Below are 57,671 nucleotides of genomic sequence, written 5' to 3'. Positions count from 1 at the left end.
GGGGATCAGGTTGTCGAGGTTGTCCACCAGGGTCTGGACCGGGACCTTGCGGAGACAGTCGGCGGACTGGTCCGCGCAGCCGACCTTGGTGGCGAAGTCCTTGCCGAAGGCCTCTGCCTTGGCGTGTGATTCCTGTTCGAGGGCGAAGGCTCCGCTCTCGACGATCGCCTTCTGGAACAGGCCTTTCGAGCTGCGCGAGGTCACGTGGGCGAGGACGGACAGACCGCCCGCGGACTCACCGGCGATCGTGACGTTGTGCGGGTCGCCGCCGAACTGGCCGATGTTCCGCTGCACCCAGCGGAGGGCCGCCTGCTGGTCCATCAGTCCGTAGTTGCCGGTGGCTCCGCTGGGGCGCGAGGCGAGCGCGGGGTGGGCGAGGAAGCCGAGGGCGCCGAGCCGGTAGTTGATCGTCACGACGACCGCACCGGCCTTCGCGAGCTTCGTACCGTCGTAGTTCGATCCGCTGTCCGCGGTGAGGCCGCCGCCGTGGATCCAGACGATGACCGGGCGTTTGGCCGGCGTGTGGAGGGCGGCTGTCGAGACGTTGAGGTACAGGCAGTCCTCGCTGAGCGTGCCCGGCGGGGCGATACCTGGTGCTTGCGGGCAGCCGGGCGCGTACGTCGTCGCGTCCCGGACACCACGCCAGCTCGCAGGAGCTTGCGGTGCCCGCCAGCGCAGGTTTCCGGTAGGCGCCGCCGCATAAGGAATCCCCCGGAACGCGGCGGTCCCGTCAACAGCAAGCCCCCGAAGCGCGCCGTTCCCAACAGCCACCACTGGTGAACCAGTAGCCGCGGTGGTGGTGGGGGTGACATCTGCGGCAGCCGTGAGGCTGACACCGCCTGCCACGGCGGCCAGGGCCGCGGTGGTTGCGGCGAACGCGACGCGTGTACGTCGTGAGAGGACGGTTCTCATGTGGTTCTACCTCGTGGTGGAGAGTGAATGTTGTTGCTCTCACTCTCCGGCCGGAGGGAGGACCGTCGCGCCAGGGTAAGTCCCTGGTGTCACCAGTGGGTCGGGCCGTCCGAGCCGGGCTCGTACTCCTCCAGCGGGGCCTCGCCGCTGCGCCAGGCGTCCAGCACCGGCTCGACGATCTCCCAGCAACGCTCCGCGACATCACCGCGGACCGACAGCAGCGGATCACCCCGCAGGATCCCGTTCAGGACTTCGCCGTACGGCAGCACCGGGGACGTCGGCAGTGTCGCGTCCAGGAACACCTGACCCATCGTGTACGGCCCGTCCACACCCAGCGCGGGCACCGACAGCGACAACTCCCCCGGGTTCAGCCCGATCCGCAGCGTCTCGCCGTCGCGCCCGCCGTGCAACCCGGACGGCAGGTGCCGCAGCGGCTTGAACTTGACGACGATCTCCTTTCGCGCCGCCCCGAGCGCCTTCCCGGAACGCAGCGTGATCGGCACCCCGGCCCACCGGTTCGTGTCCACCTCGACCGTCACCTCGGCGAGCGTCTCGGTCTCCCGTGCCGCATCAACCCCGGCCTCCTCGGCATACCCGGCGTACCGCGCCCGCCGGCTGGCGTCCAGCACCGGCCCGTCCAGATGCGTACTCCGCAGCGCCCGCGCCATCTCGCTCCGCACCTCGACGGCGTCCATCGTCGCCGGAGCATCCATCGCGAGCAGCGCGAGCACGAGCAGCAGATGACTCTGGATCATGTCCACGAGCGCACCGGCGTTGTCGTAGTACTGCGCCCGGCCTTCGAGCCCGAGCGTCTCGTCGTACACGATCTCGATGCTCTCGATGTGCTCCGCGTTCCACACCGGCTCGAACAACCGGTTCGCGAACCGCAGCCCGATCAGGTTCAGCACCGCGGTACGACCCAGGAAGTGGTCGACCCGGTGCACGTTCTCCTCCGGGACGAGCGTGCCGACCAGCTTGTTCAGCTCGGCCGCGGACGCGGCGTCGGTCCCGAACGGCTTCTCGAACGCGAGCTCCGTCCCCTCGGGCAGCTCGATCCCCTGCAACGTCTCCACGATCGCGGTCGTCACCGCGGGCGGCAGCGAGAAGTACAGCACCGGCGCCGGTCCGGCCAGCTCCAGCAGCGCCCGCAGGTGCGCCGGATCCGTCGGGTCGCCGGCGACGTACCGCGTGGTCGCCAGCGTCTCGGCGGCGGCCGGGCTCAGGTCCTGGCCGAACGCGGCCCGCACCCGCCCGGTCCACTCCTCCGGAGCGAGCGGCGACCGGCCGGTGCCGATGATCCGCACACTCGTGGCGCGCGGACCGGCGAGCAGACTGCCCAGACCGGGCAGCAGCAGCCGCGAGCTCAGGTCACCGCTGGCGCCGAAGATGACGACGGTTCGTTGATTCAACACGGTGGAATCCAACCATGGCCGGAGCAACCGCATTCCCGCTATCCGACCGGCGAGCTGTCCAGTGCCGGGTACGGCGTGTCCGCGAGCCCGAGGTTGCGCCAAACGAACCGCGGCACCCGGCCGAGGAACCCGCGCAGGTACGCCGAGCAGTGCGCGATCGCCGGCTGGCTGTGCTCCCCCGGCGAGAACCAGACCCAGTCCTGCACGATCTCGAACGGCCGGCCCTGCGCTGCCATCAGGTACTCCATCTGCCGCGGATGGATCACGTCGTAGGCGTACTTCCGGTCCTGCGCGAAGATCGCGAACTGCTTGTTGAACGCCTCGCTCTCGAACTCGATCCCCCGGCTCAGCCCCTTCCGCCCGACGGTCAGCGGCGGCATCCGGACCGGCAGCTGGAACCCGAGCACCGGCTCGGAGTGGTGCTCGGTGACGGTCCGGGTCTGCGTGTTGCCGTTGCTGTCGGTGTACGACTCCGTCCGGGTCGTCGTCCAGTGGTGCTCGAACGCGACGAACGGCGGCCCGTCGCCGTCCCGGCCCCGTACGGCGTTCTCGGTGCGATGGTTCGACCCGCCGCGCTGGACCGGCGCGACCTGCAGCAGGCTGTCGTCGACGCCGACCCAGTACCACTCCGGATGGTGGTAGAACCTCAGCCGCTGCTCGGGCTCCGGCTGGACCCAGTGGTCGAGCGGCGTACTGTCGATCGCCGTCGCGGCCGCGCCGAGCTGCTCCAGCCACGGCACGAGCCGGTCGAGATCCTTCCGCGGCGGATCCAGTACGACGAGCTGGTCGCCGTCGATGCTCAGGTTCACCCCGGGCTGTCCCGCGGCCAGCGCGGTCAGCTGCTGGCACAGCTGCGGCGTCACCGCCTCCTGCGCGAACGCCGGGTCCATCGTGCCGACCTGCCACCCCGGTCCGAGCTGCACCGGCGCGGGCGCCGCCTGCGCGAGCACGCCGTACCGCGGGGTGGTCTCGCCGCCGGTGATCCACAGCTCCGGCAGCCGCCGCGTCAGCGTCACCATGCCGACCCAGCCAGACCAGTACGACGACTTGTACTCGATCACCTGGAACGACCGGCCGCTCGGGGTCACGCCGGTGATCTGGTCGTCCGGCTTGCGGTCGAAGCCGAGGCCGAACGGCGGGTTGCCGAGCCGCGCCACCGAGTCCCAGGTCGGGGTGTTCACGAAGTTCCACCCGCGCGCCCGGATCGACTTGATGTACGCCTGCCGGCGGACCAGCGCGACGATCCCCCAGACCACGCCGGCCACGACGAGCACGACCGCGATGACCGCGAGTACGACCAAGAAGCTCATCTCCGGACCATAGCGTCGGGTGAGGCTCAGGCCAGCACTTCCGGGAGCGGGTCGGCGTGCACGATCTGGAGACGGCTGACCGCACGGGTGAGTACGACGTACAGCCGGTGCAGGCCGCGCGGCTCGGCCGCTACGATGTGCGCCGGCTCGGCCACCACGACCGCGTCGAACTCCAGACCCTTCGCCAGCGTCGCCGGTACGCAGACCAGCCGGACCGTGTCGATCTCGTCCTCGGTCTCGCCGAGCAGCGCGGCCTCCAGCCCGGCCGCGGTCAGCGCGTCCCGCAGTACGGCGATCTGGTCGTCCGCGGCGATCAGCGCCACCGAGCCCTCGCCGGCCAGCGCGGTCCGGCACTCGGCGACCACCTGGTCGGCGTACGACGACGCCGCGGCCGGCACGATGCTCAACGCGTCCGCGACCGTCCGGACGCCGGTCGGGGTGCTGAGCGTCGGCGCGATCGCGGGCAGCAGCTTCGCGGCGAAGTTGATGATCTGCTCCGGCACCCGGAACCCGCGGTCGAGCTCGGCGACGACGCCGTCGTTCTTGCCGAGATGCCCGAGCACCTGGTCCCACGGCCCGGCGGCCCACGCCGTCGTCGCCTGGGCGAGGTCGCCGAGCACGGTCGCGGATCCGCTCCGGCAGCGGCGACCAAGCGCCCGCAGCTGCATCGCCGACAGGTCCTGCGCCTCGTCCAGCACCAAGTGCCCGAGCGATCCGGTCCGGCGTTCGATCAGGTCCTCGAGCTCGTCCAGCAGCACGGTGTCCGCGAACGACCACTTCGCCGACTTCCACGAGCGGGCCGGCTTCGGCCAGAGCAGCGCCGTACGCTCCTCGTCGGTCAGGTCCGGCGCGGCCGCGGCCAGGAACTCCGGGTCCGCGAACAGCCGGTGCAGGATCTGCTCGGGGACGACCCGCGGCCAGACCGCGTCCAGCACGTCCTTCACCGGCTTCGAGCGGGCCACCGCGTTCTGCACCCGGTCGTCCGGGGACTCGGCGCGCTCCTCCATCCGGACCAGCACGACGTGCGCGATCCGCTGCGCGAGCGCGTTCCGCCCGGGCGCGTACCGGGTCGACTCACGCAGGTCCGACACGATGTCCACGACCTCGTAGTCGTGCACGCGATACCGCCGGGATCCCTTGCTGTACAGGACTCCCTCGGTCGGCGTACCGACGTACGACCAGAGCGCGCGCCGCAGTACGTCGGCCATCCGGGCATCGCCCTTCAGTGCCTCGGCGGCCGGCTCGTCGGTCGCGCCCGCGGGCCGCGTCAGCAGCTCGTCGATCGTGATCTGCCGTACGTCGACCTCGCCCAGCGCCGGCAGGACCTTGCGGATGTACGACAGGAACGACTTGTTCGGGCCGACGATCACGACACCACCCCGGCCGAGCCGTTCGCGCTCGGTGTAGAGCAGGTACGCGACGCGGTGCAGGCCGACCGCGGTCTTGCCGGTGCCGGGCGCGCCCTGGACGCAGACGCTCGGGTGCAGCGGCGCGCGGACCAGGTCGTCCTGCTCGGGCTGGATGGTGGCGACGATGTCGCGCATCGGGCCGGTGCGCGGACGCTCGATCTCGGCGCGCAGGAACGCGTCCGCCTGGTCGACCTCGACCTCCGCGGCGGTCAGCGACTCGTCCTCGAATCCGGTCAGGTCCGCATGGTCGGAAAAACCGTACCGGCGGCGCATCTGCACCTGCTGCCGGTCGGTCGGGGTGGCGCGGTAGAACGGCACCGACACCGGTGCCCGCCAGTCGATCACCAGCGGTACGCCGGTGCCGTCGTGGACGTGCCGGCGGCCGATGTAGATCTGGTCGTGCCCTTCGATCGTGCCGCGCTCGTAGTCGAGCCGGCCGAAGAACAGCGGAACGTCGGGCAGGTCCAGGAGCGCGTGGGTCCGCATCTCCTTGGCCCGCTGGTTGGCCTCGTTGGTGAAGCGCTCGTCGTTGTCCTCGCCGCCGATGATCTGGACCTCGCGGTCCACGACCTCGGCATACATCGAGCGCAGTGCGGTGCGTGCGGCGGACAGGTAGGCGCGTTCGGTCGCTAACTCAGGTTCGACCATCGGAGAAGAGCCTCGAATCGTGAGCTGGGTCCCGCCCCGGAGCAGATCCATCCGGTTCGATTCGATCCCGAAAAGACAGACCGGCGACGTTACCAGCACCCCACGACGGCTGCCACCCAATTAACCCCAACCACCGCCCCGCCGGAGCAGCGGATCAGCTACGCATCCAGCTCGGGATGTTCTCCCGGTCCCGGGGGAACACGGACAGGTCGTCCTGGTAGATGCGTTCGTCCACCTGGATCGACCAGTCCGGGCGTTCGTCGTACTGGAAGTCGGTTGCGAAATGGCCGTCCGACGTGATGGTCAGCTGAGCGGTCAGCCACGTGCCTTTGTCCGGGCGGTACATCTCCCGCCGCAGCTCCTCGAAGTGGTCCTCGAGTCCCTCCGGCAGCACCTCGACCTGCGACCCGTCCACGTCCGCGTCCAGTTCGGCGTACGACGACGTCGCCCGGTAGACGGCGCTCACCTGGCGCCATCCGGCCGGCAGCTGCGCGACCAGCGCGCGGGCGATCGTGTCGATGACGCCGATCTCACTCATCCGGCTCCCTTGGCCGCAGGTTTGGTCTCCCTGAAGATACTCCGGGGCGACCGTCTCCCCTCGTGCCGCGACACGACGGTGCGGCTGGACGGGCGGCGCGTCGTACCGTTCGGATGCTTCACGTCGATCGCGGCGTGCACCTGGACGCCGGCGGCGCGCATCGCCTGCCAGCTCTCCTCCATCCGGCGCCAGTTGTCGGTGACGCCCTTCACCGCCTGGTTCTGGTTCCGCGACTGGGCGGTGATGTTGATCGACTCGCCGGGCCCGTCGAACGCCGTACCGAACAGGTGCCCGCCGTCGTCGGTCTTCTGCCGGTCGGGCTTGCCGGCGTCGCGCTGCGCGTCCAGGTTGCGGCGGTCCTCGTTGTCCTTGGAGGGCAGGAATCCGAGCCAGCCCTCGGCGTGCGTCACCCGGCCCTGCTCGTCGGTGACGTACAGGTAGCGGTCGTCGACGACGTACACCGACGACGGCTCCGGGTCCATCAGGTGCGGGTTCCAGTCGTCGCCGTGGCCGGACTTCTCCTGGTGCACCGGCAGGCCGGCGTACCTGTCCGGCACCACCGGCGGCTCGTCCGGGCCGTAACCGACGACGCGGACGTCGACCGGATCGGCGGGTTGCTCGATCCGGGCCGACGCCCGCGTGCGCTGTGGCATGCAGAGTTTCTACAGGCCGGTTCTTAACTTGTGGTTACCGGAGAGTGTCAGCCGTCGTTCTCGTTGGCCGGGATCACCGCGCCGGGCACGTTCTGCGGCGCGAAGATCTGGCTCTCACCGGGGTACGGCGTCGACCAGTTGTGCGCCTCGTACCAGTTGTAGTGGTTCATCTGGGACGGGTTCGCGAAGTCGGCCCGGGCGTTCGGGCCGGTGGTCCGCTGCTGGTCCTTCCAGGCCGTCCACTGCGCCGCCGTGGCCTCCATACCGGCCGGGACGGTGGCGGCCGGAGCGGCCGCGACGTTCGGGTTCTGCGCCGCCGGGGTGTCGGCGCCGCAGCTCGGCAGCGGGTTCACGCCGCCGGTCAGCGAGGTCCGGTTGGCCAGCGCGGTGAACGGGGTGAAGTCCGGCTTGGGAGTGAACGCGCCGAACATCGGGGTGGCCGCGGTGTCCTTCTGGTTCATCGGCTTCATCCCGAGGATCTGCTCGATCGTCCGGATCATCGTGATCTGCGTGTAGTAGTGGCTGTCCGTGACGCCGTGCTGCGCGTACGGGCTGATGATCTGGATCGGCGCCCGGTGCCCGTCGACGTGGTCGAGCCCGGCCTGCGAGTCGTCCTCGACGATGAAGATCGCCGAGTCCTTCCAGTACTTGCTGTGCGTGATCGCGTCCACGGTCCGGCCGACGGCCAGGTCGTTGTCGGCCACCTGCGCCGGGCCGTTCGCGGTCCCGCCGGTGTGGTCGTTGGAGTACCAGAACATGTTCAGGTTCGCCGGACCGTTCTTCGTGAAGTCCTTCTCCCAGACCTGTTCCTTGTAGATGTCCGGCACTGTGGTGTCGAACTGCGGGAAGCCCTGGACGGCGACCTTGTTCAGCGACGGGATCGCCGAGCCGACCTGGATCGGGTACTTGGTGTCCGCGCCGGCCTGCATCTGCTTGGTGTCGCAGTACAGGTTCTGCCAGCTCGCACCGGCCGGCTTCTGCTCGATCGAGAGGAACTCGCCGTAGTCCTTGACGGACTTGCCGGCCGCCTGCGCGCCGGTCCAGAGGAAGCCGCTCTTCTGGTGGCCGAGGGCATCGTTCTCGGTGTCGTAGCTGCGCAGGTACTCACCGGCCGAGGACTCGGTGTACTCCGGGTTGTCGGCCTGCATCAGCCAGTTGTGGCCCTCGGCGGAGTTCGTGCCGACGTCGTAGGTGTTGTCGTACAGCCCGAACTGGCGGGCCAGTGCGTGCTGGTTCGGCGTCACGTTCTCGCCGTACTGCGTCAGCGCCGGGTTGCCGTTGCCCTCGGGCATGTCGCCGTACACCTGGTCGTAGGTGCGGTTCTCCTTGACGAGCAGGAAGACGTGCTTGATCGTCGAGGGGTCACCGAGCTTCGCCGGAACCGGCACCGGGTTGCGGTGGCCCTGGTCGGTGGCGACCTGCGCCGAGCCGTTCGTCCAGCCGTTCTGGTCGAAGACGGTCTTGGTGTACTTCTTGATCGCCTGGTCGTCCGGCAGCTGGAACTTGGTCAGGCTCGACGTGGTGTCGTGCGTGCCGTGGCCGGCGGCCGTGGTGTCCCGGCGGGCGTCGATACCGCGGGTGTTCGACACCACGATGTCCTTGCCGACCTGCGCGAGCTCGGCCGGGAAGTAGTCGGTCGGCAGCAGGCCCACGTAGCTGACCGGCTCCAGCGGGTTGTTGTACTTGTAGACCGCGACCGCGTTCGCGCGGCCGAGCGAGACCAGCAGGTGGCCGTCGTCGGTGAGCGTGACGCCGTCCGGCTCGTACCCGACCGAGGCTTCGGCCCACGGCTGGGTGGCGATCGTCTGGGTGACCTTGCCCCACTTGGTGTTGATCACCGAGACCGTGTTGCTGGCGGTGTTCGTGACGAACACGGCGCCGTTCTTGGCGTAGATCGCGGTCGGGTGCAGACCCACCGGGATGCTCGCCACCGCGGCGGACGGGTTCGCGGTGTCGATCACGCTGACCGTACCGGTCGTGGTGATCGAGTCGTTGCTGGCGACAACGTTCGTGCCGTACGAGTTGAGGGTCGTGTCGCCGTCCTTGGCGGTCCGGCCACCCTCGTTGCTCACGTACAGCTTGCCGTCGACCATGACCAGGTCGCGCGGCGCGTTGCCGGTCGCCCAGCTCTGCTTGATCGTTCCGGTCGCGGTGTCGATCGCGACCACCCGGTTCTGCCCGTTGACCGCGGAGTACACGGTCGAGCTGTCCGCGGAGAACACTGCCTCGGCCGCGAGCGAGTGCTTCGCGCCGTCGGCCGGGATCGACACGAACGTCGGGTTCGCCAGCGTTCCGTCCGCGTTGACGGTGAACTTCCGGTAGCCGTCGGTCTGCCCCAGCCAGACCTGCTTGCCGTCCGGCGAGTACGACGGGCCTTCCTGGCCGATGTCGTTGCCCGGGATCTTGAGGTCCGCGGCGGCGTTGTTGCCGACGTACTGCTGGACCTTCCAGTTCTTCAGGTCGACGATCGCCAGCGCCATCCCGCCGTCGGTCACCGAGGCGGCCAGGTGGCTGCCGTCGGGGCTGACCGAGGACGACATGATCTTGCCCTTCTGGAGGACGAGACGGTCGCCGAGCGGCTTGAGGTACTGGTCGGACGAGATGACCTGGCCCTTGTCGGTGACCTGGCCGACCTGGTCGTGACCGAAGCCGGTCGTCGAGGCTGCCGCGGTACCACCGAGCGTCACCGCGACGGCCGTGGCACCCGCCGTGACCAGTGGTAATCTGCGGCGCAGGGGACCTGACGAGCCCGCTTCGTCACGCCTGCGGCGGCGTGTTACCTGCATGGGAGTAATCCCTTCGGGTTGGCACTACTTGACGGGTAGCAGTTCGACATTGCCGTCGAACTGCCACAGTGGGTTCGGTTCGTCCCCGGACGGGGTGCGGACCAGGAAGAAGCCGTTCACTTCTTTGGGTCCGTCCCCGTCGGACACGTACCGACCGAGTGGGTTGATGTCGAGCTGGTAGATCGCCGAGCCGGCCACGTCGACCCCCGGGATGTGCCAGCTCACGACGCACCGCCAGTCGTTGCCGGGCCCGCGGGCGGCGACCTGGTCGCCGCCCTTCGTGCACTCGGCAGCGGTCCGCAGCTGAGCCTCGGTGACATCGGCCCGGTTCAGCTGCTTGGTCTGCAGGCGGTACAGGTGGGCGAACTCGACCGCGACCGCGCGCTGCACCTTGTCCTGGTCGATGCCCGAACCGAAGCCGGCCAGCGGAGCGACGGCCGCGGTGCTGACCGCGAGCAGTACGACGAGCGGCACCAGTCCGGCCGTCAACGCCCGGCGGCCGGAGCCGTCGTGCGTCGGGTTCGTGAAGTCGCGGCGTACGAAGAGGAAATAGGCGAGGCCAGTAGCGACGACCGCCCAGGCCAGGCTGACGACGACGCCGATCAGCAGGGGCCCGCTCTGCGCGGGCTCGGTGAAGAGACCGTTCCAGCTGATGAACGCGTACCCGGGCAGCGCCAGCCGGAGCGCGACCGGGATCGGCAACTGCTGCACGATCTGCATCGCGAGCGCGACGACCGCGGGCAGCAGCAGCCCCATCGGCGAGCGGCCCATCGCGACCGAACCGAGCAGGCCGATCGCGGCCAGCGCCAGCGTCGGCGCGAGCGCGCACAGCCAGGCGAGCAGGACCGTGCCGGCCGCGTCGCCCGGCGAGAGCAGGTGGCCGTCGAGGCCGATCAGCTCACGGTTGCCGATGACTAGCAATCCGCTGACCGTGCTCGATACGACCAGGCCGATCACCAGTACGACGATCACGGTCAGGCTGGACAGCGCCTTCGAGACGAAGATCCGGCGCGGCGACCGGACCGCGACCAGCAGGTGCCGCCAGGTGCCGAGCCGGTCCTCGGACGCGAACACGTCCCCGGCGACCAGCGAGGTCAGTAGCGGCAGCGCCCACGATCCCGAGAAGCCCAGCACGACAAGGGGTCCGGCCCAGCCGGTGGCGTGCATCATCCGGCCGAACAGCGTGTCGACCGGCAGCGACGCCTGCTGGCTGACCACGGTCACGAACACCGCGGGAGCGAGCCAGCACGCGACGATCAGGACCCGGACCCGCCACTGCGACAGCAGCTTGACGAGCTCGAACCGGTACCCGCGGGTGATCGGGACCCGGCGTACCACTGGAGTGTCGGGGGCAGCCACGGTGGCTGTCATCAGTTGGTCTCCTGCTGCTCGGTGAGGGCGAGGAAGGCTGCTTCGAGCGGCGACACGACCGGCGCGAGTTCGCGGACGGCGACGTCCTGCCGCACGAGCCGCTTCACGAAGTCGTCCAGCGCGGGCACCGAGGCCGAGACGATCAGCAGCTCCGCGTCGTCGGTCTCGTGCGGGCGGATGCCCGGCGTCTCCCGGGCCAGGCTCCGCGCGGTCACCGGGTTCGAGGTGAGCACCCGGTAGTCGAGCTCGCTGTCCTCGGACGCCAGCTTGCTGATCGGTCCGGTGAACGCGACCCGGCCGGTCGCCAGGATCGTCACCTCCGAACAGAGCGCCTCGACGTCGTCCATCCGATGGCTCGACAGGATCACCGACGTACCGTCGGCGGCCAGCTTCTTCAGTACGCCGTACACGTGCTTCTTACCGGCCGGGTCGAGGCCGTTCGACGGCTCGTCGAGGATCAGCAGACGGGGCTTGGTGAGCAGTGCGGCCGCGAGGCCGAGGCGCTGGCGCATGCCGAGCGAGAAGCCGCGGACCCGGTCGTCGGCCAAGTCGGTCAGGCCGACCTGGTCGAGCACCTCGTCGATCTGGAGCGTCCCGTCGCCGCGCAGCGCGGCCAGTGCGGACAGGTTCTGCCGGGCGGTCATCGACGGGTACAGCCCGGGTCCGTCGACGAAGCCGGCGACCCCGTCGGGTACGGCGAGGGCGCGGCCGACCGGCGTACCGAGAATGTCCAGCGTGCCCTTGTCGGCAACTGCGAGGCCGAGCAGCAGACCGAGCAGCGTGGTCTTGCCGGCACCGTTGGGTCCCACCAGGCCGTGCAACTGGCCGGGTGCGACGTCGAGGTCGACGCCATCGAGCGCCACGACCTCACCGAAGTACTTCGTGATGCCGCGGGCACGGACAGCGGGCGGTGTGTCCATGGTGAATACATTAGAAAGGGATGTACGGCCGCGTGAAGACCGAAGGTTAACTATTGGCGAACGAGCAGCAACTGATTGCAGCCAACCTCTCAGTCACTTCTCAGTTCCGTCTCAATATCTACTCGCTGTCGCTTCGTGTCGTTGACACCGAGACCTTCTTCAACTATGTCCTCGCCAAGGCCGGCGTGCTGCTCGACGCGATCGCGAGCGCCCGGCCGGACGAGAGCCCGGGCCAGGTCCTGCACCGAGCGGTCCGGGAGTACGCCGCACATCGCCGGCCGCAGACGCCGTTCCGCGACGCCGCGCAGGTGTCCGCGGTCTCGCGGCTCGTGCTCACCACACCAGACCTGCAGGCGAACGGCGCTAACGGTAGGCGCGGGCCTGGAGTTCGAAGAGTTCGGCGTAGCGGCCGCCGGCGGCGAGCAGGTCCTCGTGGGTGCCGAACTCCTCGACGTGGCCGCGGTGCATCACCACGATCAGGTCGGCCATCCGGACGGTCGAGAACCGGTGGGACACCAGCACGGTGATCCCGCCGGTCTCGGCCGCGGCGATCTTCGCGGCCTCGGCGTACTGCTCGTAGAGCCGGTGCTCCGCCTCCGGGTCGAGCGCCGCGGTCGGCTCGTCCAGCAGCAGGAGCAGCGGGCGCTCACGCATGAACGCCCGGGCCAGCGCGAGCCGCTGCCACTGCCCGCCGGACAGCTCCACGCCGTCGGTGAACTTCTTGCCCAGCTGGGAGTCCAGCCCCCGCGGCAGCCCGGCGACGACCGCCTCGGCGTCACCGCGGACGACGGCCGCCCGGACCGCGTCCTCGTCGCCGGCCCGCTCCAGGTCGCCGATCCCGACCACCTCGCGGACGGTGAACTCGAACTTCACGAAGTCCTGGAACCCGGCCGACAGCTGCGACCGCCACGCGTCCGGCTGAATCGTCGCCAGGTCCTCGCCGTCGACCAGGATCCGCCCGGACGTCGGGTCGTACATCCGCGCCAGCAACTTCACCAACGTCGTCTTGCCCGCGCCGTTCTCCCCCACCAGCGCGACCGCCGCCCCGGCCGGCACCTTCAGATCGATCCCGCTCAGCACCGCGGTCTCCGAACCGGGATAGGCGAATCCGACGTCCCGCAGCTCGATCCCGTCGGTGATCCGGGCCGGCGCCGGCGTCCGGCTCGACCGCCACGCGTTCTGCTTCGCGTACTCCCGCAGCCAGTCGTACCGGCTGAAGCTCCTGACCACCTCGCCGACCCAGTACACGTTCTGCGCGATACCGCCGGTCATCTGGTCCACCTGCGGCGCGAGCAGCAGCACCAGTACGACGTCACCGGCCGAGGCGTGCCCGTTCCGCGCCCGCGCGACCACCCACACGATCGCGGCGGCGTACGCCAGACCGAACACCAGCCGGACCGCGCCGTCGACCTTCCCGCCCCAGCGCGCGGCCGCGACCCGGCGCTCGAACCGCTCGGTCTGCAACGCGAAGATCCTGTCCAGCAAGACCTTCCCGAGCCCGAACACGCGCACCTCGAGGCCCGTCCGCGGGTCCTTCGCGACCTCGATCAGCCGCTCGACGAGCCGCTCCTGCGGCATCGAGTCCTCCCACGCCTTCTGCTGCCGGGTGCTGCTCAGGTACGCCGACCAGATCCGCACGCCGCCGAGCAACGGCAGCGCGAGCAGCACCGGATGCACCGACCCGAGCAGCGTCAGCACGGTGACCGTGTTGGTCACGGTGGCGAACGCCCACAGCAGTACCTCGGCGCCGACGCCCATCCGCCATGCCCGTTCCCGGACCAGCTCCAGCCGGTCCGCGACGTCCGGCCGCTCGTGGTGCGTGAGCCCCGGGATGCCGGTCGTCACGTCCAGCAGGTCGGCGTGCACGCGGCCCGCCATCCGCTCCTGGGCGGTGTCCTGCAGCGGCGTACCGAGTCCGTCGGCGAGGAACGACACCGCCAGACCGCCGACGATGACCGCGACCCCGAACGTGATCGTGCTCGACTGCTCGGACGCGATCCCCTGCACCAAGCGGCTGACGCCGTACGTCTGCGCCGGAGCTGTGATCGCCCGGGCAGCGACGAGCACCGTCGAGATCGTCATCAGCCACGGCGCCGCCCGGAACGACGTGGTGATCCACAACCACAGGATCCGCAAGGACTTAGGCATCCACGGCCTCCGGCCCGGTCACGTACCGCTCGGCCTGCAGGTGGAACATCCCGGCGTACTCGCCGTCCAGCGCGAGCAGCTCCTCGTGCGTGCCGTCCTCGACGATCCGGCCGTCGGACAGCACGCAGATCCGGTCGGCGTTCCGCACCACCGAGAACCGGTGCGAGATGATCAGCGACGCCACGCCCGAGGTCAGCTCGAGGTACCGCTCGACGAGCTCCGACTCCGCCCGGACGTCGAGCGCCGCCGCCGGCTCGTCCAGCACCAGCACGCCGGCGCCCGCGTGCACCGCGAACAACGCCCGCGCCAACGCGACCCGCTGCCATTCGCCGCCGGACAGGTCGACGCCGCCGTCGAACGTCTTGTCCAGGATCGTGTCCCAGCCCTTCGGCAGCCGCCGTACGACGTCGTCGATCCCGGACTCGCGCGCGACCCGGGCCAGCGTCAGCTCGTCCCCCGCACGCTCGACCGCGCCGAACACGACGTTGTCCGTCACGGTCAGCGGGAACCGCACGAAGTCCTGCACGATCGCCGCGACCCGCCGCTGCCACGCCGCCAGGTCGAGCTCGGCGAGATCGACGCCGTCGACCAGGATCCGCCCGCTGGTCGGCTGGTACGCGCCGCCGAGCAGCTTCACCAGTGTCGACTTCCCCGCGCCGTTGATCCCCACCAGCGCCAAGGCCTCGCGGGCGTTGATCGTGAGGTCGAGGTCCCGCAGCACGGCCTTGTCGGAGCCCGGGTAGTGGAAGCTGACCTTCTCGAACCGGATCTCCCGGGCCGGCATCGTCTCGACCCGGTGCTTCGTCGTGACGACCGGCTCCGGGTGCCGGGTCGCGATCGTGCCCGGCAGGTCGCGCATCGCCCGGTACGCCGAGAGTCCGCGGCGGACCTGCACCACGCCGAAGCCGTTGCTGGACTGGCCGATCGCGAGGATCGCGGGCAACGTGGTGGCGACTTGCGTGAGCGGCAGCGAGCCGTTGTACGCCGCCCGGCCGACGGCGAGGATCGCGATCCCGTTCGCGATCAGGTGCACGCCGCCGATCAGCAGCGACCACTTCGCGTTGGTCCGCCGGCGCGCCCAGACCGGGCGGTACCCGTCCGTCCACTCGCGCACGTACCGGTCGACCAGCCAGTGGTGCAGGCCGAAGACCCGCAGCTCCTTCGGCGCGTCCCGCATGCCGAGGTTGAAGACGTAGTGCGCGCGCCGCTGCTCCTCGGTGTTCCCCCACCAGACGTCGATCTCGCGCTCGATCAGGCGGCCGCCGTACCACTCCAGCAGGAACGTCACCGCGACCAGCATCGCCGCCACCCACCACTCGAACATCGAGCCGACGATCAGCGCCGAGCCGACCAGCGTCACCCGGCTCGCGAGCAGCCAGGGCAGGTTGCCGAGCCCCTGCGCGAGGTGGAACCCGCCCTTGCCCTTCGCCCGCTCCTGCACGTCGAGCACCTCGGCGTCCTCGAGGTGTGCGATCCGGTGCGGCGCGAGCAGCGGCCCGGTGATGCCGGTGCCGATCGCGCGGACCAGGCCGGCGTCCATCACCATCGACGCGACCTGCTGCACCGCGGGTTTCAGGCTGTCCACGACGAACACGACGAGCAACCCACCGAGCAACCAGCTGAACTCACCGATCGGCATCGCCCCCGGGCCGTGCTCGACCACCCCGGGAACCGCCCCGACGACCCGGCCGGTCAGCAACGTGACCGCCATCCCCAGCAGCGAGCCGAAGACAGCCAGACCCATCGTCAGAAGGGTGCTTCCAGGTGCAACCCGAACGCCGTACCGCAACAGAGTCAGCACCTGACCGACCGTAGACTCCCGCACCGACAAAACGCACCCGAGTTTCCGGACCGGACCGCAAAACCGCCGGATTCAGCCGATGATTGGTGCCGCGTGGGCCTCCTCGTAGCCGGCGGCGGCGAGGCGGTCCAGGGTGCGTTCGAGGACCGAGGTGTCCTCCAGCGTGCGGACCTCGGTGATCTTGCCCCACCGGATCCGCACGAACTGGTGTACGACGTTCTCGTACGTCGACCCGTCCACCACGTTCACGTGCACGGTGACCGCCGTCGCCGCCAGCGTGTTCCACGGCCAACCGCTGACGATCACGTCCCGTACGTCGAACTTTGTCCCGGGCAGCAGCCGGAAGCAGCGCTCCCACCAGCGTCGCAGCGCGTCGTGCGTACGCCGTTCACCGCCCAGCGCGTGCTCTCCGTAGAACCGGTAGGTGAACGACGGCGCCATCCCGGCCACCATCGCCTCCCAGTTCCCCGCGCTGATCTGTGCGAACGCGTTCCGCACCTGCCGCGCCACCACCCAGTGGTAAATGCCCATGACCCCACCGTAGAACCAGTGAGTTCAATGACGCAACTGACTACACTGACCGTCATGCGGAACACCAGCTTCGCCTCGATGCACTGCTCGCTCGCCCAGTCCCTGGAGCTGATCGGCGACTGGTGGACGCCGTTGGTACTGCGTGACCTCTACCTGGGCCTGAACCGTTTCGACCAGTTCGTGACGGACCTCGGCATCTCCCGCAACCTTCTCACCGACCGGCTCGCCACCCTCGTCGAGGGCGGCCTGGTGCAGCGGACGCCGTACCAGCAGAACCCGGTCCGCTACCGCTACGAGCTGACCGAGGCCGGGCAGGAACTCGTACCGATCCTGATGGCGCTCACGGCCTGGGGCGACCGCTGGGCGACTCCCCCGGCGGGCCAGCCGATCCGCTTCACGCACACGACGTGCGGCAAGGTCACCACACCCACGGTCTGCTGCTCCGAGTGCGGCGAGGCGCTCGCGACCGAGAACGTCGTACCGTCACCGGGACCCGGCGGCCGGACCGCTCCCGGTACGGCGTTGATCGCGACGGTCCTAGGACTCGAGCCGAAGGCGGAGTAGCTCGGCGAGCGGCATCGACTCGCCGTCGCGGGCGCCCTGCCCGACCACGAGCGGCGGATCGGACGGCTGCACCTGGACACCGGCGATGCGCGCCTTGAGGCTCGCCGGTACGCCGAGGATGTAGAAGTTCCCGTCGACGTCGACGGCGAGCGACCGGTTGCGGCGCAGGTACCACCCGGTCAGCGTGGTCCGGTAGCTGGCGTTCGACCCGACGACCTGCGCCCGCAGCGGCTCGGGCTCGACGCCGCGCCCGCGCAGCTGCGCGATGAACTCCTGCAGCAGCTTCCGCGCCTGCGCGGTCTCCGAAGCCTTCTTCCGCTCCAGCGCCGCCGCATGCTCAGCCGCCGCCTGCCGTCGTTCCTCGCGCCAGCTCGTCACGCCCTCACTCTATTTGTCAGTCGACACACAGGCAGAACGGGTGCCCGGCCGGATCGAGGAAGACCCGGAACGACGTACCCGGCTGGTGCTCCGGCTTCGTGGCACCGATCGCCAGTACTTCGGGCTCGGCCTCGTCGAGGTCGCGCACCATCACGTCGAGGTGCAGCTGCTGCGGCACGTCCTGGGTCGGCCAGGTCGGCGCCTTGTAGTTCTCGACCTGCTGGAAGCAGATGCAGTTGCTGCCGTCCTCGGGGCGGATCTCGGCCCACCCGTCGTCGGTCTTCACCGTCCAGCCCAGCAGCTCGCCGTAGAAGGCGCCGAGGGCCGCGGCGTCCGGGCAGTCGATGACGAAACTCGGGTACATCGCGATAGTCATGGCCCGGACTCTAGTGCGAGAACCGGACGGTCTACGTCCGGTTCTCCGCGGAATTTCCGGCCAGTGTCCGCCAAGCCCGATCAAGCCCGGCCGCGACACACCCGGCGACCACAGTCTCCGAGCCGAGCACGCTCGCCTTCACCTCGGGCATCACCGGCGCGAGCGCCCGCAACTGCTTGCTGACCGCCTCGAGGAACCCCGGCGCCTGCCCAATACCACCACCGAGCACGACCAGGTCGGGATCGACGACAGTAATAACAGTGCACACCGCCTTCGCCACCAGGAGCGCTTCCTCGGCAACGACCGCCGCCGCGAGCGCATCACCACGAGCAGCGGCCGCGAACACCTTCTCCGCCGTCGACGCGCCGCGGACCCCGGCCCGGCGAGCCGCCCGTACGACGGCAGCCGCCGACGCCGACGCGTCGAACCCGCCGCGCTTGCGGGCGTCCCGTGGATCGCTACCGGACCCCTCGGTGAACGGCAGGTACCCGATCTCGCCCGCGACCCCGTGCGATCCGTGCCGCAGCTTCCCGTCCAGCACCAGTCCCATGCCGATACCCGTGCCGACGCTGACGAACGCGAAGCTGTCGACGTCCCGCCCGTGACCGTGCACCCGTTCCGCGATCGCGGCGGCGTCCACGTCGTTCTCGATCATCAACGTCGGACCGAACCGGTCCCGCAACGCGGTCAGCGTCGCCGGCGAGTCCCACCCGGACAACCGCCCGGTCAACGTCAGCGCATCCAGCCGCGGGTCGTACACACCCGGACTGCCGAGCACCGTCTGAGTCAGTTGCCCGACCGCGATGCCGGCCTCGTCCGCCAGCGCCGCCGCCAGGTCCACCAGTTCCTGGATCCGCGCCATCGCGTCACCGGCCTTGGTCCGCACACTCGACCGGGCCCGGAACGTCCCGGACAGGTCTGCGACCGCACCGCGCAGGTACTCCCGCCCGACATCCAGCCCCAGCACGAAGCCGGCCTCCGGACGGACTTCGTACAGGCTGGCGGCCGGACCCGGTACGCCGGTGCGCTGCCCGGTCACGTGGACGAGTCCGGCACGCTCCAGGGAGCCCAGCGCCGCGGAGACGGTCGGCTTCGAGAGACTTGCCAGCCCGGCCAGTTCCGTCCGCGAGATCGGGCCCGATCGCCGGATGTGGTCGAGCAGTACCTGTTCGTTGATCTCCCGGATCAGCTGCGGGCGTGCTCCGCCGGCGGTAACTGTCACGATCGGCCCCCCTCGCTAACAACTCGGCCACCAAGTTCCGGTGATCCCTTGTGGTTCCGGTGATTGTTAAGTTAGTTTCCAATCGATTCTATTGGTCGGCGCGAGGAGGTGCCACCCCGTGGTTTCGACACCGGTCGTCCTGGGGCTGGACTTCGGCGGTACGAAGATCGCCGTGGCCGTCGGCGACCTGTCCGGTCGCCGGCTGGGCGCGACGACCGTCGACAGCCAGGTCGAGTCCGGTGGTGCCGCGGAGGCGATGGCGCGCGGCCTGACCGCGGCCCGCGACCTGCTCGCCGAGGTCGCGCCGGACCAGGAGCTCGCCGGCGTCGGCGCGGCCACGCTGGGCATCCCGTACGACGACCACGTCGAACTCGCGCCGACCTTCCCGGGCTGGGGCGAGCTGCCCTTCGGGCGGCTGATCCGCGACGGGTTCCCCGGCGTACCGGTGCGGCTGGCGACCGACGTCAAGGCCGCGGCCGAGGCCGAGCTGCGCTGGGGCGCGCTGGCCGGCTCCGACCCCGGGCTCTACCTCAACCTCGGCACCGGTCTCGCGATCGCGATCGTTGCCGGCGGCACCGTTCTGACCGGGGCGCACGGCGCGTCCGGCGAGATCGGCTACGACCTGCGCTCCCCCGCCGACGTGTACGTCGACGGCGCCGAGCGCACGATCCTGGAACACGTCGTCAGCGGTCAGGCGCTCGAGACCACCGGGTCCGCCCGGCTCGGCCGCCCGGTCACGGCCGCCGACGTCTTCACGATGGCGCGGACCCAACCGGACGCCGCCGTCCTCACCGACGAGTTCGTCCGGGAGCTGGCGATGCATCTGGCCAACCTGGCCATCGCGATCGATCCGGACCGGATCGTCGTCGGCGGCGGCCTGGTCCGCTCCTGGGACCAGCTCGAACCCGGCCTGCGGCGCGCCCTCGACGCGGCCGTACCGTTTCCGCCGGAGCTGTCGGTGGCCCGGTTCCCAACGGACGCACCGCTGATCGGAGCGCTCGCCCTCGGCGTCGAGGCGGCAGGGGTCGTCCTCGGTGCGGAAGCATTCGCATGAGACGGATTTCCAGTAGCGAAAGGCAGAAGTCGATGAGGGGCATCACACGCATCGCGGTCGCCACGATCGCGGTCGGCGCACTGACCGCGGGCTGCGGCGGTGGCGACAAGCCGATCGGGAGCGCAAGCTCGTCCAACCCGTCGACGTCGACCAGCAGTGGCGGCGGGGGCGGCGGCGAGCACAAACAGGGCGGTACCGTCACGATCGCCAACGTCGGCGGACAGACCTGGCCGTGCCAGTTCAACCCGTTCAACCCGGCGGTCAACCAGGAGTCCAGCGGGTTCGTCTACGAGCCGCTGACCTTCGTGAACGTGCTGAAGGCCGGCGCCACCACGCCGATGCTGGCGACCGACTTCACCTGGTCGCCGAAGAAGGACTCGATCGTCTTCACCATCCGCGACGGCGTGAAGTGGAGCGACGGGCAGCCGTTCACCGCGGACGACGTCGTCTACACCTTCACCCGGATGAAGGAGCAGCCGGCCCTCGACCTGTACTCGCTGTGGACCGGCGCCGGGCTGACCAGCGTCACCGCGGCCGGCAACAAGGTCACGCTGAAGTTCAAGGCCGCCGCCGAGCCGTACTTCTTCAACTTCGCCGGCCAGGTCGGCATCGTGCCGAAGCACATCTGGTCGACCGGCGAGGCAGCGTCCAAGCCCGCCACCTGGGCGGACCCGAAGCCGGTCGGCACCGGACCGTTCACGGTCGAGTCCTGCAGCTCGAACAACATCTCGTACGTCGCGAACCCGTCGTACTGGCAGCCGGGCAAGCCGTACATCCAGAAGGTGCAGTACCCGGCGTACCTGGACAACAACCCGGCCAACCTCGACCTGGCCAGCGGCAAGGCGCAGTGGGGTGGCCAGTACATCCCGAACATCGACAACTTCTACAAGTCGAAGTCGCCGAGCAACAACTACTGGTTCCCGCCGACCGCGAACGTCGCGATCGTCCCGAACAACGACCCGTCCCGCCCGGCGACCAGCAAGCTGCCGGTCCGGCAGGCGATCGCGTACGCGCTCGACCGGGAGCAGATCTCGAAGATCGGTGAGAGCGGGTACCAGCCGGCCGCGAACCAGACCGGCGTCGTCACGCCGACCTTCGACAAGTACTTCGACAGCGCCGCACTGAGCGCGGCCGGGTACGACAAGCAGAACCTGGACAAGGCGAAGCAGCTGCTGCAGAGCGCCGGGTACTCCGACTCGAACAAGCTGAAGCTGAACATCATCACGGTCACCGGCTACACCGACTGGGACGCGTCGCTGGCGGTCGTCAAGCAGCAGCTCGCCAAGGCCGGCATCGAGCTGACGATCCAGGACCTGCAGCAGCAGTCGTACAACCAGAAGCTGTTCACCGGTGACTACGACCTGGCGTACGCGAGCCAGTCCGGCGGCCCGACCCCGTACTACGAGCTGCGGCAGCTGCTGTACTCGAAGAACACCGCGCCGATCGGCAAGCAGGCGAACAGCAACTACTCGCGCTACTCCAAGCCCGAGGTGGACAAGCTGTTCGACTCCTACGCCGCCGCCGACCCGGACACGCAGGTCAAGCTGATCAAGCAGATCTCGTCGTACATGATCAAGGACGTGCCGGTGATCCCGACCACCGAGTCGGTCGACTGGTACCAGTACAACACCAAGGACCTGCAAGGCTGGCCGACCCAGGACGATCCGTACGCGCAGCCGGCGCCGTACAACATCCCGGACGTCGGTCAGGTGCTGGCCAACCTGTATTCGCAGTCCGCCCAGAAGTAAGGATCAGTAGAGCGTGAGCACGAGGAGCTGGTGGGAGTGCGATACCTGATACGTCGTCTCGGGTTCTTCGTGCTCACGCTGTGGGCGGCGATGACGCTGAACTTCTTCATCCCGCGGCTGATGCCGGGCAGTCCCGAGGAAGCACTGCGGGAACGCCTGAGCAAGGGCGGTGCGGTGGTCACACCCGAGCAGTTGCGCACGGTGCTGGCCGAGTTCGGCTTCGACCCGAACAAGAACGTCCTGCTGCAGTACGGCGAGTACCTGAAGTCGATGGTCACCGGGCACTGGGGTGTCTCGATCGGCAGCAGTCTCGGCGTACCGGTGACGACGTTGATCGGCAGCGCGCTGCCGTGGACGCTCGGCCTGGTCGGCATCGCGACCGTACTGGCGTTCGTCCTCGGCACGCTGATCGGCACGGTGGCCGGCTGGCGGCGCGGCGGGCTGATCGACGGCATCGTGCCACCGGTGTTCATCGTCACGTCGGCGTTGCCGTACTTCTGGGTGGCGCTGCTGCTGATCTCGCTGTTCGCGATCGGCGACAACCCGGTGCTGCCGAACGACTTCAACTACGACCAGGGACTGACACCGGCGTTTACTGGTGAGTTCATCTGGAGCGTGATCAAGCACGGCATCCTGCCGGCCTCGACGATCCTCGTCACCGCGGTCGGCGGCTGGATCCTGACCATGCGGAACAACATGGTCACCACGCTCGCCGAGGACTACGTCCGGATGGCGCGGGCGAAGGGCATCCCCGGTCGCAAGATCATGTTCGGGTACGCCGGCCGGAACGCGTTCCTGCCGAACCTGTCCGGGTTCGCGATGTCGCTCGGCTTCGTGATCTCCGGGACGATCCTGGTCGAGTACGTGTTCAACTACCCCGGCCTGGGTTACATGTTCTACAACGCCACGGTGAGCACCGACTATCCGTTGCTGCAGGCACTCTTCCTGCTGGTGACGCTCGCGGTGCTGATCTGTGTCCTGCTCTGCGACTTCGCGGTGTTCCTGCTCGACCCGCGCGCCCGGACGAAGGGATGAACCGATGAGTGCAGTTGTTGCCGGTGCGTCGGCACCCGTCGCGGGAGCCACTCGCCGTCCGCGGGGTGGGCTGTTCCGGGCCATCCTCCGGAACCGGAAGGCTGTCGTCGGGGCCGGCCTGTTGATCCTCTTCGTCCTGCTCGCCGCGTTCCCCGGGCTGTTCGTCCCGGGGGCGCACCACGACCCGCAGGCGATCGGCGACCTGCCGCTGCAGCACCCGTCGGGCAGCCACTGGCTCGGTACGACGGGACTCGGGCAGGACGTGTACGCGCAGCTCATCTACAGCACCCGTGAGTCCCTGGTGATCGCCGTCGTCGCCGGGCTGGGTGCCACGATCTTGTCGGTCATCATCGGCGTGTCAGCGGCGTATCTGGGCGGGTTCGCCGACGACGGTCTGTCGATGCTGACCGACATCTTCCTGGTACTCCCGACGTTCCCGCTGATCATCGTGCTGGCGACGTACGCCGGCAAGGGCAACCTGACCGTGATCATCATCGTGCTGATCCTCACCGGCTGGTCGTACGGCGCCCGGCAGATGCGGGCGCAGGCACTGTCGCTGCGGAACCGGGACTTCCTGGAATCGGCGCGGGTCCGCGGCGAGCGGCGCTCGTACATCATCGTGGTCGAGGTACTGCCGACGATGATCTCGCTGATCGTCGCGAACTTCCTCGGCGCGGCCCTGTACTCCGTGCTGACCGCCGCCGGCCTGCAGTTCCTCGGGCTCGGCGACCCCAACTCGCTGAGCTGGGGCACGATGCTCTACTGGGCGCAGAACCAGGGCGCCCTGGTGAACGGACTGCCCGCGTGGGCGCTCTCGCCGGGTCTGGCGGTCGCGCTGCTCGGCGTCTCGTTCGCCCTGCTCAACTACGCGTTCGACGAGATCAGCAACCCCGCGCTGCGGCCGGTTCGGAGGCGACGTGCCAGAACAGCTTCTTGAGGTCCGCGACCTCACCGTCGAGTACGACACCGGCGCGCGGCCGGTCGTCGCGGTCGACCACGTGGACCTCGACGTACACGCCGGCGAGTTCGTCGGGGTGGTCGGCGAGTCCGGCTGCGGCAAGTCGACGCTGCTGTTCGCGATCGCGCACCTGCTGTCCTCGCCGGCCGCGATCACCGGCGGCAGCGTGCGGTTCAACGGGCAGAACCTGGTCACGATGAGCGAGAAGAAGCTGGCCGCGATGCGCTGGCGGGACTTCTCGGTGGTGATGCAGAGCGCGATGAACGCGCTGAACCCCGTGCTCAGCATCGGCGCGCAGTTCCGGGACACGATCATGGCGCACGACGAGGTGGTCGACGACGGCCGGTCCGCCGAGGTGCTGCGGCTGGTCGGCATCGATCCCATTCATCTGAAGAGCTACCCGCACCAGTTGAGCGGCGGGATGCGGCAGCGGGCGATGATCGCGATGGCGCTGCTGTTCACGCCGGACCTGATCATCATGGACGAGCCGACGTCCGCGCTGGACGTGGTCGCGCAGCGGTCGCTGATGGTGCAGATCAAGGAGCTGCAGAAGAAGCTCGGGTTCGCGGTCATCTTCGTCACCCACGACATGTCGCTCGTCAGTCACTTCTCGGACAAGCTCGTGGTGATGTACGCCGGGCAGGTGGTCGAGTTCGGCGACACCCGCGCGGTGTTCGACCACCCGGAACATCCTTACAGTGCTGGGCTGCTGGACGCGTTCCCGTCGATCCGCGGGCCGAAGGTCCCGTTGACCGGGATCCCGGGCGCGCCGCCGAACCTCGCATCACCGCCGCCGGGGTGCCGGTTCCAGCCGCGCTGCCCGAAGGCGTTCGAGGACTGCCCCAAGATCGAGCCCGAGCTGTACCAGGTCGGCGCCGTACAGGCTCGCTGCCTGCTGCACGCGCCGGCGATCCAGTCCGAGCGGGAGGTGTCATGACGTCCGCCGAGGCCGCTGTGGCCGACGAGGCCGGGACCGCCGGTGCGCCGGTGCTCGAGGCAAAGGACCTGACCCGGCACTTCCGGGTCGGGCGCGGGTTCTCGCCGCAGCTGCTGCACGCGGTCGACGAAGTGAACTTCACGATCGGACGCCAGGAGATCGTCGCGCTCGCCGGGGAGAGCGGCAGCGGGAAGAGCACGATCGCGCGACTGCTCGCGGGTGTGTACAAGCCGACCGCCGGTGAGATCTTCTACCAGGGCCGGGCGCTGTCGACGCTCCGCTCCCGGAAGGACCAGTTGTCGTACCGGGGCGACGTACCGATGGTGTTCCAGGACCCGTTCAGTTCGCTGAACCCGGCGTTCCGGGTGTCGCACGGCGTACTGCGGTCGCTGAAACTGCACCGGCCGGAGCTCGACCGGCAGCAGCGGTACGTCGAAGCGGAGCGGGTGATCGAGGCGGTCGGGCTGACGCCGGCGGCGGACATCATGAACCGCTTCCCGTACGAGCTGAGCGGTGGCCAGCGGCAACGGATCGGGTTCGCGCAGGCGCTCGCGCACAAGCCGAAACTGATCCTCGCCGACGAGCCGGTGTCGATGCTCGACGTCTCGATCCGGATCGGCCTGCTGAACCTGATGGCCGAACTGCGCGAGTCGCAGGGCGTCTCGTTCCTGTACATCACCCACGACATCGCCAGCGCCCGGTACGTCGCCGACCGGCTGATGATCATGTACGCCGGCCACGTGGTCGAGACCGGCCCGACCGAATCGGTCCTGCAGAACCCGAAGCACCCGTACACCGACCTCCTGCTCGGCGCCGTCCCCGACCCCCGGGCCCCCCTCAGCACCGGCATCGAGGGCGACACCGGCGAACCTCCCAAGGTCATCGACCCCACCCCCGGCTGCCGCTTCCGCTGGCGCTGCCCCCTCGCCATCGACAAGTGCCACTCGGTCACCCCCGAACTCCGCACCCTCGGCAAGAACCACCAGGCCGCCTGCCACGTAGCCGAACCCGACATCGGCACCTGACCGGCCGCTGTCCCGCCGCCGGACCTCCCCTGCACCGGCGGCGGGGCGGAGGTCAGCTGAGGACCACGTTGAGGTGGGATCCCGGCGTGATTGTGGTGGGTTTGGTGAGGGTGACGACGGATCGGTTGCCGGTGGCAACTACTGTTGCCGGGAGCCGGGTGGAGCCCGCGCGGACCTCGACGCGGTGGGCCGGGGTTGCGGTCTCGAAGGACAGTGTGGTGACGTTCAAGCTGCCATAGCGGATGTCGATCGTGGCGCTCAGGGACTTCGGTGTACGGCGTTGGGTGTAGAGACCCCACCCTTCCGCACCAGTGAACGCACCGCGGAAGTTCTCCGGGTGGATCCGCGGCGCGAACCCGAGATGCCCCCGCGGCCCGTGGTACTCGTACCCACACGCCGCCAGGTAGACGCCGTACCCCATCATCGCCCGCGCGTAGTGATCGCTCGCCTCGATCTCGTTGTACGGGTTGCGTTTCGTGGCGTCGTACCGCTCGTACATGGCCCGCGTGACCGCCAGCCCCTCGTCGGCCATCCCCTCCGCGAAGAGATGCGCGGCGAACTGATACTCCTGCCCGGTCCACACCTCGTTGAAGTACATCAACCCACGCGTCTCGTCCGACCCGCCGTGCGGCCAGGTAGCCATCAGTACGCCGCTCTCGTCCCCGGTCGTGTAGACCCGACCGACCCCGATCCCCGGCGGCCGGTACGTCCCAGGCGCGGCCCGGAAGTTCGACTCGTACAACTTCGACAGCGCACTCCGGGCCTGATCCTCCGGAAACACCCGCGGAAGCCCGAGCTGCGACGCATACGTCTGCCCGTACATCTGATCGATGAACAACCCGCGGTTACTGTTCTCCGCCGTCGGATGCGCCGGATCAACCTTCTGCACGTAGTACCCGTACTCGGCATTCCACAGCTTCCCAGCAAGGTACGCCGACCCACGATCAGCGATCGTCGTGTACCGCGTGGCGCTCGAGCTGTCGCCGACGTCCGTCGCCATCGCCGCAGCAGCTCGGAGCGCGGCGACGTACAGCCCGCTGATCCACGGCACCTCGCCGAACCATTCCGTGTCGAGCGTGTTCCACTGGCTGCCGCGGAAGATCCCGTCCTCGTCCGCCCCGTCCCGATGCGTGACGAGAAACTCGACAGCGGTCCTGACCCGCGGCCAAACCCGCTGCAGGAACGACAGATCCTTGCTCATCTGGTGCTCGCGGTAGATCCGCAGGATCGTCCCCGTCTGCCCGTCCGCGAACGAACTGGACGCGTCACCGGACTCGCCGCGGTTCCCGATCTCGCCGGTTGGCCGGAACGCGATGCCCAGATCGACACGCTCGCGGGTGTCCCGTTCGAGGTCGGGGAACAGCCGGCCGATCGCCTGCGCGTAGTTCCAGACGTGTTCGCAGGTACCAGCGCAGCAGTACGTGCCCTCCCACGCGTAGAAGCGGCCGTCGTCCCACCGGTAGCACGTGCTGGTCGCGATCGTGGATGCAGTCGCCAGCGTCCGCTCGAGGAACCAGTGCGGCAGCGACGAGTCGTCGTACCAGGTCTGCACCCACAGCTTCGTGTCGCGCTCCAGTCGCGCGGACTCGCGGCCGACGTACTCGACGACCTCGCGAGCCGAACCGAACCGCGTCGCGTAATGCCGGCGGAAGGTGGACGCGCCCACGAGCTCGGCGAACAGCTCGCGTTGCGGATTCGGGAAGAACCAGCCGTACGCGAACTGGATCGTCCGCGTGGCGCCCGGCGGCAGTGTCACCGTGACCGCGACGGTCCCGGCCTGCGGATCGGCTGAGTCCGCCGGACCGGCGTCCGAGTCGAACAGCGCGTCCACGGTCGACCGATCGGCGATCGAAGGCCGCACGACGACCTGCACACCCGCCTCGCCGGCGGCGTGGTTCGGGCCTGGCGTGAGGGCGGCCAGCGCGAAGGTCCCGCCGTCCGGTCGCTCCGCCACCGGCTGCCGGCGGATCGGGCGGTCGCTGAACAGGATCCGGTCCACGTTCACGTGGCCCCAGCCGCCGGTGTTGTTGTCGACAATCTGAATGTAGGCATTCCTACCGGCATATTTCCCGACGTCCATCGACACCGCGGTCAGCGGCTCGATGTCGGTGCCGGCCGTGGACGCCACCACGTTGCCGTCGACAACGACGTTCAGGCAGGTCTCCCCCTGGTGGCTGCCGCCGCCGACCCACGCGGTCACGAACCGGCGCTCGATCACGAACTCGCGGCTGGTCAGCGAACCGGTGTAGTGGTCCGGATCGCCGGTCCCACGGAAGTTGTACGAGGTCACGAACCGCCCGCTGACGTTCAGCTCCGTGCGGACGCCGAACGCCCGGCGGAAGCCGTCCGGCGTCTCGGCCGCCGTCACCGGGCCGGCACCGAACGCGTCGCCGGTGACCGTCCACCCGTCGTACGTCGTCCGGTCCCAGGTCTCGAAGACGATGTCCGGGCGGTCCGTGAAGACGATCGCGTCGCAACTGAGGTGTCCCCAGGCGCCCGTATGATTGTCAACAATCTCAATGTGTGCAATCTGGCCGGAGTACGCGCCGACGTCCAGCATCTGCGCGACCAGCGGCTCGCTCTCGTCACCGGTCGCGGTCGCGACCACCTGACCGTCGACGACCACGTTCACGCACGTCTCGCCCGGGTGCCGCCCGCCGCTCAGGCTGACCGCGACGTACCGGCGTTCGATCGTGAACTCGCGGCTGGTCAGCTTGCCGACGGCACCGTCGTACGTGCCGCCGCGATAGTCGTACGACGTGACGAAGCGGGTGCCGGACACGTTCAGGTCGCCGAACCGCTTCATCAGGTTCGGTACGTCGAGCGGCCGTACCGGGCCCGCACCGAAGGCGTCGCCGGTCACGGTCCAGCCCTCGAACGTGTCGTTCTCCCAGTCCTCGAACAGGATGTCGCCCTGTTCCGCTCCGAGGTCGTCGATCGCGCCGAACTGCACGCCGCCCTTGAACGCCCGCGCCTGCAGCGTCGTCGGCTGGCGCTTGCGGCTGTCGATACAGACCGGGTTCTCGGCGTACCCGAGCAGCGTCGCGCGGACCGCCGCCGAGGACGTGTTCCGCAGCGTGAACGACATGATCGTCGTCGGCAGCGTGGAGTCAGGCGTGGACAACGGGACGAACGGCGAGAACGCCTCCAGCTGCACCGACACAGGGCTCGCGGCGTCGGCGTACGCGACCCGGCCGATCGGATACGAGCCGGTGAAGCGCACGTCCTTGAACCCGGCCGCGTCGACCGTGCGGGTCGTCGTCCGGCCGCGAGTCGTCGTCCGCAACGCGAACCCCTGCGCGAACTGCGACGCACCCGGATCGTCGGCGGACAACGGGAACGCGTAGTGATGCCCGGAGAAGTCCGCGCCCCCGAGCGGGAACGAGGTCGGGTTGAACACGTCCCACGCCCACAGCCGCCCGTCGCCGGACAGGTACACCTGGCCGGTCGTACCGCCGCCGACCGGCATCCCGATCCGCTGCAGGGCGGGACCCGTGTACGACGTCGGCGTACCGCGGTCGAAGAGCACCTTCGGATCGGGCTTCGGCGGCGCGGCCAGAGCCTGGGCCGGTACGGCGAGCGCGCCGACCGCGGTGGCGCCTAGGGCGATGAACGTCCGGCGGCTCAGCTGGGCGCGAGGACAGTCGCCGGCACAGGATCTGTTCGCACAGCCGGCCGGGGCGTCAGAGACGGTCATTCGGGTTCTCCTTGACGGGCGGATGCGGGAGAAATCGATTTCCGAGATGCGATTCGAACACCGTAGCCAGCGCATCGGCGCAGGTCAACGGGTCCACCCGCTGGGATATTGTTCGACGTACATCAAACAACGTCGTAGGCTCGGTGCCATGCCCGAACCTCGCCGGCCGGTGGTCGCGCTCGCGTTGATCGCCTCGTTCATGGTGTTCGTCGACAGCACGATCGTGAACGTCACGCTGGCCGAACTCGCCACCCATCTGCACGCGTCACGCGCCGAGCTCGAGTGGTCGCTGAACGCGTACACCTTGTCGTTCGCGGCGCTGATGCTCGGTGCCGGAGCGATCGCCGACACCCTCGGCGCGAAGCGCGCGTTCCTCACCGGGCTGCTGGTGTTCACGCTGTCGTCGGCCGTCTGCGCGGCGGCCGGCTCGATGCTGATGCTGAACCTCGCGCGGCTGGTGCAGGGCGCCGGATCGGCGTTGCTGCTGCCGAGCGCACTCGTCCTCGCGACGGCGTCCGCGACCGACGAACACGCCCGGCACCGCCTGGTCAGCTGGTGGGCCGCGGCCGGCGGCGCGGGGATGGCCGCCGGCCCACTCCTCGGCGGCGGCCTGGTCGCCCTCGCGAACTGGCGCGCGGTCTTCGCGGTGAACGTCGTGATCGGCATCCCCGCAGCGATCTGGGCGTGGCGGGCGATGCCTGCCGTAGTGAGGCGGTCGCGGCGGCTGGATCTGGGGGGAATGGGGACGGCGACGGCGTTCATCGGCGGGTTGGTGTTCACGTTGATCGAGGCGCCGGCGCGTGGATGGCTCGATCCCGCGATCCTGGTCGCGGGCGGGGTGGCGGTCGCTGGGCTGGTGGGGTTCGTGGTCGTCGAGCGATCGGTACGGGCGCCGTTGCTGCCGCCGAGGTTGTACGCCGATCGCGGGTTCGCGGCCGCCGCGCTTCAGGGGTTGTTGCTGAACTTCGCCTTCTACGGCGTGCTTTTCTCGATGAGCCTGCTGCTCCAGCAAGGGCGGCACCTGAGCGCGCTGGTGACCGGGTTGCTGTTCCTGCCGCTGACCGGGCTGATCTCGATCGCGAACATTGGCTCGGCACCGCTGGCCCGCCGGCTCGGGCGGCCCGTCGTACTCGCGATCGGGCAGGCGGTGATCACCGTCGCGATGCTGGCGCTCGCGTGGGCGAGTACGGCGTCGATGGTGTGGCCGATGGTGCTGGCGCTGGTGCCGATCGGGTTCAGCTCCGGGCTGCTGGTGCCGACGATGACGGCGCAGTCGATCGCCGCGGTCGAGCCGGCGTTGCACGGAGCGGCGTCGGCCGCGTTCAACACCGCGCGGCAGATCGGCGGGGCGATCGGGGTCGCGACCTTCGGCCCGCTGCTCGGCACGGCGCACGACCTCGGGCGCGGGTTCGTCCTGTGCGCGATCATCGCGGCCGGAGCGAGCCTGGCCGGGTTGGGCGTGACCGCACTGGGTCGCCGTACGCCGGTACCCGTACGCTCCTGCCCCGAGCGCGGGTGAGAATGGGGTGAAAGGGGGTTCTGAGTGGCGCAGGGGACGAGGCGGGTGGGGAGGACCGTCGCGCTGACGCTTGCCTGCGTGCTGGTGTGCGGGGTCGCGTTCGCCGGCGCCGTATTCGTGCTGATGCCGGGCGCCCGAGACCGCAGTACGACGATCTCCGCCACCGGCTCACCCACGCCGAGCGCCCCGTCCAAGTCACCGCAGCCGACGCCGAGTACCCCTGAGTCCACCGACGAACCCCTCCCCGGCGTAGACACCCCGGCCACTCCCCCGCCGTCAACCCCGGTCGCGAACACCGGCACGTACGAATGCCCGGGCTACAGCGGCATCCAGGTCCCGCTCCCGATGCTGATGAGCGACACCTTCCAATGGGGCGACGACCCGGCGTACAAGGTCGGCAAGGGCAACGGTGACATCAACTGGCGCGCCGACCCGTACAAGAAGCCCAGCTGGTACATGTGGCTGCACTCGTTGCGCTGGCTCGGCAAAGGCATCGAGGCCGGTGCGAACGGCGACCGCACAGCGCTCACCCACACGCTGGCGATCATCCACGACTGGGTCCAGGACAACCCGTACAGCTGGAAGGGCGACGTCGGCGCGTGGGAGGCGACGATGCACCGCACCAACGTGCTGCTGTGCGCCCGCCAGGCCGTCCTCCGCGGGATGCACGTCAGCAAACTGCCCACGCAGTACGCCTGGCTCGACAAGTCGCTCATCGACCACGCGCAGTTCATGATCGTGAACTGGAGCGGCCAGTCGAACCACGGCACCGACGAGAGCATCGCGCTGTTCGGCGTCGGCTGCACGCTCAAGCGGCCCGAGCTGAAGACGCTCGCGGTCGAGCGCCTGACCCAGGCGATCACGACCGCGATCGACCCGCAGGGCTCGACGAACGAGCAGTCCGTCGGGTACGCGATGTTCAACTACCTGCTCTGGGGCCGCGCCATGACCGCCCTGCAACGCTGCGGCTCCGACCCCGGCCAGGTGATCGACCAGCGCCGCGCCGCGCTGTCCGAGTGGCTGGCGCTCGCGACCAAGTCCACCGGTGAACTCCAGCAGGTCGGCGACGCCGTCAAGCAGAAGCCGACCGGCGCGGCGGGTACGGCGCTGGACTACGTCGCCTCGCTCGGCAAACGCGGGACGCGACCGTCGAAACGCGTCGCGGTGTACGACGCCGGGTACGTGTTCGGGCGGACCGGCTGGGGCGGGACGCGCCCGTTCGCGCAGGAGTCGACGTACAGCATCCGGTACGGCGCGGCGCGCACGCTGCACGGGCACGACGACCACATGTCGGTCACGTACTCGTCCCACGGCCGCGACGTACTGATCGATCCGGGCCACTCCGGGTACCAGCTCGACAAGTGGCAGGCGTGGTCGAAGAGCCAGGCCGCGCACAACGTGATGACGATCCCGTCCGCCGAGACCGCATCCGTCGCCACCCAACTTGTCCGCGCGTCGATCACGCCGACCTGGGAGTCGTACTCGCTCGCCGACTCCCCCGCGCCGGGCGTGACCCGCAAGCGCGACGTACTGGTACTGAAGGAGCCCGATCTGATCATCACGCTCGACCGCGGCCAGGCGACCGAGGACCAGCGGTACGAAACGCTCTGGCATCTCGCACCCGGTCTGAAGGTGACCGTCCAGTCCCCCACCACCGCGGTCGCCACCGCACCCGGCTCGAAGACGTCCCTCCTGCAGATCCCGTACCAGCAGCAACCGGCGAAGGACGCGATCACCGTGGTCGAGGGCCAGCAGGACCCGGTGCAGGGCTGGTACTACCCCGACATCTTCCACCGCGCATCGGCCCCGGTCGTCAAGTTCAACCGCACCGGCACCGAGGCGACGATCCTCTCCGCGATCGTCCCGACTGCCCCGACCGAGGCAGTCACCTACAAGACCCGCACCACAGCCGGCCTCTTCTTCGTCGACCTCACCGTCGGCGCCCGCAAGACGACCATCCGGGTCTCCCCGGACGGCCGACTCACCCGGATCAGCTGATCTGCTCGACCCGGACCGTCTTCCGGGCCTCGTTCTGGAACGCGTCGCGCGGGCTTTGGACCGAGGCCAGGGACACAATGTCGCGGCCGTAGAAGAACGACACCAGCCAGATCGCCAGCACCCGCATCTTGCGGTCCCAGGTCGGCACCGCGAGGACGTGGTACCCGCGGTGCATCAGCCACGCGAGCAAGCCCTTGATGACGATGCCCTTGTACTGGAAGATCCCGGACCCGAGCCCGAGCGTCGCGATAATGCCGAGGCTGTGGTGCACGTAGTCCTTCGGTTCCTTCCCGCGCAGCGACCGCAGCAGGTTCTTCGCCAGCACCTTCCCCTGCCGTACGGCGTTCTGCGCGTTCGGCACGGTGTACCCGGTGCCCGTCGCGAGGTCCGGCACGGCCGCGTCGTCGCCGGCTGCCCACGCGTCCGGGATCACCTCGTCCGCCGTACCGATCCGCAGGTCCGCGCGCACCTGCACCAGCCCGCGCTCGTTGTGCGGCAGATCCGTGTGGTTGCGCAGCAGCCGGGTCGCGGCGTTGCCGGCCGTCCAGACGATCAGCTCCGAGTCGAACTCCGAACCGTCGGACAGTACGACGTGACCGTCGTCGGCGGACGTCATCGTGGTGTTCAGGTGCACCACCGCGCCGCGCTTCTCGAAGTTCTCCACGACCCACTGGCCCGGCTTGTCGCTCACCTCGGGCAGGATCCGCCCGGACGCCTCGACCAGGTGGAACGCCAGGTCGCTCTCGGACAGCTCCGGGTACTTCTTCAGCAGCGCCCGCGCCAGCGAGAGCAGCTCCGCCATCCCCTCGACCCCGGAGAACCCGCCGCCCACGAACGTGACCGTGAGCAGCTTCCGCCGCCGCGGCCCCGGCTCCAGCCCGGCCGCCTCGTCGAACGCGGTGAACAGCCGGTCCCGGATCGCGACCGCTTCCTCGACGTGCTTCATCCCGATCGCCCGCTCCGCGACCCCCGGGACGTCGAAGGTCCGCGTCACCGCGCCCGCGGTCACCGCGATCACGTCGTACGCCATCGTGTAGGTCTCGCCCTGCGCGGGCCGGATCGTCACGGTCCGGTCGGCGTGCGAGATGCCGACGACCATCCCGGCCACGATCTTCGTCCGTCGGAGGTTCCGCCGCAGCGAGACCGCCGCGTGCCGTGCCTCGACCGATCCGGCCACCACCTCGGGCAGGAACGGCTGGTACGTCATGTACGGCCGCGGGTCCACCACGACCACCTCGGCCTCACCGCGCCGCAGCTTCTTCTCCAGCCGCCAGGCCGTGTAGAACCCGGCGTACCCGCCGCCGACCACCAGGATCTTGCGCACCCTGAACTCTCCCTCCGCCGTCTCACCCACACGCTAGCGGAGTAGTCCGAGGACGAGCGACAGCGGCGGCCACGCCGTCCGGTCGCGGCGGACGACGGCCTGGGCGCGCATCCGGGGCTCCGGGTCACGGAGGCGGCGCAGCGAGATGCCGGTCGTCTTCGGGTGGGCGGCCGGCATCAACGCGACACCGAGGCCCGCGCCGATCATCTCCTGGACGAGCTGCAGGCTGTCGGCGCGCTGGGTCACCCGGGGCTCGAAGTCCGCCTGCGCGGCGATCGTACGGACGACCTGCTCGTCGGCGGTGTGCCGCGAGTTCACGATCCAGTCGCTGCCGGCGAACGCGGCGAGCACCTCGGCGGCGCTACCCGGCGTACGACGGGATCGGGACGGGACCGCCAAGCTCCATGAGGACTCCCAGAGAACCGTGGCGTCGAGCGCGGGACCGAGGCTCGCGGGGGCGAGGTTGTAGTCGTACGTCAAGGCCAGGTCGACCTGGTCGCGTTCGAGCATGGAGAGGGCGTCGGGGGGTTCCTGTTCCTGGATCTCCAGCCGGACGGCCGGGGGCAGGCGCGGTACGAGGGGTAGCAGGGTGTCGCGGATCGCGGTGTGGAAGGCGGCGATGCGGACCGTGCCGGCGGGTTCCGCGGCCGGGTCGAGGTCGGCGCGGGCGGCCTCGTGGGCGGCCAGGATCGTGACGGCGTGACCGGCGAGACGTCGGCCCGCGGGAGTGAGCCGGACGCGGCGGCCGTCGGGCTCGAGCAGCGGCGTGCCGACCTCCTTGGCGAGGGCAGCGAGCTGCTGGGAGACGGTGGACGTCGTCACGCCGAGGACGTCCGACACTGCGTGCATCGAGCCCAGCCGGGAGAGCGCGAGCAGGAGTTCAAGGCGGCGTACGTCCATTCATTAATCATGAATGATCTGTGCAGGATTCTCACGTGGACGCGAACGGCGTCGCCAGGCTTCACTGGACGGTATGCGCGCACGGAAGACCGGTATCGCGTTCGCGGTGCTGTCGATGACGATGGTCCAGCTCGGGCTGGCCGTCTCGGTCGGGCTGTTCGACCGGGTCGGCCCGGAGGGCGCCGCCTGGCTTCGTTTGGCCTGTGCGGGCGTGATCGTGCTGGTGCTGTTCCGTCCGCGACCGAGCGCGTTCGACCGGAACGCGTTCCTGGCCGCGGTCGGTCTCGGCGTCGCGACGGGTGGCGTGACCTTGCTGTTCATGGCCGCCGTGGCGCGGCTGCCGCTCGGGACTGCGAGCGCGTTGGAGTTCCTGGGTCCGCTGACGGTCGCCGTACTGCGGAGTCGCGGACGGCTGGTGTGGCCGGCGGTCGCGTTCGCCGGCGTACTGATCCTGACGCAGCCTTGGCACGGTGCGGTCGACGGGGTCGGCGTACTGCTCGCGCTCGGCGCGGCAGCCTGCTGGGCGGCATACATCGTGCTCACCCAGCACGTCGGCAGCAACGTCACCGGGCTTCAGGGCATGGGGGTGTCGCTGCCGGTCGCGGCCGTCGTGGCGACCGTCGTTGCCGGTCCGGCGACGATCCCGGTGCTGACCTGGCAGTTGGTGGTGATCGGGTTCGGCCTGGCGTTGCTGTTGCCGGTGATCCCGTTCAGCCTCGAGTACCTCGCACTCCGCCGCCTGGACGCGGGCGTGTTCGGCACGCTGATGAGCCTCGAGCCCGCACTGGCCCTGCTGATCGGCTGGCTACTCCTCGGCCAGTCCCCCACCCTGTTCCAAACCCTCGGCATCGCCTGCGTCATCACCGCAGGCATCGGCGCCGAGCGCGCCCAGGTGAATCAGCTCGCTGGCGTAGTCGCCGGTCAGGTCCAGGACGAGGCCCGCGGACATGAGTGCAGCGCCTGACAGCTCGCCGTACGTCCGCTCCGGATCGAGCCCACGGAGCCGGACCGGGTACGGCGCGGCGTCGTACTGCTGCGCCTCCCGATAGCAGAGGACCACCGTCTCGCGCCGGTCCGCGCCGACGTACTGGACGGCCGACACGCCCCGGCCCGGTTCGCCGACCTCCCGATCCACCTGCCGGCGACCACCAACATCATCGGCATCGCCAACGATCAGTCGGCCGCGCCCGACCTGGACCGCATCTCGATCAGCTGATCCGTGCCGAAGAACGGGTAGTGGTCACCCTCTGGAGCCGCTCGGACAACAGCTTTTGGGGCACCACCACCCGTTCTTCGGTGCGCGCGCTACGCCCGTGTCTGGCTCAGCATGCTTCGGAGGGCCTCGGTGTCGACGTTGGCGCCGAAGGGCTCGGTGCCTGGTTCCAGGCGTTTGCCTTCGGGGAGCGGGCCGATCAGGACCGGGTCGAAGCCGAGGGCGTCGACCAGGTCGGCCACCTCGGCGGCGTCCTCGGAGGTGCCGGCCACGGCGATGGCCCTGCGGTCGGGGGATCCGGTGGGGCGTGGGCCTTCGTCGAGGTCGTGGTAGCCCATGTGGTTGAAGGCCTTCACGACGCGGGAGTCGGGCAGGAACTCCTGCACGATCTCCGACGACGACGTCCGCGGGTCGGTGAGGTCGTCGCGGATGCCATCGACCTCCCACCAGTAGTTCATCGCGTCGACGACGAGCTTGCCGCGCAGTTCGTTCACCGGGATCGTCCGGTACTTCCCCAGCGGCAGCGCCAGGATCACCACGTCCGCCCCGGCCGCCGCCTCGGCGGCGGTCACCGCGACCGCGCCGGGCGTCACGACCTCGACGATCAACGCGATCTTCGAGACGTCGCCCGACCCGGCGATCAGCACCTTGTACCCGGCCGCGACCGCCAGCCGCGCCAGCACAGTGCCGACCTTGCCGGCGCCAAGGATCCCGACCGTCACCGGGCGGTCGGCACCAGTGTCGGCGCTGGTGGTCACTTCGACTCCGCCAGGATCTCGCGGACCAGCGGGACCACCTTCGTCCCGTACAGCTCGACCGCCTTCAGCCGGGCGCTCGTCGGCAGCGGGCCGCCCGAGTAGATCAGGTCGAACCGCTTGGCGTCGATCGCCCGCACCGCCCCGGCGATCCGGCGCGCCACGGTCTCCGGCGAGCCGACGTACATCGACCCGTGCAGCACCTCGGACTCGAACTCCTCGCGCTTCAACGGCGGCCAGCCGCGCAGCGCCCCGATCCGGTCCCGCATCACCTTGTACGGCGCGAAGTAGATCTCCTTCGCCTCCTCGTCGGTGTCCGCGACGAATCCCGGCGAGTGCATCCCGACCGGATGCGCCACGGTCCCGAACTGCTCCGCGGCCCGCTGGTACAGGTCGACGTACGGCGCGAACCGCTCCGGCGAGCCGCCGATGATCGCGAGCATCAACGGCAGCCCGTAGAACGCCGTCCGCACCACGGACTGCGGTGATCCGCCGACGCCGACCCAGGTGGTCAGCCGGCCGGACTCGGTCTTCGGGTAGACGTCCTGGTTGTCCAGCGCCGCCCGGACCGTGCCTTCCCAGGTCACCGGCTTCTCGTCGAGCAGCCGCACGAACAGCTGGAGCTTCTCCTCGAACAGCTTGTCGTAGTCGGCCAGGTCGTATCCGAACAACGGGAACGACTCGGTGAACGACCCGCGCCCGAGGATCACCTCGGCGCGTCCGTTCGACAACGCGTCCACGGTCGAGAACCGCTGGAACACCCGGACCGGGTCGTCCGAGCTGAGCACGGTCACGCCCGAGCCGAGCTTGATGTTCGACGTCCTGGTGGCGATCCCGGCGAGCACCGTTTCCGGTGACGAGATCGAGAACTCCGGCCGGTGGTGCTCGCCGAGCGCGATCGCGTCCACACCGATCTCGTCGGCCAGCACCGCCTCGTCCACCACCTGCCGGATCGCGGCGGCGGCGCTCACCGGCGCACCGTCGTCGTCCACCGGGATGTCCCCGAAGGTGTCGAGCCCGAAGGCGACCTCGGTCATGTCTGCACGCTCCTGTTCAGTCCCAGCAAGTCTAGGTTGACATGTCAACACCAGAGCAGGCGGGGTTCATTCCCAGTGCCGCAGCTTGTCCGGGTTCCGCACGATCCAGACCGCCGCGACCTTCGCGCCGGTGACCTGCAGGCTGACCACGGCGACGACCCGGCCGGCGGCCCGCAGTACGACGCCCGGCTGCCCGTTCACCGCCTCGACGGTCAGGTCGACACCCGGCACGACCAGCTCGGTCACCCGCCGGGCGACCTCGTTCGGGCCGTGGCTCCGGCCGGGCGTGACGACCCGTCCGCCGCCGTCGCTGACCGCGACGACCTCCTCGGTCAGCAGGCTCCGCACCGCACCGGCGCTGCCAGCGGCCAGGCCTCACCCTCCGGTGGCGTGCCGGCGGCCTGGAGCTCCAGGTCCGCCTCGACCTCGACGCCCAGCTCGTGCAGGAACTCGGGCTCGCTCATCGGGCCGCGTACCACTCGTCGTAGTGCAGCTCGCCCAGCGTCGCCTCGCCCACCGGGACCAGGCTGCGCTCGGTCAGCTCGGAGCCGAAGTACCTCGCGTGGACGTCGGCCACCACCTCGCGGGGGTCGCCGCGCTCAGCGAGCGCCTTCCGGAAGAACTCGTCCATCCGGTACTCGTCCGGCCCGGCGATGTCGATCCGCGCGTTCAGCGGCGCGCCGACCGCGACCTTGCCGAGGTTCTTCCCGACGTCCACGGCCGCGATCGGCGCCCAGGCGACCGGCGCGATGTGCACCTTGCCGTCGTCCCAGGTGCCTTCGTCCGCGATCGCGCCGACGAACTCCATGAACTGCGTCGCGTGCACCAGCGAGAACGGGATCCCGGAGCCCTTGATCAGCTCCTCCTGGGCGATCTTGGCGGCGAAGTAGTGGTTGTCGGCCAGCCGCTCGGTGCCGACGATCGAGATCCCGAGGTGGTGCCGGACCCCGGCCGCTTCCTCGGCCCGGAGCAGGTTCGACGTCGAGGTGCGGAAGAACTCCAGCACCGGACCGGCCTCGAACGACGGCGAGTTCGCCACGTCGACCACGACGTCGGCGCCCTTCAGCACCTCGGCCAGTCCTTCACCGGTGATCGTGTTGACGCCGGTGTTCGGCGCGGCCGGCTCCGCCTCGTGGCCGTGCTCGGTGAGCTGCGCCACCAGTTTCGTACCGATCGGACCGGTGCCACCGATCACGACGATCTTCATCGCGAGGTCCCTTCGCTTGTTGTGTCCTGTCAAGAGATAAGACAGGGCAGCCGCTCCGGTTGTGACAGCCAAATCCGGAACGCTAGGACGTGAGCGCGGCGAGGTTCTTCAACGTTGTCTGGAGGACCTCGGCGATCGGTACGTCGGCGGGCGCGCTGATCCAGCGCTCGAACGAGACCCGGAACACGGCGACCCCCGTCTCGGCGGCCAGCGCGGCGACGTCCGGGGCGACGCCGCGGTCGAGCAGGCCCTGGGTGAGCGCGGTGGTGAGCGTCGCCATCTTGATCAGCTCGCGCTCCCGCAGCTCCGGCGTCGACATGATCACCGCGGCCCGACGGCGCGAGTACTCCCGGCGGATGGCGTCGAAGAAGTCGGCCGACGCGAGCACCGCGGTCGTCGTCGCCGCCATCGGCGTCGCGTCCGCCGGTGCGGCCGCGAGCGCGGCGACCATGTGTTCCTGCAGCAGCTCGGAGCCGGCGAACAGTACTTCGCGCTTGTCCGCGAAGTGCCGGAAGAACGTCCGCGCGGTGACCCCGGCCCGATCGGCGATCTCGGCGACGGTCGTGCCGTCGTACCCGCGCTCGGCGTACAGCGCCATCGCGGCCTCTCGCAGCCGCCCGGCCGCGTCCGGCTCCCACCGTCCCATGCGGTCGATCCTAGCCGATGTCATCGAGTGACATCAGGGTGTAGCATCGGTGATGTCAGTCAATGACATCACTTCCGGAAGGACAGTCATGCGCGTATTCATCACCGGAGCGTCCGGGCACGTCGGCTCGGCGCTGGTCCCGGAGCTCTTGCACAACGGTCACCAGGTGCTCGGCCTGGCCCGGTCGGACGAGTCGGCGAAACGGCTCACCGACTGGGGCGCCGAGGCGGTCCGCGGCGACCTGCACGACCTCGACCGGCTGCGGGCGGCGGCCGCAGCGGCCGACGGCGTCGTACACCTCGCGTTCCGGCACGACGCAATGGTCGTGGGCGACCTGGCCGGCGCGGCGGAGTCCGATCTCGCCGCCCTGCAGGCGATCGGGGACGCCCTGGCCGGCACCGACAAGCCGCTCGTCAGTACGTCGGGCACCGGCATGCTGGCGGGCAGCGTCCACGGCCGCACCGCGACCGAGGCGGACTACGACCCGAACGGCGGCTACCGCATCGACGCCGAGAACTTCGTCGTCGACCTGGCCGGCAAGGGCGTCCGTACGTCGGTCGTCCGGCTGCCGGCGATCACCCACAGCCGCCTCGACCTGCACGGGTTCGCCCCGTCGCTGATCTCGTTCGCCCGGCGCAACGGTTTCGCGGCGTACGTCGGCGACGGCACGAACCGGTGGCCGGCGGTCCACACGCTCGACGCGGCCCGCGCGTACCGGCTCGCGCTGGAGTCGGCGCCCGCGGGCAGCCGGCTGCACGCCGTACAGGACGAAGGCATCGAGTTCCGGACCATCGCGGAGGCCATCGGGCGCGGGCTCGACCTGCCCGCCCGTTCGGTCACGTCCGGCGAGGCGGCGCAGTACATCGGCTTCCTGAGCCAGTTCGCGGAGATGGACAACCCGACGTCGGCGGCCCGGACGAGTGAGCTGCTCAACTGGCAGCCCACCCACCCGGACCTGCTCGCCGACCTCGCGGAAGGCTTCTACTTCAAGGAGAACTAGCCCTTCAGGACCGGCGCGACGGTCTTCGACTTCGAGCCCTCGTACGCGGCCAGCAGGATGCCGAGGACGGCGATGCCTTCCTCCTCGGTGTGCAGCGGGCGCTGCTTGCCGGCGAGGGAGTCGGCGAAGTGGCCGATCTCGGCGACGAACGTGTCGACCGGCTCGAACTCGAACGTCTCGGTCTCGCCGGAGCGCAGGCGGTACGAGAGCGACGTACCGTCGCTGGTCAGTGAGCCCACCTCGCCGACCGCGGAGAACCGCTCGGTGGACTCGGCCGGCTGATAGGCCCAGCTGGTCACGAGCTGGCCGACGACTCCGTTGTCGAACCTGATCAGCACCTGCGCGGAGTCCTCGCCCTCCATGAACTTCAACCGGTGCGTGGAGAGCATGGCGGTCGCTTCGACCGGCATACCGCCGGCCAGGTGCAGCATCAGATAGGTGGGGTGGTACCCGGTGTCAATGAGCTCGCCACCGCCACTCGTCTTGCTGCTCGCCCGCCAGCCCATCGTGCTCGGGTCGAAGTCGTTGTAGAAACTGTCGGTCGTCCGTACCTCGTAGACGGTGCCGATCGTGCCGCCCTGCAACAACTCGCGCGCCTTCGCGACGGCCGGCATGAACAGCTGGTTGTGCGCGCACATCAGCGTCACACCGTGCTCGGTGACCGCCTTGCGGACATCAGCCGCCTCGTCGGCGGACAGGCACAGCGGCTTCTCGCAGAGGATGTGCTTGCCTGCATCGGCGGCCGCGACGATCGCGTCCCGGTGCAGGTGGTGCGGCAGGCAGATGTCGACCGCGTCCAGCTCCTCGTTGGCGAGCATCTCCTTGTAGTCGGTGTACGCCGCGGCGCCCAACTCCTCGCCACGCTTCTTCGCGGTCTCTTCCACCGCATCGGCCACCGCGACCACACCGATCTTGTCGGAGTGTGCTCGATACCCCTTGATATGCGCCGAGGCGATCCCACCCGCGCCGATCAACCCAACCTTGATCATCTGCTACTCCTTGTAGGAAATCACTTGGTTGGACTCGGCCGCCGCGTTCGCAGCCACCACCAGACGAGTCAGCTCGACTGCACGCGCGATGTTGTCGTCCGCCCGGGTGCCGTTGGTGATGTGATCGACCCATTGCGCGAACGCGTCCGGCGCATGCTCGGGTACGTCGACCTGCTCGCCGTTCACCAGCAGCACGTTGCCGGCGTCGGTGTACGTCAGCGTCCCCTCGGTCCCGAACAGCTCGATCGTGAACGGGTTGTTGCTCGCGAACCCGGCCTCGATCACGCCGATCCGCTGATCGCCGTACCCGGCCACCACGACAGCGTTGTCCTCCAGCCCGCGCCCGGCGATCGAGCGGTACGTCGCACTCACCGTCTCGGGTTGCGCGCCGAGGAACAGCTGGGTCAGGTACACCGGGTGGCAGCCGAGGTCGGTGAGCGCGCCGCCGATCGCGGCCTTCGGCTCGAAGAACCGCTGCGGCAGCCAGCCCTCCTTGCCGTCGCGGCCGATCGCGCCGTCGTGCGACAGGCGGACCCGGCCGTACGTCAGCGTGCCGAGCGTGCCCTTGTCGAGTACTTCGCGGATCGCCGTCGTGTAGCCGTGGTACAGCCTGGGCAGTGAGACGACCAGCTTCACGCCGGCGGCGTCGGTGGCGGCGACGATCTCCTCGGCCTCGGCGACCGTCGGCGCCAGGACCTTCTCGGTGAAGATGTGCTTGCCGGCCTGGGCCGCCCGCACCATCACGTCGCGGTGTACGTCGGTCGGCGTCGTGATCACCACGCCGTCGAGATCGTCGCGCGCCAGCAGCGCGTCCAGGTCGTCGACGTACTCGGCACCGAACCGCTCGGCGCCTTCGCGGCCACGGTCGGCGTCGTCGTCCCAGACGGCCACCAGGTCCGTCCCGGGATGCGCCTGGGCCTGTCTCGAGTAGTCGCCGGCATGCACGTGCCAGAAGCTGAGCGTCGCGATCTTCAGTGGATTGGACACGCTGGTCCTCCTCAGTGGAAACCTGCGGAAACGTTTCTGATCGACCGTCGGCAGATCACGGTACAACGTTGTCAGGAGTCCGCAACAGGGTTCTTCCGGGGGCGTTCACACGCTGAGACCCGCGCGCAGTCCGGGTGCTTATAGTTATCCAGGAGACCAGGATTAGGAGTCGCGGATGAGCGAGGAGCCGGCCGGTGGGGATCTGTCCCGGTTGCGCCAACTGAACGCGACCGCCGTCCTGCGGGAGTTGCGCGGAAATCAGCCGCTGACGCTCACCGAACTGTCGAAACGCACAGGACTGTCGCGCGCTTCCACCGAGGATGTCGCGCGGGACCTGTTCGGGCGCGGGTGGCTGGCCGAGGTGGCGCCTGCTGCCGGCACGGTTGGCCGGCCGGCGCGGCGGTACCGCTTCAACTCCGGCGCCGGGCGTTTGCTCGGGGTCGACGTGGGCGGGCACAAGGTCCTCGCGCTGGTGACTGACCTCGACGGGGAGGTGCTCCAGCAGGCGCGGGTCGAGGTTCCCGCAGATGCGGGGCGTCGGGAACGGCTCGCCGCGGTCGACGCCTGCATCACCAAGGCGCTCGACGGGACGACGCAGATCTGGGCGACCGGGGTTGCGACCACCGGGCTCGTGGACGGGACCGGGAAGGTGATGCTGTCGGACTCGTTGCCGGAGTGGAGTGGGGTCGATCTGGCGGCGCACGTACGGCGGCTGGTGCCGGGGGCGGTGCGGGTGGAGAACGACTGCAAGCTCGCGGCGCTGGCGGAGACGTGGCGTGGGGTGGCGCGGTATGCGAAGGACGTCGTGTTCCTGCTCGCCGGGCTGCGCACCGGGGCCGGGCTGATCATCGACGGGAAGCTCCACCGCGGGTTCGCCAACTGGTCCGGCGAGATCGGCGCCCTCCCCGCCGCCGGCTGGCAGCAAGCCCCACAGCATCTCCACACCTGGCTCGAGAACAACCCACCAACCACCCAACGCCCCGCAGAGGCGGGCGCGGGTGGGGTGGGTGGGGGGTTGGTTGATGGGTTTGAGCGGGTGTTCGGGGCTGCTCGGGCGGGTGACGGGGCCGCTCGGGGGGCGGTGGAGCGGTATGTGCAGGATCTGGCGGTCGGGGCGTCCGCGTTGGTGTTGACGCTGGATCCGCAGTTGGTGGTGATCGGGGGTGGGTTCTCCCGGTCGGCGGACGTGATGGTGGAGCCGTTGCGGCGGGAGTTGGAGCGGTGGTGTCTGCGGACGCCGGAGATCCGGGTGTCGGCGTTCGCGGACGAAGGGGTGGCGCTGGGGGCGGTCCGGCTGGCGCTGGACGAGGTGGAGGCGGCCATCACCGACGGGCTCAGACCTTGACATAATTTCCCTGGACTCCATGATTATCCTATCGCCACGCCCAGCGAGAGGAAGCATCATGATGCGTCCGTTCCGCCTGTCCACCACCCTCGCCACCCTCGGCGCGCTGCTCGCCGCCGTCGTCACGACCCCGGCACACGCCACCATCAGCGGCGCCGGCGCGACCAACACCGCCACCACGGTCACCTACCACTTCACCTACACCGGCACCCCGCAGTACCTCCGGACGTACGTCGACACCGACCGGAACCCGTCCACCGGTTACGCGCAGGCAGGGATCGGCGCCGGTGATGCCGACCTGGTGTTCCAGGGGGAGGCTCCGCTCGACACGTCCGCGAAGTACACGCAGACCTACACGTCCGCCGGCGGCGTCACCTACACCCCGTCGACCGACAACTTCGCGAACCCCGAGCGCGGGCTCTACCACCACACCGGCGACTGCGACAAAGCCGACTTCTCCCAGGCCACCCTGGAGAGCTACCGCACCGCCCAAGGCATCTCGCTGGTGATGTGCGTCTTCTACCTCGCGGACTACAAGAACGGCCCGATCGCCCAGTCCGCCCTCGACCACCTGCGACAACAGATCGACACCGTCCGCGCAGCCGGCCTGAAGATAGTGCTCCGGTTCGCCTACACCACGTCGACCACCGGTGACGACACCACCAAGGACCGCGTCCTCCAGCACCTCGACCAACTCGCGCCGTACCTGACCGCCGGTCAGGACGTCATCGCCGTCGTCCAAGCAGGCCTCATCGGCGCCTGGGGCGAGTGGTACTACACGCAGAACTTCGGCAACGCCGGCACGATCTCCAGCACCGACTGGGCGAACCGCAAGGCCGTCACCGACAAGCTCCTCAGTGTCGTCCCGAGCAACCGGATGATTCAGCTCCGTACGCCGAAGTTCAAGCGCACCATGTACTCAACCACCGCCGTCCAGCCGTCCGACGCCTACAACGGCTCGGCGCTGTCCCGGATCGGTCATCACAACGACTGCTTCCTCGCCAGCCCCGACGACTTCGGCACGTACGAGAACACCTCCGTCGAGTACCCGTACCTGCAGGCCGACACGACGTACGTCGCCATGGGCGGCGAGACCTGCGGCACCAACCCGCCGCGGTCGCAATGCCCGACCGCGACCACCGAGCTCGCGCAGTTCCACTGGTCGTTCCTCAACACCGACTACGAGCCGAACGTCCTCAGCTCCTGGAACACCGGCGGCTGTCTCGCCGGCATCACCAAGAACCTCGGCTACCGCTTCCGCCTCGAGTCCGGCACCTACCCCGCCACCGCGACGAGAGGCGGCAGCCTGCCGATCTCGTTCACGGTCCACAACGACGGCTACGCGACGCCGTTCAACCCCCGCAACCTCGAGCTGGTACTGCGGAACACGTCCACCGGCAGCACCTACAAGCTCCCGCTCACCGCGGACCCACGCCGCTGGACCGCCGGTACGTCGACCACCGTCGACCAGACCGTCACCGTTCCGGCCACCGTCCCGGCAGGTTCGTACGACCTGCTGCTCAACCTGCCGGACCCACTCCTGTCCACTCGCCCCGAGTACTCGATCCGCCTCGCGAACCAAGGCACCTGGGACGCGGCGACCGGGATGAACTCGCTCCTGCACACGCTCACTGTCAGCTAGGAGATCCGATGAGACGGCTCGTCACAGCCCTCGCAGCACTCAGCCTGCTGCTACCGGCTCAAACCGCACTCGCACACGACAACGGCACGACCCGCACCTACACCACGAGCGACGAGGTGATCGCCAACCAGGAGCGCGGCTTCTACCATCACGCCGAGACGCACTACTACGCCGACAACTCCGGCTACGTCCCGCTGGACGTCACCAAGCTGCGCACCTTCCGCACGCAGGAGCACATCACCCAGATCCTCCGGCTGTTCTACCTGGAGAAGTTCGCGAAGCAGGACGTGATCGACAAGCACTACCTCGACCTCATGCAGGCCGACTTCACTACAGCACGGGCCGCCGGCGTGAAGATGATCGTCCGGTTCGCGTACGCGCTGCCCGGTGCCGGCTGGCCGCCGCCCACGCCGTACGGCGACGCTCCGGTGTCCCGCGTCCTCCAACAGATCAAGCAGCTCACACCGATCCTGCGGGCGAACTCCGACATGATCGAGGTCGTCCAGTCCGGGTTCGTCGGGCTCTGGGGCGAGGGGTACTACACCGACTACTTCTCGAACCCGGCGGACCCGAGCCAGGTCTCGGACCAGAACTGGGCGGACCGGAAGGCCGTCGTCGACGCGCTGCTCCAGGCGCTGCCGAAGGACCGGATGGTGCAGGTGCGGACGCCGTACATGAAGCAGCGGATGTACGGCGTACCGACCGGGACCGCGGGTGGTCTCACCGCGGCGCAGGCGTACAACGGGTCCGCGGTCGCGCGGATCGGGCAGCACAACGACTGCTTCCTGGCGAGCGACGACGACTTCGGGACGTACCTGAGCGACCCGATCGAGCTGGACAAGCAGTTCGTTGCCCAGGACACCAATTACGTGCCGGAGGGCGGCGAGACCTGCGGCGTGGACGCGCCGCGGTCGGAGTGGCCGTCGGCGGCGGCCGAGATGGCGCGGCTGCACTTCTCGTTCCTGAACATCGAGTACCACCCGGACGTGCTGGCGAGCTGGGGCTCGAACCTCGAGATCGCGAAGCAGAAGCTCGGGTACCGGTTCGCGCTCACCCAGAGCACCGTGAGTCAGTCGCATGGCAATGTCCAGGTCAACCTGCAACTGCGGAACGACGGGTGGGCCGCGCCCTACAACCCGCGGCAGGTGCAGCTCGTGTTCCAGAACAGCAAGCACACGTTCAAGTACGACGTCACCGCCGATCCCCGCCGCTGGAGCCCCGGCGCGCCGATCTCCCTGAACTGGGCGGTGAAGGCTCCCCCGGTGCCAGGGACCTACAAGGTGTTGCTCAACGTGGCTGATCCGAAGCTTCAGGGACAGGGCCGGCTACCGGGTTCCAGCGAGACGTACAACGCGGTGTACGCCGTACGTTTCGCGAACAACGGAACCTGGCAGCCGGCCACTGGCTACAACGATCTACAGCAGACGGTGACTATCGGATAGGTGCCCAAGGCCCATAAGGATCGCCCGGGGCCTGGTTCCGGGTCCACCACTTGGCCTGGTAGCGCTTGTCCTTGTTGAGCACCACGTCGCCCTTCTCGAAGATCCTGGACGCGGTCCACAGCGTGGTCCCGTCCTCGGTCATCGCGAGCTCCTGCCAGGCGCCGTACGGATCGCCCGGCGTCTGGCGGACGCTCGCCCAGGGAGCCAGGTACGGCTTGCCCTGGTACGAGACCTTGTCGCCGGCCTTGTACAACGTCTTCGCGTTCCAGGCCGGCGGCAGGTTGACACTCACGCTCACAGAGCCCTGCGCAGCCTCGAACGTGTCGCTGCCCGAGTACGACGCCGTCAGCGCGTGCACGCCCGCGGCCAGCCCGACCGGAAGCGTGAACGTCGCCTTGCCCGCGGTCACCGGTGCGGTCCCGCGCACCTTCGAGCCCTCGAGCAATGAGACCGTCCCGTCCACCGGCAGGTTCCCGGCGGTGACGTTGACGGTCACCTTGGCCGCCGTACCCCACGGCACCGACACGGCCGGAGCCGTCACCGTCGGCTGGCCCTTGCGGGTCCGGAACACGGCCGGCTGCGCGACCGCCGTACCGTCGTCCGCACTGCGAGCTGTGACGATCCAGCCGTACGACGTCGCCGGGTTCAGCCCGGTCCACGTCGCGGTCGCCGTACCGTTGGCGGACACCGTGTCGGTGCCGACCACGCCGTTCGGGACGTACGCGGCCAGCGAGTCGGTGCTGAACGACGTCTTCCGCGTGGTCAGGTCGACCGGCAGCGTGAGGTTGTCCTCGGCACCGTTGTAGCGCGGCTTCGTCTGGCTGCCGTCCTGGCGGATGTCGTACTCGGTCGCCCCGAAGTTGTTCAGGAACGGCGAGTACGTGTCGATGTGCATCTCGGCCCGCTTCACGTCGAACTGCAGCAGCCGCAGGAAGCTCGCCCCGAACTGCAGGCGGTCCGTCGCCTTGTGGTCCGGCGTACCGTCACCGTTGACGTCGATGTTGCCCGAGGCATCGACCAGCGACGGCCACAGGTCACCCGCGGGCACCGTGTAGAACTGGTAGTCCGCGAGCAGCTCGACGACATCGTGCGCGACCGTGACGCCGATCTTCGACTTCAGGTTGGTGCCGACGCCGTGCTCGTGACCGGCCAGCACCAGGAACACGTTCGGGTTCGCCTCGACGACCTGCTTGTACAGCGGCGAACCGTCCGGCGACGAGAACGCCGCGCCACGGCCGTCCGGGTTCGTCGACGGACGCAGGTAGTCGTGGGACAGCAGGATCCCGTTGCGGTCCTTGTACCGCTTGAAGATCGAGTCGGCCCAGTTGGCCTCCTGCGGCGTCACGCCGTACGACAGACCGACCGCGACGAAGTCCAGCCCACCGGCCGAGAACAGCACGTAGTTGTTCTGGTTGTCCTTGCCTGGGGTGATCGACCCGTCGGCGTTCACCTTCTCGTCCCAGGCGTGGTACTCCGCACCGGCCGGCCAGCCCTTCGCGACCTCCTGGTACCGCTCCGCGCTGAATGTCTTGCTGAACCGCGACGCCGGACCGGTCTCGACGCCGAGCTGGTTGTCGTGGTTACCGGCGATGACCTGGTTGACGACACCCTTCTTGTCCAGGATCTCCTGGTACGACGACGCGAGCGCGAGCTCCTTCTCGACCTCCTCGTTCAGCCCGGGCCGCTGCAGCGAGCCGTCCGGGTTCTTCGCCAGCGGGTCGTAGTAGTCGTTCTCGATGATGTCGCCGGTGTGCGCGGCGTACTGGATCTTGCGGCCCGCACTGTTGTCGGCGATCCACTGCACCTCGTTGCTGTACGCCGCCGCCCAGATCGCCTGCTCCTCGGCCGTCATCACGTCCGACGGCTCCTTGACGCCGTCCCAGTCGTCGTACGTCCCGCCCGCGGCACCCTCGGTCAGGTACTGCGTGTCGGTGAAGTGCGCGATCGAGAAGTCGTACGACGCCGGATCCTCGAAGTGATCCTTGTCCTCCTGCGCCGAGGCGTCACGCGGCGACAGATCATCCGCGAACGGATCCTCCCCCGTCACCAGCACATGCACCACCCCACCATCCACAAACCGCGCCTCAACACCCGCGGTGAGCACCGTGCCCTGCCCAGCCACCCCACGCCCACTGGTCAAGACGACCCACTGCTTTGCACCAGAGTCCCAGGCCCTCAGAGCGACAACCCTCTTCGGATCAATCGTCCCCTCCCACCGCAACGTGCTCCCCGCCGCCGCCTTCAAGTCGTACCGCTGGAACACCACATCCCGACTGGACGCGGTATCAACAGTCCTCCCGTCCAACGGCTTGAGCGAGTTGACGTCGACGTTCTTGTCGTGTGCTACGTCGAGCGAATCCGGTACCTCAGCAGCCTCGCCCTGATAGCCCTGGACCGGAGTAACAACGTCGGCCTTCGTGAAGGTGGCGGTCAGGGGGACGCCGTTCTCGCCGGGGATCTTGGCGGACAGCTTCGCCGTCTGGTCGTTCACGCCGGTGACCGCGGCGCCCAGATCGGACGGTACGTCGGGGATGCTCGCGCTGGTGAAGTGGATCTCGCGGACGGCCGTGTTGCCGAGGGTGTCCGTGACCGTGACCGCGATCGTGTGCGCACCGGCCGGCAGCCCGTGCCCGATCTGGTCGCCCTGTTTGACCGGCTTGCCGTCGATCGTGATCGTCGGCGTACCGGCGAGACCGTTGGCGTCGTCGACGTTCACCATCAGCGCGACCGTGGAAGTGATCCGCTGTCCCGCGGCCGGGACGCTGTTCGTCACCGTCGGCGCCGAGTTGTCGACCGTGAAGTGCCGGGTCGCGGTCTTGTCCGCCACGACCGCCTCGATCGAATGCGCGCCGTCGGCGAGCGTGTTGGTGTCCACGTCCGCGCGCCGGCCGAGCGCCGCGAGCGACGACCCGTCCGTCGCGGTCACGTCGAACAGGATCGTCTTCCGCAGCTCCGCGTTGTGGCTCGACCCGCAGGAACCGTCGCCGAGGTAGACGGTCACCGGCGAGCCGGCCGGGTACGTCGCACTGCCGATCACCACGTTGCTCTCGGCAACTTCACGGGAGAGCAGCGTCGCCCTCGCGCCGTCCGGCGCGAGTTCGAAATCCCGGAGCGTGAAGTCGTCGTAGTTGTCGCAGCCGCCCGGCTTCGCACTGCCGTGGTCGGTGCCGGCCACGAACTCGATCACGTTGGTCCCCGGCACCAGCCACTCGTTCGGGAACGTGAGCTCGGCGGTCTCCTTCTCCCAGATCCCGAGGTCCAGCGGGATGCCGTTCACCAGCACCTTGTTGTCGTACCCGTTGTCCGAGCCGTTGCCGCCGACGTACATCCTGAGGTGCGCGTCGTTCCCGGCGCCGAGCGTGTCGATCGTCCGCGTGGTCGGCGCGTCCGCGATCGTGAAGTGGAACTCGGCCTCCTTGTTCGGCCCGCAGGTCCCGTCGCCGAGCGCGAGGATCGCGTCGTTCGTCGCCGCCTTGGTGGTCGTCGATCCGGTCGTGGTCAGCAGGTACGTCGTACCGCGCGTCACGGTTCCGGCCGCGCTCAACGTCGGCGTACTGATCTTGAAGTCGTCGTGGTTCGCGCAGGTGGCGCCGTTCAGCGTGCCGTTGTAGTCGCCGGTCTTCACCTGGACGACGTTGTCGCCGAGCTTGAGGTACCGCTGCGGCAGCTTCACGTTCGCGGTCTCGGCGCCGCTGACGCCGTAGTCGCCGCCGAGATCGACCCGGTGGCCGTTCACTAGCAGGTAGTTGTGGTACCGCGCCTCGGCCGAGTTGCCCGCCTCGACGGTGACGCCGAACGTCGCCGTACCGGCGGCCAGCGTCTCGTCGTTCCGCGCCGGGCTGCCGTCGATCGCGAGCGAGTCGACGCCGTGGTCGCTCCCCGACGGTATGGCGGCGATGACCGGCTGCTCGCCCTTGATCACGGTGCCGTCGGCCGGCGTGACCTTCGGGGCGCCGGCCGGCGCGTTGTTGACCTGGATCTTCGCGGTCGCGGAGGCACCGGAGGCGGTGGTCGCGACGATCGTGTGCTCGCCGTTGCCGAGCTTCGTGGTGTCCAGGTCCGTCCGGAGTCCCGCCGTACTGCCGGGCTCGCCGGTGACGATGAACGTCAGGTCCTGGGTCAGCAGGCGCTTCGAGCTGCCGCAGGTGCCGTCGCCGAAGCTGTAGCTGAAGTCGTTCTGCTCGCCGTCGACCGCAGTGCCGAGCAGGCTCAGGCCGAGGCTGCTGAGCGCGAAGTCGTCGTAGTTCGGGCAGCGGCCGCCCTCGCCGTACGGGAGGACCTCGTAGCCGACCGCGGCGGTGTTCGTGGTGTCGACCCAGGCCGCGCCCGCGTGCACGGTGACCGTGTTGGCGCCGGCGTGCAGCCACTCGCCCGGCAGGTCGAGCCGGCCGCTCTGACCGCCGGGGATGTCGGGGAAGAACACCTTCTCGGTACGGCCGTTGACGGTGAGGTAGTTGTGGTACCGGGCCTCGGTGCCGTTGCCGCCCATGTCGAACGCGAAGTGCGCCGTGCCGGCGGTCCTGTCCGCGTCGAGCTGCTGACCGTCGACCTTGAGAGCGACCACCGAGTCGTTCTCGGCCGACGGCTCGGCGGTGACGCTCTTCGTGCCTTCGAGGGTCTGGCCGTCGCGCACGTTCAGCGTCGGCGCGCCGGTCGACTCGGCGGCCGCGGCCGCTTCGGCGCCTGACGTGGTGGAGACGATCGCGGTACCGGAGCCCGCGATCAGCGCGGCGGCCAGGATCGCCGCCGCGGTTCTCAGTCGGTGCTTCATGCTGTGTTTCATGGCAGGGGAGACTCTCCTTCAATGGCGGTCAGAGGAGCTGTGCGACGGCGTACGCCGTCATCACGACGCCGGCCAGCGTGATGCCACCGGCGGCGAGCAGCGGCGCGACCCGGGTCGCGACGGACAACAGATGGTGCGAACGGCCGCCGCGCACCACGACGTTGCTCCCGGCAACAGCCAGCAGCCCGACGCCGAACAGTACGACGGCCATCCCGATCCCGAACGTGATCACCAGCAACAACGCGAACCCGGCCCGCCCGAGGAACAATCCCGCGACCAGCACCAGAAACGCCGACGGCGAAGGCGTCAACCCACCCGACACGCCCAACAGCACCAACCCCGGCCGCGAATGCCCGTGCCCATGACCGTGCCCATGACCGCGATGACGCCGATGCCGTCTGACCAACAAGATGCCAGTAGCAACAACCAGCAACCCGCCGATCAGTTGGAGGAAACCGGTGAGCTGCTCCATTCGTACGACATTCGACAGTGAAAGGAACGTCCACGCCACCGCTATCACAAGCACCGACAACGTATGCATGACGGCAACCGACCCACCCAGCCAGGCCGCGTCCCGCACCCGCCCCCGCTCCCCCACCAGGTAGGCCGCCGCCAAACTCTTCCCATGCCCAGGCATCACCGCATGCCCCGCCCCAGCCACGAACGCCAGCAGAAAAGCAACCGGTGCGATCCCCTCCGAATGCAGGAAACCTTCGAGCTGATCTGCATAGCTCATGCGGCTCGCCGCCTCGTGCGTCGTATGCCGACGACGCCCGCAGTTGCCAGGAGCGCCACGCCCACGGCCGCGCCTCCGACCGAGGCCAGTTGGGTCGCCGCGCTGCGGCCGAGGTGTTGTTCGGCGCCAAGCGTCCACTCGTGCCGCTCGGAGCCCTCGCCGTACACAGCCCGAGCGCCGTTCGGTCCGGTCGCCAGCGTCTTGTACGCCGGGTTCAAATCAGTCAGCGTCTTCACGGTCACGTCGACCGGGCCGACCGCTTCCGGGCACGTGTAGTCGATGGATACACCAGCCTTCGCCAGGTCAGCCACGGGCCGAAGCACACCCGGGCAGTCCTTCCCGCGACTCGCGACGGTGATCTGCCGCAGCAGGTACTCACCGAGCTTCGGCGACGGCGCGATCGCCGTACTGTCGGACGGCTGGTAGATCACCGCGCCGTCCAGCATCACCCGATCCTGTGGCAGCGCGCCGAGCGCGACGCCAAGCAGCGTCAGGTCGTCCAGCCCACCGACCTTCCACCGCACCTGGACGACGGAACCGTCGGCGCCGATCGCCACCGTCTGCGGATCGCCGAACGGATGCGCCGCCGCCGGCATCACCCCGGCCGGCGACAGCAACCCCACCACCGACAGGACCAGCCAGAACCTGCGCAAGCGTCATCGCTCCGAGTACTCGCGGTCCCCCAAGACACGCGCCACACGCAACCGCGCCGGACTCTGCCAACGCCCAGGCAACAAGCAGTCCTTCTCAGGTAGCTCTCAGGAAGCCGCCAGGTGAACGATTGACAAGCAGTAGATAGAACGATCGGTCTTGACAATGTCAGGCGCCGTACTGCAAGCTCAGTGGTGTACCGATCGTTCTATCTACTTTCAGTCGGGAGCAGGACCTGATGTCCACTTCATTCGAGACCGCCGGCCCGGCGGCCGTTGCCGCCGCAAGCACCAAGGCGTTGCGGACCCTCTACTTCACCCGGTTCGGGTTCGCCGTCGTGTGGGCGGTGCTGACGATGGCGATCGCCAAGACCATCAACCCGGCGGCCGGCGTACTGCTGGTGATCTACCCGCTGTTCGACGTCGCCGCGGCCGTCGTCGACTTCCGTACGTCGGGCAGCACCCGGCAGAAGTCGCCGCTCTACGTCAACATGGCCCTGAGTCTGCTCGCCGCCGTCGGGCTGGCGATCGCGGCCGCCTCCGGGATCCCCGCCGTACTGCGGGTCTGGGGCGCGTGGGCGATCACCGCGGGCATCGTCCAGCTGGTCCTCGCGATCCAGCGGTACCGGCTCGGTGGGCAGTGGCCGATGATCCTCAGCGGCGGCATCTCGGTGCTGGCCGGCGGCAGCTTCGTGCTGATGGCGGGCAAACCGGACCCGTCGCTCGGCACCGTGGCCGGGTACGCGATCCTCGGCGGCGTCTTCTTCCTGGTCTCCGCGATCCGCCTGCACCGCCTTGTCGGGAAGGCGAACTGACATGCCTCTCGACGTCGACGTCATTGTCATCGGCGCCGGACCCGTCGGCGAGAACGTCGCCGACCGGGTGGTGCAGGGCGGCCTGACGGCGGTGATCGTGGAGCGCGAACTCGTCGGCGGCGAATGCTCGTACTGGGCCTGCATGCCGACCAAGGCTCTGCTCCGCGACGCCGCCGCGCTCTGCGCCGCCCGCGCGCTGCCGGCCGCCGGCCAGGCTGTGACCGGCGCCCTCGACCCAGCCGCGGTCCTGGCCCGGCGCGACAGGTTCACCTCCAACTGGAACGACTCCGGCCAGGTCGACTGGCTCACCCAGGCCGGGATCACGCTGCTCCGCGGGCACGGCCGTATCACCGGCACCCGTACCGTCACCGTCACGCACGCCGACGGTACGTCGACAGCCGTGCAGGCGCGGCACGCCGTGGTGATCTCCACCGGCAGCAGCGCGTACCTCCCGCCCATCGAAGGACTGGCGGACGTGGCGCCGTGGACGAGCCGCGAAGCCGCTGCCGTCCGGACCATCCCGAAGCGGTTGGTAGTCATCGGCGGCGGGGTGGTCGGATCCGAGATGGCCACGGCGTTCAGCGCCCTCGGCTCGCAGGTGACGCTCGTCTCCCAGACCCGGCTGCTGCCCAGCGTGGAGCCCTTCGCCGGCGAGTACGTCGCCGATGGTCTCCGTACGGCGGGAGTGTCGCTGCACCTTGACGTCGATGCCACCGACGTACGGCGGGACGACGCCGGCGTGGTGCACCTGACCCTCTCCAACGGGCAGACCGTCGACGCCGACGAGGTCCTGGTCGCCACCGGCCGGACGCCGAACACCAAGGACATCGGTCTGGACCACGTCGGCCTCGCACCTGGAAGCTGGCTGCAGGTCGACGATGCGCTCGGTGTTCTCGACGACGCCGGAAGTCCAGTCGGTGACGGTTGGCTGTACGCCGCGGGCGACGTGAACAAGCGAGCGATGCTGACGCATCACGGCAAGTACCAGGCTCGCGCGCTGGGCGACGCGATCGCTGCGCGCGCCCGTGGCGAGAAGGCCGATCTGAGTCCGTGGGGACGCCATGCGGCCACCGCCGACGAGCGCGCCGTCACTCAGGTGATCTTCACCGACCCCGAGGTCGCAGCCGTCGGTCTGTCCGCCGAAGCCGCGGCGAAGGCGGGGCTGAAGGTCCGCGTCGTCGACTACGACCTGGGCGCCGTCTCGGGTGCCGCGCTGCATGCCGACGACTACCGCGGGCAGGCGCGGATGGTTGTCGACGAGAACCGCAATGTGCTGCTCGGCTTCACCGCCGTCGGACCTGACGTGGCCGAACTGCTGCACGCGGCAACGGTCGCGATCGCCGGGGAGGTCCCGCTGGACCGCCTCTGGCACGCCGTCCCTGCCTACCCGACCATCAGCGAGATCTGGCTCCGCCTCCTCGAGACCGACGGCCGGTAACCCAACCAGAGAAAGAGAGCACGACTATGTCCGACTCCATCTACACCGCCATCGCCACCTCCACCGGGGACGGCCGCGCGGGAGGCCGGGCCGTCAGCAGTGACGGCCTGATCGACGTCAAGCTCGCCGTCCCGCCGGAGATGGGTGGACCCGGCGGCGCCACCAACCCCGAGCAGCTGTTCGCCGCCGGGTGGGCGAGCTGCTTCCACTCGGCGTTGAAGGCCGTGGCGGCAGCGCAGAAGGTCACCGTCACCGATTCGGCCGTCGTCGCCGAGGTCAGCGTGCTTCCCACTGAACAGGGCGGCTACAGCCTCGCCGCCGCCCTGCACGTGGAGGTTGCGGGCATCGACCAGGCAACAGCCGACGGGCTCGTCGCGGCCGCGCATGCGGTCTGCCCGTACTCCAACGCAACGCGCGGCAACATCCCCGTCACCATCGACGCCACCGTCGCCTGATCCCTAGGCGTCGTCCCGCTGGGCGGTCTGGGCTGCCACTTGGGGCAGCTCGGGCCGGGTGGGGCGTGGGATGCCGGCCGCGGCGTACGCATCGGCCTCGTCGAGGGTCTCGTGTTCGAGGAGCTCGGCCGCGATCGAGTCCAGCTTCGGGCGGTGCTCGCGGAGGAGCCGGCGGGCGTCGGCGTAGCACTGGTCGATCAGTCGCCGTACCTCGGCGTCCACCGTGTTCAGCAGCTCGTCCGACACACCGGCCATCCGGGCGTCGCCCTCCGCGGGCAGGACCGACACCGGGCCGATCGCCTCGGACATGCCCCAGCGGCCCACCATCGAACGCGCGATCCGGGTCGCCGTCTCGAGATCGCTCTCCGCGCCGGTGGTGACCACGCCGAGCACCTCCTGCTCGGCCGCCATCCCGCCGAGCGCGCCGATGATCCGGCCGCGCAGGTACTCCACGTCGTACCCGTACCGGTCCGTCTCCGGCGTCGACAGGGTCACGCCGAGCGCCCGCCCGCGCGGGATGATCGACACCTTCCGCACCGGGTCCGCGCCCTTCTGGATCATCCCGAGCAGCGCGTGCCCGCCTTCGTGGTACGCCGTCCGCCGGCGCTCGTCCTCCGGCATCACGACGTTCCGCGCCGTACCGAGCTGGATCTTCTCCAAGGCGTCCGTCAGGTCCCGCATGGTGATCTGCGACTCGCCCTGGCGGGCCGCCGCGAGCGCCGCCTCGTTCAGCAGGTTCGCCAGGTCCGCGCCGGTCATGCCGGGGGTCGACCGTGACAGCGCGGTCAGGTCCGCGTCCGGCGCGAGCGGCTTGCCGCGCGCGTGCACCTTGAGGATCGCCTCGCGCCCAGGCTGGTCCGGCGCGTGCACGGTGATCGTCCGGTCGAACCGCCCCGGCCGGAGCAGCGCCGGATCGAGTACGTCGGCCCGGTTCGTCGCGGCCAGCACCACGACCCCCTCGGTGCCGGAGAAGCCGTCCATCTCGGTGAGGATCTGGTTCAGCGTCTGCTCGCCCTCGTCGTGCCCGCCGACCGAACGCGCACCGCCCCGGGCCCGGCCGATGGTGTCGATCTCGTCGATGAAGATGATCGCCGGCGCCACCTTCCGCGCCTCGCCGAACAGCTCCCGCACCCGGCTCGCGCCGACCCCCACGATCATCTCGATGAACTCCGAGGCGCTCGCGGAGAAGAACGGCACGCCGGCCTCACCCGCGGTCGCCCGCGCCAGCAGCGTCTTGCCGGTACCGGGCGCACCCGACAGCAGCACGCCCTTCGGCGCCCGCGCGCCGAGCCGCCGGTACTTGCCGGGATCCTTCAGATAGTCGACGACCTCCTCGATCTCGGCCTCGACCTCGTCG

Annotated in this window: 48 protein-coding genes and 1 pseudogene (2 of these 49 cut by a window edge); 17 read left to right on the top strand and 32 right to left on the bottom strand. The window is 69.3% G+C overall.

Translation table 11 applies throughout. From position 1 onward, the window contains the following. The 13 genes from ACFV9C_RS32530 to ACFV9C_RS32470 form a co-directional block, all read right to left on the bottom strand. Positions 1-912, bottom strand: the 5' portion of a protein-coding gene (locus tag ACFV9C_RS32530; protein ID WP_380199441.1) for a carboxylesterase/lipase family protein. 684 nt of this gene lie to the left of the window's left edge; 912 of the gene's 1,596 nt are visible here — the first part of the coding sequence; its start codon is at positions 910-912; its stop codon lies beyond the left edge, outside the window. Between the two features lie 89 nt (positions 913-1,001). Next, the gene (locus ACFV9C_RS32525; RefSeq protein WP_380199439.1) at positions 1,002-2,324 is read right to left on the bottom strand and encodes a glucose-6-phosphate dehydrogenase; all 1,323 of its coding nucleotides are present in this window, start codon (positions 2,322-2,324) and stop codon (positions 1,002-1,004) included. Positions 2,325-2,362: 38 nt separating this feature from the next. Then, positions 2,363-3,634 (bottom strand): hypothetical protein, encoded by a 1,272-nt coding sequence (locus ACFV9C_RS32520; RefSeq protein WP_380199437.1) that lies wholly within the window; start codon positions 3,632-3,634, stop codon positions 2,363-2,365. Between the two features lie 26 nt (positions 3,635-3,660). Continuing rightward, entirely contained in the window at positions 3,661-5,691 is a 2,031-nt protein-coding gene (locus tag ACFV9C_RS32515) for a HelD family protein (protein ID WP_380199435.1), read from the bottom strand. 154 nt (positions 5,692-5,845) lie between these two features. Continuing rightward, positions 5,846-6,229, bottom strand: coding sequence for an immunity protein YezG family protein (locus ACFV9C_RS32510; protein WP_380199433.1), 384 nt, complete (start codon positions 6,227-6,229; stop codon positions 5,846-5,848). Further along, positions 6,226-6,882, bottom strand: a complete 657-nt coding sequence (locus ACFV9C_RS32505; protein ID WP_380199431.1) for a DNA/RNA non-specific endonuclease — start codon at positions 6,880-6,882, stop codon at positions 6,226-6,228. The genes ACFV9C_RS32510 and ACFV9C_RS32505 overlap by 4 nt, the downstream gene beginning before the upstream one ends. A gap of 47 nt (positions 6,883-6,929) precedes the next feature. Continuing rightward, a complete protein-coding gene (locus tag ACFV9C_RS32500; RefSeq protein ID WP_380199429.1) occupies positions 6,930-9,569 on the bottom strand; it encodes an alkaline phosphatase family protein in 2,640 nt (879 codons plus the stop codon). A 123-nt stretch (positions 9,570-9,692) separates the two neighbouring features. After that, entirely contained in the window at positions 9,693-11,039 is a 1,347-nt protein-coding gene (locus ACFV9C_RS32495) for an ABC transporter permease (RefSeq protein ID WP_380199427.1), read from the bottom strand. Next, complete coding sequence (locus tag ACFV9C_RS32490; protein ID WP_380199425.1) at positions 11,039-11,959, bottom strand: ABC transporter ATP-binding protein; 921 nt, start codon at positions 11,957-11,959, stop codon at positions 11,039-11,041. Before ACFV9C_RS32490 ends, ACFV9C_RS32495 begins: the two co-directional genes overlap by 1 nt. Positions 11,960-12,122: 163 nt before the next feature. After that, a complete protein-coding gene (locus ACFV9C_RS32485; protein ID WP_380199423.1) occupies positions 12,123-12,296 on the bottom strand; it encodes a hypothetical protein in 174 nt (57 codons plus the stop codon). A 26-nt stretch (positions 12,297-12,322) separates the two neighbouring features. Next, positions 12,323-14,107, bottom strand: a complete 1,785-nt coding sequence (locus ACFV9C_RS32480) for an ABC transporter ATP-binding protein (RefSeq protein ID WP_380199421.1) — start codon at positions 14,105-14,107, stop codon at positions 12,323-12,325. Next, the gene (locus ACFV9C_RS32475) at positions 14,100-15,851 is read right to left on the bottom strand and encodes an ABC transporter ATP-binding protein (RefSeq protein WP_380199419.1); all 1,752 of its coding nucleotides are present in this window, start codon (positions 15,849-15,851) and stop codon (positions 14,100-14,102) included. Before ACFV9C_RS32475 ends, ACFV9C_RS32480 begins: the two co-directional genes overlap by 8 nt. 129 nt (positions 15,852-15,980) lie before the next feature. Beyond that, positions 15,981-16,439, bottom strand: coding sequence for a nuclear transport factor 2 family protein (locus ACFV9C_RS32470; RefSeq protein WP_380199417.1), 459 nt, complete (start codon positions 16,437-16,439; stop codon positions 15,981-15,983). Between the two features lie 54 nt (positions 16,440-16,493). Between ACFV9C_RS32470 and ACFV9C_RS32465 the strand changes: the two genes are divergently transcribed. Further along, the gene (locus ACFV9C_RS32465) at positions 16,494-17,003 is read left to right on the top strand and encodes a winged helix-turn-helix transcriptional regulator (protein WP_380199415.1); all 510 of its coding nucleotides are present in this window, start codon (positions 16,494-16,496) and stop codon (positions 17,001-17,003) included. Here the strand turns inward: ACFV9C_RS32465 and ACFV9C_RS32460 are convergent. Genes ACFV9C_RS32460 through ACFV9C_RS32450 form a run of 3 tightly spaced genes read right to left on the bottom strand, consistent with a single transcriptional unit; the run spans position 16,977 to position 18,979 of the window. Next, the gene (locus tag ACFV9C_RS32460) at positions 16,977-17,381 is read right to left on the bottom strand and encodes a hypothetical protein (protein WP_380199413.1); all 405 of its coding nucleotides are present in this window, start codon (positions 17,379-17,381) and stop codon (positions 16,977-16,979) included. The genes ACFV9C_RS32465 and ACFV9C_RS32460 overlap by 27 nt on opposite strands. Positions 17,382-17,397: 16 nt before the next feature. After that, the gene (locus tag ACFV9C_RS32455) at positions 17,398-17,757 is read right to left on the bottom strand and encodes a VOC family protein (protein WP_380199411.1); all 360 of its coding nucleotides are present in this window, start codon (positions 17,755-17,757) and stop codon (positions 17,398-17,400) included. Positions 17,758-17,788: 31 nt separating this feature from the next. Further along, the gene (locus tag ACFV9C_RS32450; RefSeq protein WP_380199409.1) at positions 17,789-18,979 is read right to left on the bottom strand and encodes an ROK family protein; all 1,191 of its coding nucleotides are present in this window, start codon (positions 18,977-18,979) and stop codon (positions 17,789-17,791) included. A gap of 118 nt (positions 18,980-19,097) precedes the next feature. Here ACFV9C_RS32450 and ACFV9C_RS32445 point away from each other — a divergent pair, with 118 nt between their 5' ends. Genes ACFV9C_RS32445 through ACFV9C_RS32420 form a run of 6 tightly spaced genes read left to right on the top strand, consistent with a single transcriptional unit; the run spans position 19,098 to position 25,736 of the window. Continuing rightward, positions 19,098-20,033: an ROK family protein gene (locus tag ACFV9C_RS32445; RefSeq protein WP_380199407.1), complete on the top strand. Its 936-nt coding sequence runs from the start codon at positions 19,098-19,100 to the stop codon at positions 20,031-20,033. A 32-nt stretch (positions 20,034-20,065) separates the two neighbouring features. After that, entirely contained in the window at positions 20,066-21,781 is a 1,716-nt protein-coding gene (locus ACFV9C_RS32440; protein ID WP_380199405.1) for an ABC transporter substrate-binding protein, read from the top strand. Between the two features lie 36 nt (positions 21,782-21,817). Then, positions 21,818-22,816: an ABC transporter permease gene (locus ACFV9C_RS32435; protein WP_380199403.1), complete on the top strand. Its 999-nt coding sequence runs from the start codon at positions 21,818-21,820 to the stop codon at positions 22,814-22,816. Between the two features lie 4 nt (positions 22,817-22,820). Continuing rightward, the gene (locus ACFV9C_RS32430) at positions 22,821-23,753 is read left to right on the top strand and encodes an ABC transporter permease (protein WP_380199401.1); all 933 of its coding nucleotides are present in this window, start codon (positions 22,821-22,823) and stop codon (positions 23,751-23,753) included. Beyond that, the gene (locus ACFV9C_RS32425) at positions 23,734-24,711 is read left to right on the top strand and encodes an ABC transporter ATP-binding protein (protein WP_380199399.1); all 978 of its coding nucleotides are present in this window, start codon (positions 23,734-23,736) and stop codon (positions 24,709-24,711) included. The genes ACFV9C_RS32430 and ACFV9C_RS32425 overlap by 20 nt, the downstream gene beginning before the upstream one ends. Continuing rightward, positions 24,708-25,736, top strand: coding sequence for an ABC transporter ATP-binding protein (locus ACFV9C_RS32420; RefSeq protein ID WP_380199397.1), 1,029 nt, complete (start codon positions 24,708-24,710; stop codon positions 25,734-25,736). Before ACFV9C_RS32425 ends, ACFV9C_RS32420 begins: the two co-directional genes overlap by 4 nt. Positions 25,737-25,788: 52 nt before the next feature. On the opposite strand, the gene ACFV9C_RS32415 is transcribed toward ACFV9C_RS32420, so the two are convergent. After that, positions 25,789-29,433, bottom strand: a complete 3,645-nt coding sequence (locus ACFV9C_RS32415) for a GH116 family glycosyl hydrolase (protein ID WP_380199395.1) — start codon at positions 29,431-29,433, stop codon at positions 25,789-25,791. A gap of 148 nt (positions 29,434-29,581) precedes the next feature. Here ACFV9C_RS32415 and ACFV9C_RS32410 point away from each other — a divergent pair, with 148 nt between their 5' ends. Beyond that, positions 29,582-30,952, top strand: a complete 1,371-nt coding sequence (locus tag ACFV9C_RS32410) for an MFS transporter (protein ID WP_380199393.1) — start codon at positions 29,582-29,584, stop codon at positions 30,950-30,952. Between the two features lie 45 nt (positions 30,953-30,997). Beyond that, positions 30,998-32,950 carry a heparinase II/III family protein gene (locus tag ACFV9C_RS32405; protein WP_380199391.1) on the top strand — a complete coding sequence of 651 codons (1,953 nt, stop codon included), beginning with the start codon at positions 30,998-31,000 and terminating at the stop codon, positions 32,948-32,950. On the opposite strand, the gene ACFV9C_RS32400 is transcribed toward ACFV9C_RS32405, so the two are convergent. Together ACFV9C_RS32400 and ACFV9C_RS32395 are read right to left on the bottom strand one after the other, a co-directional pair. After that, complete coding sequence (locus ACFV9C_RS32400; RefSeq protein ID WP_380199389.1) at positions 32,943-34,274, bottom strand: NAD(P)/FAD-dependent oxidoreductase; 1,332 nt, start codon at positions 34,272-34,274, stop codon at positions 32,943-32,945. The two genes, ACFV9C_RS32405 and ACFV9C_RS32400, sit on opposite strands and share 8 nt — an antisense overlap. Positions 34,275-34,307: 33 nt before the next feature. Further along, positions 34,308-35,174 carry a LysR family transcriptional regulator gene (locus ACFV9C_RS32395; protein WP_380199387.1) on the bottom strand — a complete coding sequence of 289 codons (867 nt, stop codon included), beginning with the start codon at positions 35,172-35,174 and terminating at the stop codon, positions 34,308-34,310. A gap of 73 nt (positions 35,175-35,247) precedes the next feature. On the opposite strand from ACFV9C_RS32395, the gene ACFV9C_RS32390 reads away from it, so the two are divergent. Then, positions 35,248-36,138: a DMT family transporter gene (locus tag ACFV9C_RS32390; RefSeq protein WP_380199385.1), complete on the top strand. Its 891-nt coding sequence runs from the start codon at positions 35,248-35,250 to the stop codon at positions 36,136-36,138. Here the strand turns inward: ACFV9C_RS32390 and ACFV9C_RS32385 are convergent. The 7 genes and pseudogenes from ACFV9C_RS32385 to ACFV9C_RS32355 form a co-directional block, all read right to left on the bottom strand. Beyond that, positions 36,124-36,234, bottom strand: a pseudogene (locus ACFV9C_RS32385) (hypothetical protein); the annotation flags it as partial. The gene ACFV9C_RS32390 and the pseudogene ACFV9C_RS32385 overlap by 15 nt on opposite strands. Before the next feature lie 245 nt (positions 36,235-36,479). Next, positions 36,480-37,145 (bottom strand): NADPH-dependent F420 reductase, encoded by a 666-nt coding sequence (locus ACFV9C_RS32380; protein WP_380199383.1) that lies wholly within the window; start codon positions 37,143-37,145, stop codon positions 36,480-36,482. Beyond that, positions 37,142-38,179 carry an LLM class flavin-dependent oxidoreductase gene (locus tag ACFV9C_RS32375; RefSeq protein WP_380199381.1) on the bottom strand — a complete coding sequence of 346 codons (1,038 nt, stop codon included), beginning with the start codon at positions 38,177-38,179 and terminating at the stop codon, positions 37,142-37,144. Before ACFV9C_RS32375 ends, ACFV9C_RS32380 begins: the two co-directional genes overlap by 4 nt. Before the next feature lie 66 nt (positions 38,180-38,245). Next, entirely contained in the window at positions 38,246-38,527 is a 282-nt protein-coding gene (locus ACFV9C_RS32370; RefSeq protein WP_380199379.1) for a hypothetical protein, read from the bottom strand. Then, on the bottom strand, positions 38,512-38,643 hold the full coding sequence (locus tag ACFV9C_RS32365; RefSeq protein WP_380199377.1) for a hypothetical protein: 132 nt from the start codon (positions 38,641-38,643) through the stop codon (positions 38,512-38,514). Before ACFV9C_RS32365 ends, ACFV9C_RS32370 begins: the two co-directional genes overlap by 16 nt. Further along, on the bottom strand, positions 38,640-39,386 hold the full coding sequence (locus ACFV9C_RS32360; protein WP_380199375.1) for an SDR family oxidoreductase: 747 nt from the start codon (positions 39,384-39,386) through the stop codon (positions 38,640-38,642). Before ACFV9C_RS32360 ends, ACFV9C_RS32365 begins: the two co-directional genes overlap by 4 nt. A gap of 82 nt (positions 39,387-39,468) precedes the next feature. Then, entirely contained in the window at positions 39,469-40,032 is a 564-nt protein-coding gene (locus ACFV9C_RS32355; protein ID WP_380199373.1) for a helix-turn-helix domain-containing protein, read from the bottom strand. An 88-nt stretch (positions 40,033-40,120) separates the two neighbouring features. Here ACFV9C_RS32355 and ACFV9C_RS32350 point away from each other — a divergent pair, with 88 nt between their 5' ends. Further along, positions 40,121-41,032: an SDR family oxidoreductase gene (locus ACFV9C_RS32350; protein ID WP_380199371.1), complete on the top strand. Its 912-nt coding sequence runs from the start codon at positions 40,121-40,123 to the stop codon at positions 41,030-41,032. On the opposite strand, the gene ACFV9C_RS32345 is transcribed toward ACFV9C_RS32350, so the two are convergent. Then, complete coding sequence (locus ACFV9C_RS32345) at positions 41,029-42,021, bottom strand: Gfo/Idh/MocA family protein (RefSeq protein ID WP_380199369.1); 993 nt, start codon at positions 42,019-42,021, stop codon at positions 41,029-41,031. The genes ACFV9C_RS32350 and ACFV9C_RS32345 overlap by 4 nt on opposite strands. A 3-nt stretch (positions 42,022-42,024) precedes the next feature. Next, positions 42,025-43,008: a Gfo/Idh/MocA family protein gene (locus tag ACFV9C_RS32340; RefSeq protein WP_380199367.1), complete on the bottom strand. Its 984-nt coding sequence runs from the start codon at positions 43,006-43,008 to the stop codon at positions 42,025-42,027. Between the two features lie 175 nt (positions 43,009-43,183). Between ACFV9C_RS32340 and ACFV9C_RS32335 the strand changes: the two genes are divergently transcribed. Genes ACFV9C_RS32335 through ACFV9C_RS32325 form a run of 3 tightly spaced genes read left to right on the top strand, consistent with a single transcriptional unit; the run spans position 43,184 to position 47,437 of the window. After that, positions 43,184-44,353: an ROK family protein gene (locus tag ACFV9C_RS32335; RefSeq protein ID WP_380199365.1), complete on the top strand. Its 1,170-nt coding sequence runs from the start codon at positions 43,184-43,186 to the stop codon at positions 44,351-44,353. 58 nt (positions 44,354-44,411) lie between these two features. Continuing rightward, positions 44,412-45,995 carry a DUF4832 domain-containing protein gene (locus ACFV9C_RS32330; RefSeq protein WP_380199363.1) on the top strand — a complete coding sequence of 528 codons (1,584 nt, stop codon included), beginning with the start codon at positions 44,412-44,414 and terminating at the stop codon, positions 45,993-45,995. A gap of 8 nt (positions 45,996-46,003) precedes the next feature. Continuing rightward, complete coding sequence (locus ACFV9C_RS32325; protein ID WP_380199361.1) at positions 46,004-47,437, top strand: DUF4832 domain-containing protein; 1,434 nt, start codon at positions 46,004-46,006, stop codon at positions 47,435-47,437. On the opposite strand, the gene ACFV9C_RS32320 is transcribed toward ACFV9C_RS32325, so the two are convergent. Genes ACFV9C_RS32320 through ACFV9C_RS32310 form a run of 3 tightly spaced genes read right to left on the bottom strand, consistent with a single transcriptional unit; the run spans position 47,427 to position 53,609 of the window. Further along, the gene (locus ACFV9C_RS32320) at positions 47,427-52,208 is read right to left on the bottom strand and encodes an Ig-like domain repeat protein (RefSeq protein ID WP_380199359.1); all 4,782 of its coding nucleotides are present in this window, start codon (positions 52,206-52,208) and stop codon (positions 47,427-47,429) included. The two genes, ACFV9C_RS32325 and ACFV9C_RS32320, sit on opposite strands and share 11 nt — an antisense overlap. Before the next feature lie 40 nt (positions 52,209-52,248). Further along, positions 52,249-52,956 carry a cobalt transporter gene (locus ACFV9C_RS32315; protein WP_380199357.1) on the bottom strand — a complete coding sequence of 236 codons (708 nt, stop codon included), beginning with the start codon at positions 52,954-52,956 and terminating at the stop codon, positions 52,249-52,251. Then, on the bottom strand, positions 52,953-53,609 hold the full coding sequence (locus ACFV9C_RS32310) for a hypothetical protein (protein WP_380199355.1): 657 nt from the start codon (positions 53,607-53,609) through the stop codon (positions 52,953-52,955). Before ACFV9C_RS32310 ends, ACFV9C_RS32315 begins: the two co-directional genes overlap by 4 nt. 236 nt (positions 53,610-53,845) lie before the next feature. Between ACFV9C_RS32310 and ACFV9C_RS32305 the strand changes: the two genes are divergently transcribed. From ACFV9C_RS32305 to ACFV9C_RS32295, 3 genes are read left to right on the top strand one after another with little or no spacing between them, the layout of a single operon-like run. After that, positions 53,846-54,421 (top strand): hypothetical protein, encoded by a 576-nt coding sequence (locus tag ACFV9C_RS32305; RefSeq protein WP_380199353.1) that lies wholly within the window; start codon positions 53,846-53,848, stop codon positions 54,419-54,421. 1 nt (position 54,422) lies between these two features. Beyond that, a complete protein-coding gene (locus ACFV9C_RS32300) occupies positions 54,423-55,859 on the top strand; it encodes a dihydrolipoyl dehydrogenase family protein (protein WP_380199351.1) in 1,437 nt (478 codons plus the stop codon). 26 nt (positions 55,860-55,885) lie between these two features. After that, positions 55,886-56,314, top strand: a complete 429-nt coding sequence (locus ACFV9C_RS32295; RefSeq protein WP_380199349.1) for an organic hydroperoxide resistance protein — start codon at positions 55,886-55,888, stop codon at positions 56,312-56,314. Positions 56,315-56,317: 3 nt separating this feature from the next. On the opposite strand, the gene ftsH is transcribed toward ACFV9C_RS32295, so the two are convergent. Then, positions 56,318-57,671, bottom strand: the 3' portion of a protein-coding gene (gene ftsH, locus ACFV9C_RS32290) for an ATP-dependent zinc metalloprotease FtsH (RefSeq protein WP_380199347.1). It continues 692 nt past the right edge of the window; only the last 1,354 of its 2,046 coding nucleotides appear in the window; the start codon falls outside the window, past its right edge — the gene reads right to left on this strand; its stop codon occupies positions 56,318-56,320.

This window comes from Kribbella sp. NPDC059898, from assembly GCF_042730855.1.
GTDB lineage: Bacteria > Actinomycetota > Actinomycetes > Propionibacteriales > Kribbellaceae > Kribbella.
Note: the sequence above shows the minus strand (reverse complement) of the source record. Positions and strands in the feature narration are given on the sequence as shown.

What these genes read in the sequence shown, in the direction of transcription:
- ACFV9C_RS32345 (WP_380199369.1), bottom strand. Translation starts at nt 42,021, where the DNA reads ATGATCAAGGTTGGGTTGATCGGCGCGGGTGGGATCGCCTCGGCGCAT.
- ACFV9C_RS32320 (WP_380199359.1), bottom strand. Translation starts at nt 52,208, where the DNA reads ATGAAGCACCGACTGAGAACCGCGGCGGCGATCCTGGCCGCCGCGCTG.
- ACFV9C_RS32520 (WP_380199437.1), bottom strand. Translation starts at nt 3,634, where the DNA reads ATGAGCTTCTTGGTCGTACTCGCGGTCATCGCGGTCGTGCTCGTCGTG.
- ACFV9C_RS32315 (WP_380199357.1), bottom strand. Translation starts at nt 52,956, where the DNA reads ATGAGCTATGCAGATCAGCTCGAAGGTTTCCTGCATTCGGAGGGGATC.
- ACFV9C_RS32455 (WP_380199411.1), bottom strand. Translation starts at nt 17,757, where the DNA reads ATGACTATCGCGATGTACCCGAGTTTCGTCATCGACTGCCCGGACGCC.
- ACFV9C_RS32295 (WP_380199349.1), top strand. Translation starts at nt 55,886, where the DNA reads ATGTCCGACTCCATCTACACCGCCATCGCCACCTCCACCGGGGACGGC.
- ACFV9C_RS32330 (WP_380199363.1), top strand. Translation starts at nt 44,412, where the DNA reads ATGATGCGTCCGTTCCGCCTGTCCACCACCCTCGCCACCCTCGGCGCG.
- ACFV9C_RS32375 (WP_380199381.1), bottom strand. Translation starts at nt 38,179, where the DNA reads ATGACCGAGGTCGCCTTCGGGCTCGACACCTTCGGGGACATCCCGGTG.
- ACFV9C_RS32390 (WP_380199385.1), top strand. Translation starts at nt 35,248, where the DNA reads ATGCGCGCACGGAAGACCGGTATCGCGTTCGCGGTGCTGTCGATGACG.
- ACFV9C_RS32360 (WP_380199375.1), bottom strand. Translation starts at nt 39,386, where the DNA reads ATGAAGATCGTCGTGATCGGTGGCACCGGTCCGATCGGTACGAAACTG.
- ACFV9C_RS32410 (WP_380199393.1), top strand. Translation starts at nt 29,582, where the DNA reads ATGCCCGAACCTCGCCGGCCGGTGGTCGCGCTCGCGTTGATCGCCTCG.
- ACFV9C_RS32470 (WP_380199417.1), bottom strand. Translation starts at nt 16,439, where the DNA reads ATGGGCATTTACCACTGGGTGGTGGCGCGGCAGGTGCGGAACGCGTTC.
- ACFV9C_RS32465 (WP_380199415.1), top strand. Translation starts at nt 16,494, where the DNA reads ATGCGGAACACCAGCTTCGCCTCGATGCACTGCTCGCTCGCCCAGTCC.
- ACFV9C_RS32365 (WP_380199377.1), bottom strand. Translation starts at nt 38,643, where the DNA reads ATGAGCGAGCCCGAGTTCCTGCACGAGCTGGGCGTCGAGGTCGAGGCG.
- ACFV9C_RS32355 (WP_380199373.1), bottom strand. Translation starts at nt 40,032, where the DNA reads ATGGGACGGTGGGAGCCGGACGCGGCCGGGCGGCTGCGAGAGGCCGCG.
- ACFV9C_RS32335 (WP_380199365.1), top strand. Translation starts at nt 43,184, where the DNA reads ATGAGCGAGGAGCCGGCCGGTGGGGATCTGTCCCGGTTGCGCCAACTG.
- ACFV9C_RS32415 (WP_380199395.1), bottom strand. Translation starts at nt 29,433, where the DNA reads ATGACCGTCTCTGACGCCCCGGCCGGCTGTGCGAACAGATCCTGTGCC.
- ACFV9C_RS32515 (WP_380199435.1), bottom strand. Translation starts at nt 5,691, where the DNA reads ATGGTCGAACCTGAGTTAGCGACCGAACGCGCCTACCTGTCCGCCGCA.
- ACFV9C_RS32480 (WP_380199421.1), bottom strand. Translation starts at nt 14,107, where the DNA reads ATGCCTAAGTCCTTGCGGATCCTGTGGTTGTGGATCACCACGTCGTTC.
- ACFV9C_RS32350 (WP_380199371.1), top strand. Translation starts at nt 40,121, where the DNA reads ATGCGCGTATTCATCACCGGAGCGTCCGGGCACGTCGGCTCGGCGCTG.
- ACFV9C_RS32495 (WP_380199427.1), bottom strand. Translation starts at nt 11,039, where the DNA reads ATGACAGCCACCGTGGCTGCCCCCGACACTCCAGTGGTACGCCGGGTC.
- ACFV9C_RS32300 (WP_380199351.1), top strand. Translation starts at nt 54,423, where the DNA reads ATGCCTCTCGACGTCGACGTCATTGTCATCGGCGCCGGACCCGTCGGC.
- ACFV9C_RS32440 (WP_380199405.1), top strand. Translation starts at nt 20,066, where the DNA reads ATGAGGGGCATCACACGCATCGCGGTCGCCACGATCGCGGTCGGCGCA.
- ACFV9C_RS32505 (WP_380199431.1), bottom strand. Translation starts at nt 6,882, where the DNA reads ATGCCACAGCGCACGCGGGCGTCGGCCCGGATCGAGCAACCCGCCGAT.
- ACFV9C_RS32510 (WP_380199433.1), bottom strand. Translation starts at nt 6,229, where the DNA reads ATGAGTGAGATCGGCGTCATCGACACGATCGCCCGCGCGCTGGTCGCG.
- ACFV9C_RS32305 (WP_380199353.1), top strand. Translation starts at nt 53,846, where the DNA reads ATGTCCACTTCATTCGAGACCGCCGGCCCGGCGGCCGTTGCCGCCGCA.
- ACFV9C_RS32475 (WP_380199419.1), bottom strand. Translation starts at nt 15,851, where the DNA reads ATGGGTCTGGCTGTCTTCGGCTCGCTGCTGGGGATGGCGGTCACGTTG.
- ACFV9C_RS32430 (WP_380199401.1), top strand. Translation starts at nt 22,821, where the DNA reads ATGAGTGCAGTTGTTGCCGGTGCGTCGGCACCCGTCGCGGGAGCCACT.
- ACFV9C_RS32420 (WP_380199397.1), top strand. Translation starts at nt 24,708, where the DNA reads ATGACGTCCGCCGAGGCCGCTGTGGCCGACGAGGCCGGGACCGCCGGT.
- ACFV9C_RS32490 (WP_380199425.1), bottom strand. Translation starts at nt 11,959, where the DNA reads ATGGACACACCGCCCGCTGTCCGTGCCCGCGGCATCACGAAGTACTTC.
- ACFV9C_RS32395 (WP_380199387.1), bottom strand. Translation starts at nt 35,174, where the DNA reads ATGGACGTACGCCGCCTTGAACTCCTGCTCGCGCTCTCCCGGCTGGGC.
- ACFV9C_RS32325 (WP_380199361.1), top strand. Translation starts at nt 46,004, where the DNA reads ATGAGACGGCTCGTCACAGCCCTCGCAGCACTCAGCCTGCTGCTACCG.